Annotated in this window: 58 protein-coding genes and 1 tRNA gene (2 of these 59 cut by a window edge); 28 read left to right on the forward strand and 31 right to left on the reverse strand. The window is 37.6% G+C overall.

Features of this window, described 5'->3' with window-relative positions:
- From J0M37_04510 to J0M37_04520, 3 genes are all read left to right on the forward strand, one after another.
- Positions 1–1,332, forward strand: the 3' portion of a protein-coding gene (locus J0M37_04510; GenBank protein MBN8584336.1) for a tetratricopeptide repeat protein. 129 nt of this gene lie to the left of the window's left edge; only the last 1,332 of its 1,461 coding nucleotides appear in the window; its start codon lies off the left edge, out of view; it ends in the stop codon at positions 1,330–1,332.
- A gap of 18 nt (positions 1,333–1,350) precedes the next feature.
- Positions 1,351–2,721 carry a dipeptidase gene (locus J0M37_04515; GenBank protein MBN8584337.1) on the forward strand — a complete coding sequence of 457 codons (1,371 nt, stop codon included), beginning with the start codon at positions 1,351–1,353 and terminating at the stop codon, positions 2,719–2,721.
- Between the two features lie 99 nt (positions 2,722–2,820).
- On the forward strand, positions 2,821–3,135 hold the full coding sequence (locus J0M37_04520) for a DUF3098 domain-containing protein (GenBank protein ID MBN8584338.1): 315 nt from the start codon (positions 2,821–2,823) through the stop codon (positions 3,133–3,135).
- 123 nt (positions 3,136–3,258) lie between these two features.
- Here the strand turns inward: J0M37_04520 and J0M37_04525 are convergent, their stop codons facing one another.
- The gene (locus J0M37_04525) at positions 3,259–3,879 is read right to left on the reverse strand and encodes a PorT family protein (protein MBN8584339.1); all 621 of its coding nucleotides are present in this window, start codon (positions 3,877–3,879) and stop codon (positions 3,259–3,261) included.
- Between the two features lie 36 nt (positions 3,880–3,915).
- Positions 3,916–4,293: a hypothetical protein gene (locus J0M37_04530; GenBank protein MBN8584340.1), complete on the reverse strand. Its 378-nt coding sequence runs from the start codon at positions 4,291–4,293 to the stop codon at positions 3,916–3,918.
- A gap of 307 nt (positions 4,294–4,600) precedes the next feature.
- Between J0M37_04530 and J0M37_04535 the strand changes: the two genes are divergently transcribed.
- From J0M37_04535 to J0M37_04570, 8 genes are all read left to right on the forward strand, one after another.
- Entirely contained in the window at positions 4,601–6,034 is a 1,434-nt protein-coding gene (locus J0M37_04535; protein MBN8584341.1) for a hypothetical protein, read from the forward strand.
- An 8-nt stretch (positions 6,035–6,042) separates the two neighbouring features.
- Positions 6,043–6,510 (forward strand): SRPBCC domain-containing protein, encoded by a 468-nt coding sequence (locus J0M37_04540; protein ID MBN8584342.1) that lies wholly within the window; start codon positions 6,043–6,045, stop codon positions 6,508–6,510.
- Complete coding sequence (locus tag J0M37_04545; GenBank protein ID MBN8584343.1) at positions 6,510–7,613, forward strand: hypothetical protein; 1,104 nt, start codon at positions 6,510–6,512, stop codon at positions 7,611–7,613. The genes J0M37_04540 and J0M37_04545 overlap by 1 nt, the downstream gene beginning before the upstream one ends.
- Positions 7,614–7,683: 70 nt before the next feature.
- Positions 7,684–8,232 (forward strand): hypothetical protein, encoded by a 549-nt coding sequence (locus tag J0M37_04550; protein MBN8584344.1) that lies wholly within the window; start codon positions 7,684–7,686, stop codon positions 8,230–8,232.
- Positions 8,210–8,527 (forward strand): hypothetical protein, encoded by a 318-nt coding sequence (locus J0M37_04555; protein ID MBN8584345.1) that lies wholly within the window; start codon positions 8,210–8,212, stop codon positions 8,525–8,527. Before J0M37_04550 ends, J0M37_04555 begins: the two co-directional genes overlap by 23 nt.
- Positions 8,524–9,306: an MBL fold metallo-hydrolase gene (locus J0M37_04560; GenBank protein MBN8584346.1), complete on the forward strand. Its 783-nt coding sequence runs from the start codon at positions 8,524–8,526 to the stop codon at positions 9,304–9,306. Before J0M37_04555 ends, J0M37_04560 begins: the two co-directional genes overlap by 4 nt.
- Positions 9,307–9,380: 74 nt before the next feature.
- Complete coding sequence (locus J0M37_04565) at positions 9,381–9,788, forward strand: GxxExxY protein (GenBank protein MBN8584347.1); 408 nt, start codon at positions 9,381–9,383, stop codon at positions 9,786–9,788.
- Between the two features lie 35 nt (positions 9,789–9,823).
- Positions 9,824–10,516, forward strand: coding sequence for an inorganic pyrophosphatase (locus J0M37_04570; protein MBN8584348.1), 693 nt, complete (start codon positions 9,824–9,826; stop codon positions 10,514–10,516).
- 2 nt (positions 10,517–10,518) lie between these two features.
- Here the strand turns inward: J0M37_04570 and J0M37_04575 are convergent, their stop codons facing one another.
- From J0M37_04575 to J0M37_04605, 7 genes are all read right to left on the reverse strand, one after another.
- Positions 10,519–10,899: a hypothetical protein gene (locus J0M37_04575; GenBank protein MBN8584349.1), complete on the reverse strand. Its 381-nt coding sequence runs from the start codon at positions 10,897–10,899 to the stop codon at positions 10,519–10,521.
- A 252-nt stretch (positions 10,900–11,151) separates the two neighbouring features.
- A complete protein-coding gene (locus J0M37_04580; GenBank protein ID MBN8584350.1) occupies positions 11,152–12,069 on the reverse strand; it encodes a hypothetical protein in 918 nt (305 codons plus the stop codon).
- Positions 12,070–12,166: 97 nt separating this feature from the next.
- Entirely contained in the window at positions 12,167–12,805 is a 639-nt protein-coding gene (locus J0M37_04585) for a response regulator transcription factor (GenBank protein ID MBN8584351.1), read from the reverse strand.
- 185 nt (positions 12,806–12,990) lie between these two features.
- Positions 12,991–13,821: a sensor histidine kinase gene (locus J0M37_04590; protein ID MBN8584352.1), complete on the reverse strand. Its 831-nt coding sequence runs from the start codon at positions 13,819–13,821 to the stop codon at positions 12,991–12,993.
- Positions 13,822–13,911: 90 nt separating this feature from the next.
- Entirely contained in the window at positions 13,912–15,756 is a 1,845-nt protein-coding gene (locus tag J0M37_04595) for a T9SS type A sorting domain-containing protein (protein MBN8584353.1), read from the reverse strand.
- Positions 15,757–16,533: 777 nt separating this feature from the next.
- On the reverse strand, positions 16,534–17,760 hold the full coding sequence (locus J0M37_04600) for a T9SS type A sorting domain-containing protein (protein MBN8584354.1): 1,227 nt from the start codon (positions 17,758–17,760) through the stop codon (positions 16,534–16,536).
- A 7-nt stretch (positions 17,761–17,767) separates the two neighbouring features.
- On the reverse strand, positions 17,768–18,997 hold the full coding sequence (locus tag J0M37_04605) for a T9SS type A sorting domain-containing protein (protein MBN8584355.1): 1,230 nt from the start codon (positions 18,995–18,997) through the stop codon (positions 17,768–17,770).
- Between the two features lie 329 nt (positions 18,998–19,326).
- On the opposite strand from J0M37_04605, the gene J0M37_04610 reads away from it, so the two are divergent.
- Positions 19,327–20,361, forward strand: a complete 1,035-nt coding sequence (locus J0M37_04610) for a zinc-binding dehydrogenase (GenBank protein MBN8584356.1) — start codon at positions 19,327–19,329, stop codon at positions 20,359–20,361.
- 67 nt (positions 20,362–20,428) lie between these two features.
- On the opposite strand, the gene J0M37_04615 is transcribed toward J0M37_04610, so the two are convergent.
- The 5 genes from J0M37_04615 to J0M37_04635 all read right to left on the reverse strand — a co-directional run bounded on the left by J0M37_04615 (position 20,429) and on the right by J0M37_04635 (position 24,596).
- Positions 20,429–20,935, reverse strand: a complete 507-nt coding sequence (locus J0M37_04615) for a hypothetical protein (protein MBN8584357.1) — start codon at positions 20,933–20,935, stop codon at positions 20,429–20,431.
- Positions 20,936–21,028: 93 nt separating this feature from the next.
- Positions 21,029–22,024 (reverse strand): tryptophan--tRNA ligase, encoded by a 996-nt coding sequence (gene trpS / locus J0M37_04620; GenBank protein MBN8584358.1) that lies wholly within the window; start codon positions 22,022–22,024, stop codon positions 21,029–21,031.
- Positions 22,024–22,542, reverse strand: a complete 519-nt coding sequence (locus tag J0M37_04625) for an NADH-quinone oxidoreductase subunit J (protein MBN8584359.1) — start codon at positions 22,540–22,542, stop codon at positions 22,024–22,026. The genes trpS and J0M37_04625 overlap by 1 nt, the downstream gene beginning before the upstream one ends.
- Before the next feature lie 80 nt (positions 22,543–22,622).
- Positions 22,623–22,709, reverse strand: a tRNA-Leu gene (locus J0M37_04630).
- A gap of 126 nt (positions 22,710–22,835) precedes the next feature.
- On the reverse strand, positions 22,836–24,596 hold the full coding sequence (locus J0M37_04635) for a GIY-YIG nuclease family protein (protein ID MBN8584360.1): 1,761 nt from the start codon (positions 24,594–24,596) through the stop codon (positions 22,836–22,838).
- Between the two features lie 180 nt (positions 24,597–24,776).
- On the opposite strand from J0M37_04635, the gene J0M37_04640 reads away from it, so the two are divergent.
- The 3 genes from J0M37_04640 to J0M37_04650 are packed head-to-tail and all read left to right on the forward strand — an operon-like array spanning position 24,777 to position 25,876.
- Positions 24,777–25,364, forward strand: coding sequence for an SAM-dependent methyltransferase (locus tag J0M37_04640; protein ID MBN8584361.1), 588 nt, complete (start codon positions 24,777–24,779; stop codon positions 25,362–25,364).
- A gap of 55 nt (positions 25,365–25,419) precedes the next feature.
- Positions 25,420–25,686: a DUF4258 domain-containing protein gene (locus tag J0M37_04645; protein ID MBN8584362.1), complete on the forward strand. Its 267-nt coding sequence runs from the start codon at positions 25,420–25,422 to the stop codon at positions 25,684–25,686.
- Positions 25,676–25,876: a DUF2283 domain-containing protein gene (locus J0M37_04650; protein ID MBN8584363.1), complete on the forward strand. Its 201-nt coding sequence runs from the start codon at positions 25,676–25,678 to the stop codon at positions 25,874–25,876. Before J0M37_04645 ends, J0M37_04650 begins: the two co-directional genes overlap by 11 nt.
- Before the next feature lie 13 nt (positions 25,877–25,889).
- Here the strand turns inward: J0M37_04650 and J0M37_04655 are convergent, their stop codons facing one another.
- From J0M37_04655 to J0M37_04680, 6 genes are read right to left on the reverse strand one after another with little or no spacing between them, the layout of a single operon-like run.
- Positions 25,890–26,423 (reverse strand): hypothetical protein, encoded by a 534-nt coding sequence (locus J0M37_04655; protein ID MBN8584364.1) that lies wholly within the window; start codon positions 26,421–26,423, stop codon positions 25,890–25,892.
- Between the two features lie 16 nt (positions 26,424–26,439).
- Positions 26,440–26,838 carry a hypothetical protein gene (locus tag J0M37_04660; protein MBN8584365.1) on the reverse strand — a complete coding sequence of 133 codons (399 nt, stop codon included), beginning with the start codon at positions 26,836–26,838 and terminating at the stop codon, positions 26,440–26,442.
- 3 nt (positions 26,839–26,841) lie between these two features.
- A complete protein-coding gene (locus J0M37_04665) occupies positions 26,842–27,594 on the reverse strand; it encodes a class I SAM-dependent methyltransferase (GenBank protein ID MBN8584366.1) in 753 nt (250 codons plus the stop codon).
- The gene (locus J0M37_04670; protein ID MBN8584367.1) at positions 27,591–28,328 is read right to left on the reverse strand and encodes a DUF2071 domain-containing protein; all 738 of its coding nucleotides are present in this window, start codon (positions 28,326–28,328) and stop codon (positions 27,591–27,593) included. Before J0M37_04670 ends, J0M37_04665 begins: the two co-directional genes overlap by 4 nt.
- Complete coding sequence (locus tag J0M37_04675) at positions 28,328–28,708, reverse strand: DoxX-like family protein (protein MBN8584368.1); 381 nt, start codon at positions 28,706–28,708, stop codon at positions 28,328–28,330. The genes J0M37_04670 and J0M37_04675 overlap by 1 nt, the downstream gene beginning before the upstream one ends.
- Positions 28,705–29,565: a WYL domain-containing transcriptional regulator gene (locus J0M37_04680; GenBank protein ID MBN8584369.1), complete on the reverse strand. Its 861-nt coding sequence runs from the start codon at positions 29,563–29,565 to the stop codon at positions 28,705–28,707. Before J0M37_04680 ends, J0M37_04675 begins: the two co-directional genes overlap by 4 nt.
- A gap of 548 nt (positions 29,566–30,113) precedes the next feature.
- On the opposite strand from J0M37_04680, the gene J0M37_04685 reads away from it, so the two are divergent.
- Together J0M37_04685 and J0M37_04690 are read left to right on the forward strand one after the other, a co-directional pair.
- Positions 30,114–30,671: a hypothetical protein gene (locus J0M37_04685; GenBank protein MBN8584370.1), complete on the forward strand. Its 558-nt coding sequence runs from the start codon at positions 30,114–30,116 to the stop codon at positions 30,669–30,671.
- Positions 30,672–30,858: 187 nt separating this feature from the next.
- Entirely contained in the window at positions 30,859–31,551 is a 693-nt protein-coding gene (locus J0M37_04690; protein MBN8584371.1) for a hypothetical protein, read from the forward strand.
- Between the two features lie 414 nt (positions 31,552–31,965).
- On the opposite strand, the gene J0M37_04695 is transcribed toward J0M37_04690, so the two are convergent.
- Positions 31,966–34,878, reverse strand: a complete 2,913-nt coding sequence (locus J0M37_04695; GenBank protein MBN8584372.1) for a HEAT repeat domain-containing protein — start codon at positions 34,876–34,878, stop codon at positions 31,966–31,968.
- A gap of 418 nt (positions 34,879–35,296) precedes the next feature.
- Between J0M37_04695 and J0M37_04700 the strand changes: the two genes are divergently transcribed.
- Positions 35,297–36,229, forward strand: a complete 933-nt coding sequence (locus tag J0M37_04700; protein ID MBN8584373.1) for a DUF4349 domain-containing protein — start codon at positions 35,297–35,299, stop codon at positions 36,227–36,229.
- Between the two features lie 360 nt (positions 36,230–36,589).
- Here J0M37_04700 and J0M37_04705 read toward each other — a convergent pair whose 3' ends face one another.
- From J0M37_04705 to J0M37_04720, 4 genes are all read right to left on the reverse strand, one after another.
- On the reverse strand, positions 36,590–37,339 hold the full coding sequence (locus tag J0M37_04705) for an RDD family protein (GenBank protein MBN8584374.1): 750 nt from the start codon (positions 37,337–37,339) through the stop codon (positions 36,590–36,592).
- 54 nt (positions 37,340–37,393) lie between these two features.
- Positions 37,394–37,954 carry a hypothetical protein gene (locus tag J0M37_04710; protein ID MBN8584375.1) on the reverse strand — a complete coding sequence of 187 codons (561 nt, stop codon included), beginning with the start codon at positions 37,952–37,954 and terminating at the stop codon, positions 37,394–37,396.
- A 388-nt stretch (positions 37,955–38,342) separates the two neighbouring features.
- Positions 38,343–38,582 (reverse strand): hypothetical protein, encoded by a 240-nt coding sequence (locus J0M37_04715; protein ID MBN8584376.1) that lies wholly within the window; start codon positions 38,580–38,582, stop codon positions 38,343–38,345.
- A 121-nt stretch (positions 38,583–38,703) separates the two neighbouring features.
- Positions 38,704–38,952 carry a hypothetical protein gene (locus J0M37_04720; GenBank protein MBN8584377.1) on the reverse strand — a complete coding sequence of 83 codons (249 nt, stop codon included), beginning with the start codon at positions 38,950–38,952 and terminating at the stop codon, positions 38,704–38,706.
- A 203-nt stretch (positions 38,953–39,155) separates the two neighbouring features.
- On the opposite strand from J0M37_04720, the gene J0M37_04725 reads away from it, so the two are divergent.
- From J0M37_04725 to J0M37_04765, 9 genes are all read left to right on the forward strand, one after another.
- On the forward strand, positions 39,156–40,619 hold the full coding sequence (locus tag J0M37_04725) for a hypothetical protein (GenBank protein MBN8584378.1): 1,464 nt from the start codon (positions 39,156–39,158) through the stop codon (positions 40,617–40,619).
- A 110-nt stretch (positions 40,620–40,729) separates the two neighbouring features.
- A complete protein-coding gene (gene sufB / locus J0M37_04730; protein ID MBN8584379.1) occupies positions 40,730–42,184 on the forward strand; it encodes a Fe-S cluster assembly protein SufB in 1,455 nt (484 codons plus the stop codon).
- A 68-nt stretch (positions 42,185–42,252) separates the two neighbouring features.
- Positions 42,253–43,017, forward strand: coding sequence for a Fe-S cluster assembly ATPase SufC (gene sufC, locus J0M37_04735; protein MBN8584380.1), 765 nt, complete (start codon positions 42,253–42,255; stop codon positions 43,015–43,017).
- A 21-nt stretch (positions 43,018–43,038) separates the two neighbouring features.
- Positions 43,039–44,343 carry a Fe-S cluster assembly protein SufD gene (gene sufD, locus J0M37_04740; protein MBN8584381.1) on the forward strand — a complete coding sequence of 435 codons (1,305 nt, stop codon included), beginning with the start codon at positions 43,039–43,041 and terminating at the stop codon, positions 44,341–44,343.
- A gap of 5 nt (positions 44,344–44,348) precedes the next feature.
- A complete protein-coding gene (locus J0M37_04745; GenBank protein ID MBN8584382.1) occupies positions 44,349–45,596 on the forward strand; it encodes a cysteine desulfurase in 1,248 nt (415 codons plus the stop codon).
- 15 nt (positions 45,597–45,611) lie between these two features.
- Positions 45,612–46,043 (forward strand): SufE family protein, encoded by a 432-nt coding sequence (locus tag J0M37_04750; GenBank protein ID MBN8584383.1) that lies wholly within the window; start codon positions 45,612–45,614, stop codon positions 46,041–46,043.
- 2 nt (positions 46,044–46,045) lie between these two features.
- Positions 46,046–46,453 carry an SUF system Fe-S cluster assembly protein gene (locus J0M37_04755; GenBank protein ID MBN8584384.1) on the forward strand — a complete coding sequence of 136 codons (408 nt, stop codon included), beginning with the start codon at positions 46,046–46,048 and terminating at the stop codon, positions 46,451–46,453.
- A 55-nt stretch (positions 46,454–46,508) separates the two neighbouring features.
- Positions 46,509–47,045, forward strand: coding sequence for a BrxA/BrxB family bacilliredoxin (locus J0M37_04760; protein MBN8584385.1), 537 nt, complete (start codon positions 46,509–46,511; stop codon positions 47,043–47,045).
- Positions 47,046–47,048: 3 nt separating this feature from the next.
- The gene (locus tag J0M37_04765) at positions 47,049–47,519 is read left to right on the forward strand and encodes an Rrf2 family transcriptional regulator (GenBank protein MBN8584386.1); all 471 of its coding nucleotides are present in this window, start codon (positions 47,049–47,051) and stop codon (positions 47,517–47,519) included.
- 56 nt (positions 47,520–47,575) lie between these two features.
- On the opposite strand, the gene J0M37_04770 is transcribed toward J0M37_04765, so the two are convergent.
- The 5 genes from J0M37_04770 to J0M37_04790 form a co-directional block, all read right to left on the reverse strand.
- Complete coding sequence (locus J0M37_04770) at positions 47,576–49,126, reverse strand: DUF1501 domain-containing protein (protein ID MBN8584387.1); 1,551 nt, start codon at positions 49,124–49,126, stop codon at positions 47,576–47,578.
- Positions 49,127–49,145: 19 nt separating this feature from the next.
- Entirely contained in the window at positions 49,146–50,576 is a 1,431-nt protein-coding gene (locus tag J0M37_04775) for a DUF1800 domain-containing protein (GenBank protein ID MBN8584388.1), read from the reverse strand.
- Between the two features lie 139 nt (positions 50,577–50,715).
- Positions 50,716–52,938, reverse strand: coding sequence for a T9SS type A sorting domain-containing protein (locus J0M37_04780; GenBank protein ID MBN8584389.1), 2,223 nt, complete (start codon positions 52,936–52,938; stop codon positions 50,716–50,718).
- 11 nt (positions 52,939–52,949) lie between these two features.
- Positions 52,950–53,330, reverse strand: coding sequence for a T9SS type A sorting domain-containing protein (locus J0M37_04785; protein MBN8584390.1), 381 nt, complete (start codon positions 53,328–53,330; stop codon positions 52,950–52,952).
- A 722-nt stretch (positions 53,331–54,052) separates the two neighbouring features.
- Positions 54,053–55,606 (reverse strand): T9SS type A sorting domain-containing protein, encoded by a 1,554-nt coding sequence (locus J0M37_04790; protein MBN8584391.1) that lies wholly within the window; start codon positions 55,604–55,606, stop codon positions 54,053–54,055.
- Between the two features lie 419 nt (positions 55,607–56,025).
- Here J0M37_04790 and J0M37_04795 point away from each other — a divergent pair, with 419 nt between their 5' ends.
- Positions 56,026–57,468: a hypothetical protein gene (locus tag J0M37_04795; GenBank protein MBN8584392.1), complete on the forward strand. Its 1,443-nt coding sequence runs from the start codon at positions 56,026–56,028 to the stop codon at positions 57,466–57,468.
- Positions 57,469–57,538: 70 nt separating this feature from the next.
- Here J0M37_04795 and J0M37_04800 read toward each other — a convergent pair whose 3' ends face one another.
- Positions 57,539–57,671, reverse strand: partial view of a T9SS type A sorting domain-containing protein gene (locus tag J0M37_04800; protein MBN8584393.1) — the final stretch only. 1,400 nt of this gene lie beyond the right edge of the window; only the last 133 of its 1,533 coding nucleotides appear in the window; its start codon lies beyond the right edge, outside the window; the stop codon is at positions 57,539–57,541.

Consider the following 57,671-nt stretch of genomic DNA (forward strand, 5'->3'; position numbering starts at 1 on the left):
CTGCTTAAAGGGGTTTCTAAAGATTCCTACGATGCAAATTTATATTACGGCATTGCACTTTTCCAGACAGGTTCAGTAAAGGATGCAGAAAAGTTTCTGAAAGATGCTGTTAAAAAAGATGAAGAACGCCCTGAAGCATATTCAGCACTGGGTGAGCTTTATTCATCGCAGAAAAATTACGGCGAAGCTTCTTCACAGTTTGAAAAAGCAAAAAAATACCTTCCGCTTAACAAGACAAAAGACGATCTTGATAAAGCAGAAATTGAAACAATTATTGATGTATTAAGCGCTGAAGCGGATAATTTTATTGCTGATGGCAAAGTAGATAAAGCTATAACCTCGCTTACAACCGCCAAGACATATGATGATAAAAATCCGATGATATACGTGGGTCTTGGAGATGCATATCTTGCCCGCGGCGCTTTTGACCCCGCAAAATCAAATTATGACCAGGCGCTGAAGCTGAAAACCGGTTATGCGCCGGCATTATATGGTTTAGGAAAGATATCATTTAAACAGAAAAAATACAGCATTGCGCTGGAAAATTATATCAAGTCTTCAGAATCGGACAATAACTTTGCTCCTGCATTTTTTGAAAAAGGCCTGATGTTCTACCTGCTTGATAAATTTGGAGATGCCATCGAAGCATTTGAAAGATATGATGTATTAGTGCCCGGTTCACCCAGGGGAAAAACTTATCTTGCAAAATCATATTACGGTAAAGGTGACTATGACAGGGCTCTTGAGATACTGAATGAAGTGCTTGCTAAGGATCCTGAATACAGTGAAGCAAATAAGTACACAGCATATGTAATGATCGAAAAGAAAGATTATACAAAAGCTGATGAATTCTTTGCAAAAGTAAAACCTGAGGATCTTAACAGCGAAGATTACACAAAACGCGCAAAGATCCACGTTGATAAAAAGGAATATTCAGAAGCGTATGCAGATCTTGATAAAGCAGTAGAGCTTGATCCAAATGACGAGAACACATATTTTGAGTACGGCAAAGCTTTGTTTGCCGAGCAGAAATATGCTGATGCCCGTTTAAAGTTCAGCAAAGCTATAGAGCTTGGTATACTGAATGTTGCAGCTTATGTATATGCAGGCATTTGTGATTTTTACCTGAATGAATTTGAAAAAGGTACACAGATATTAACAAAGAGCATAGAGCTTAATCCGAATATCGGAAGCGCATATTTATGGCGCGCAAATAATTATGCCGGTTTTGCAAAAAATGCAGAAGCATGCGCCGATTATAAAAAATACCTGGAATTTGAACCCAATGACACATTTGCGCAGGAACAGGTAAAAAAATTCTGCGGACAGTAACAGAAGGTAGAGATAAAAATGGCAGACTTAAAGGATTTTATTGCAGGTAGTAAAGACAGGTATTTATCTGAGCTTAAACAGTTTTTAAAATTTCCAAGTATCAGTACTAACCCTGAAAACAAAAAGGATGTACTGGAATGTGCTGAATATTTAAAAAAGCACATGGAATCGATCGGTATGCAGAATGCCAAAGTGTATCCGACAAAAGGCCACCCGGTGGTTTATTCTGACTGGCTTAATGCCGGAGCTGATAAGCCTACTGTGCTTATTTACGGACATTATGATGTGCAGCCCGTGGACCCGGTTGAGCTGTGGACATCGCCGCCGTTTGAAGCAGATATCCGTGGAGAAAATATTTATGCGCGCGGCTCTGCCGATGATAAAGGACAGGTGTTTATTCACCTGAAAGCCATTGAAGCCCACCTAAGCCGGAATAAAACCCTGCCTGTAAACATAAAGCTGTTAATAGAAGGTGAAGAAGAAATTGGCAGCGTTCACCTGGGTGATTTTATAAAGGATAATGTAGAGCTGCTGAGGTGTGATGTTATAGTTGTATCAGATACATCAATGTTCTCAAAAGAGCTTCCCGCATTAGGTTACGCCTTAAGAGGCTTATGTTATATGCAGGTTGATGTTACAGGTCCGAACCGCGATCTTCATTCAGGCCAGTATGGCGGATCTGTTGAAAACCCGATAAATGCCCTGGCTGAAATGATTTCAAAGATGAAAGATGCTGACGGAAAAATTCTGATAGACGGGTTTTATGATGATGTGGCTCCATTAAGCAAAGAAGAAAAAGAGAATTTTGAAAAGCTTCCTTTTGATGATAAGGAATACGCTAAAGGACTCGAAGTAGATGAGCTGGCAGGTGAAAAAGGCTACAGTACACTTGAAAGGATATGGTCAAGGCCGACGCTTGATTGCAACGGTATATGGGGCGGGTTTACAGGTGAAGGAGCCAAAACTGTTCTGCCATCAAAAGCATCAGCAAAGATCAGCATGAGGCTTGTACCGAACCAGGACCCCGATAATATAGCGGAGCTGTTTGTAAAATTTGTAAAGAAGATCGCGCCGAAAAGCATTAAGGTTGATGTTTATGGTCAGCATCACGGCAAGCCGTGGATCTCGCCGATAGACAGCAAATGGAACCAGGCAGCAATCCGGGCTCTAAAGGCAGGTTTTGGCAAAGAACCTGTTTTTATGAGAGAAGGCGGTTCTATACCGATCGTTTTTACGCTGGAAGAATATCTTAAAGCACCTACGGTGCTTTTGGGTTTCGGTCTGCCTGATGAAAATGCGCACTCTCCGGATGAACACCTGAACCTAAATAATTTTTTTAACGGAATTCAGACGAGCGCAGTTTTTTATAATGAAATAGCTAAGGCTTAATTACTAATTTTAATGGGATTGAATATATTATAGTTAAATTCTATCTTTAAATAATATCAGTAATTTAAGTTTAGATAAAACACGGAGTTAGAATATATAATGCAGCCAAAAATTAAAAGTAAAAAAACTCAGATAGGAAAATCCAAGGTTAAGAAGGAATTTTCCTTTCCGCTGGAAAAAGAGAATTTTATGATAATAGGATTAGGCATACTGCTCCTTATCATAGGTTATTTTCTTATGTCTGAAAATTCAGTTGACGGATTTTTACCTACTGTAGTTGCTCCAATATTACTGGTTGCGGGATATTGTGTTGTAATTCCCTACGGTATTCTTAAAAAACCGAAGAGTGAAATGGTATCTGCGCCTGCAGAAGTAAATCAGGAAGCTGAAACATCAAATATAAAAACCAGCTAAGTACGATCATAAATATTTCAAAAAAAAAGAAGAGCAGCCGCTCTTCTTTTTTTTGAAATAAATAACCCCGGTACTGTTTATGCCGGGGTTATAACGTCAATAGGTGAATATAGAAGGATGGAATTATAATTTAAATCTTAAGCCGGTTGTCAACTGTATACCTGTTGTTTTAGTAGTTGAAGCAGGATTATTTTTCTGAATATTTGAAAGTCCCAATGAATAACCAAACTGTCCAAAAATATCCATGGTTGGGGCAACCTTGAAATCTAAACCGCCTCCAAACATAAGACCAAAATCGATAGTTTCAACATTAGAGCTCACATCCTGTGAAGAGGATGTACCTCCTGTTGGTGTTTGTGAGTAGGTTGCAGATAAAATAAATCCAAGGTTCGGACCTGCAAAAATATATGGTTTTATTTCAGTGAGAGGAAATTTTACTTTTAATAAAGCGTCAATTTCGATAACACTTAAGCTGTTCGAAGCTACTCCATCTGCTCCGGAATATGAATTACCTTTAGTAATAAACCTGATCCCCGGTGCAATTGAAAACTGAGGTGAAATACTTGCATCTAACATACCTCCAATAATAAAACCGGTTTTTGAACCGAATGAAGTTGAAGGTGTTTGATTTGCGTTTGCAATGTTTATTCCCGCTTCAAAACCCAGTGAAAGTTTAGATTGTGAATAAACAGATACTGTTGTAACCACCAGTAATAATGCTAACAAAATTGTTCTGATTTTCATTTTTTTCTCCTTTAGTTTGAAATATTTATAGTTTGTTTATGGAATTGTTAAATTTGCTGTTGAAGTATATGCCTGGTTCGAAGAATCAGTACCGGTAAATGTAAATTGCCACTGCTGACCCGTGGTCACACCGGTATATTCATTAGGATAAGCCCAAACCTGGTTGGCAGTATACAGCTGGTTGGAATTATCAGTGATCGTATCTGTGAATCCGGTTGTACCAAGAATAAGCTTGCTAACTCTTACGCTGGCTGATGGCTGCCAGGTGAATTGCACTCCGTTAGTGCTTTGCTGTACACCCATCGTGAATGTTATGTTACTGCCCAATAAACCCCCTGTACCGCTATCTCCGCAGGAAATTATTCCTAAAGTCAGGACCAAAACCGGTAAAAAAAGTAATAATGTTTTTTTCATTTTTTTTATTTTCCTTTCTTGAATATTTGTTATATTTAAAAACTAATCCCCCGAACCCATAATTTGCTGAAGTCGTAGGCTATACGTTGTTCCAGGAAGTGTTATGGAAATATCCGGGGGATGTAATATCATTTTTTGAAATTGCTGAACCTCGTATAGCCTGATGAAGCAAACATAATCTTTCGAGTTAGCTTCTCAAAAGTAAAATATTTTGTGTTTTAGAAGTTGTTGTTTAGTTTATTAAGGGAAAAATGCGATTTTCTTAACATTTTTCACTATTTTTGTATATTCATTTTAGAAAATTAATTTGAAAAATACCAAACTGATAAATTTGCTTAAGACCTTTAACCAGACTGAAGCTAAAAAATTCAGAGATTTTGTTAATTCTCCTTACTTTAATAAGAATAAGAACATCATTAAATTAAATAATGAACTGTTAAAATATTACCCCGGGTTTGATTCAGATGAATTGAATGAAGAATTTATATTCAGGAGTGTGTATGGGAATGAAAAATACGATTATTTTAAGATCAAAAACATTATTTCAGATCTTTACAGCCTTGGCCTGGATTTTTTAAAACAACTGCCCAATGTAACGACTTCGTTTGTACCTGAATACAACATGCTTACTCAGCTTAGAAGCAGAAACCTCAGGACTTATCATGAAAAACTGGTTACTTATTTTGAAAAGAAATTCAGCAGCAATAAAATTAAAGATGGTACTCAGCTTTTTAATGAGTACCTGCTCGTAACCGAACGCCATCTTTCTAACGTGCTTGTGAGACCAACTGATATAAAAATGATCCAGGATGAGTTCAACAGTTTTCATGATTTTACCATTTTGAATATATTGAAATTTTATGCTTTGATGCTCCATATAAGCAAAGAAAATAAAACATCAGTAGAAATGAAGATGTTCAGGGATATTTTCAATTATATTCAAAATGAGCACTCCGGCAGCAACCCGATAATCAATATATATAAATATATTATATTGCTAATGGTTAAACGGAAAGAGGAAAATTATTTTGATCTTAAAAATGAATTTTTCTCAAACTTTGATTCATTGAGCAAAGAAGATGCTTATTATGCACACATGTATATTTTCGGTTATTGCATGGATAGGTTCAATTTTGATTCTGACAGAAAATATATAGGTGAGTGTTATGAGCTTTTTAAACATGCATATTCAAAAGATCTGGTATCGCTGGGCGAGCTGCTTTACCCGGATTTTATAAATTACGTTAAAGTATTTATGCGCCGGGGTGACTCTAAACTTACTGAAAAATTTATTGAAGAATATAAAAACAGCCTGCCCCAAGAACAGGCGGAAAACTGTCTCAATTTTTCATATGCATATATTGCGCACTATCAAGGCAGGCTGAAAGAGGCGTTATCATTGATCCTGAAGGTAAATTTTCCGTTAATGATTATGAAAGTTCAGGTAAAAATAATGCAGATACAGCTTAATTATGAGTTGGGTTATTTCGAAGAAACAAGAGAGATGTCAGATTACTTCAGAAAATCCCTTTTAAAAGAAGAAGGTATATCAGAAGATTACAAAAATTCCATACTGAATTTTCTGAAATTAACAGTATCTTTGATCAACTTGCAACTGATAAATGACAAACAGAAGCTTGAATTTGAGAGATCAAAATTCCGGGAAGAGCTAATTTTAAATCAAAAAAATCATTTCGGTATCCGGTTTTGGCTTGAAGACATGCTTAAGGAAATTAAATAAATAACAAAATGACAAAAAAATTTAAATACAACTGGAAAGAATTCACATTACAGGCAGCATTCAGAGGTTCACCCGAAAAACTGTTTAAAATGTGGACAGAACCAAAAAATTTATGTAAATGGTTTTTAACCGGCGCTAAAGTTGAGCTAAAAAAGGGCGGTGAATATGTATTTATGTGGGTAAACGATGCTATGGAAAAAGGTAAAGTTTTGGAAGTTAAGAAAAACTCCCTTTTCAGCTTTACCTTTGCAGGTGGAAAGTGTGATGTAAGGTTCAGAAAATCAGGAAAAGACTGCATAATTACATTGAGGCAATACGGTATTCCTGATGATGAAATTCACAAAGTAGGTACTCATATGGGCTGTCAAATAGGCTGGGTGTTCTTTTTTGCAAATCTGAAATCTGTTATAGAATCCGGCACTGATCTCAGAGAGTTTAATCCAAAATATTTAAAAGAAGGAACGGTATTCTACTAATGTTAAAAACTTCTATGTTCAGGCTGCAAATCGTCTGCCCCGGCTGCAATAATTTTGTTGCAGTTTCCGGTATTACAGATTTTGATACCTGTCAGAACTGCGGGAAAAAAATCAATGTATTATCTATTATCAACGATAAAATGTTCGGCATTCTCCATAAAGAAAAATATATGAACGGATTTCTTTCAGGAGGAATAGAACAAATTGGAGGATCAGGGGCTTATAAACTTGAGTATTCATCAATGCAGCCTTATTGCGAAGAATGTTATACTGTAATTGATGAAAATACTGCGTTAGAAGCGATCCGGGCAGGGAAGGTATATGAATGCTCAAATTGCAGACATAAAATGCCCGTCAGGGCAGCAGATGTTATGCTGAAGGAGTTTCACCCGAAGGCTGCAGGAGTGCTGAATGATTCTTGGGGTATCGACAGGAAAAGTCTAAATACAAATGCTGAGGAGATGCTGGTTTTCAAATGCATGACATGCGGCGCAGGTTTGGAACTGACCGGTGAGACTAAACGAACCATAAAGTGCGGTTATTGTGATAATGAAAACTATTTGCCTGATTCTATATGGACTAAGCTCCACCCCAATAAGGAAGTACAGCCTCTTTTCATTATTTTAGACCTGGATGAAAGAGATATAAAAGGAACAATAGATTATTTTATTAATGTTACTGCATTAAATATTTACAGCAGGCATTTTGATAATTTTATTAAGGAATATTTCCAAAGACCGTTTATTTCTGAATCATTGCTTACATGGGTGAAATTTTTTGTTTCAGCTAAGAATAATGAACAGGTTAACTTTAACATGGATATAACAAAAAGCCATAAATATTTCTACGATAACCTGAAGCTTGGAATAAGCACCCATCCGGCTGAATTAAAAATTACAGTCGCTGAAAATGGCCGCGGGATTCCGCTCGAACTGCAGACATTATTGGCTGAAGACAAAAATGAATCAGTAAGAGCAGCACTTGCTAAAAACACCAGTATAAATAAAAATATAATTAAAAAACTTCAGTCAGATACTTCACCATCAGTCCGGGAAACGGCTAAAAAACAAAAAACAGGCTTATTCAGCCGATTATTCGGGTAAATTATTTGGTAACTCACTTTTCTATATATTTTATCTATTAATATTGATATTTTTGTAAATAATATCAAAAATGGCACAAATCTCAGAGTCTCGATCCACTAAAATTGCTTTAACCCTGCTTGTAATATCGGCTATTTTCTGGCTGGGCGGAATTAATATCCGTACGCTTATTGGTAATGAATTGCTGGATTATGATCAGTTTGATTTCCGAACCTCATTACCTCCTGACAGGGAAAATACTTTGTTTCAGATGATATCCAATGCATCGCTTGTTGTTGTTATCAGTTATGCGATAGTATTAATTTCTGCAATTTGGTTCATAGCAACCACTAAATTGAAGATGAAGGAAAATGGATGGCTTTTAATGAGTGCTGTTCTTTTCTTTCTGTTTGTACCTGTTGAGCTTTACACAAATTATCTAGATGTCAGATTCATGATTCTGTATCACCAGGGACCCCCGAATCATGATGAGCTTCTTAAACTCTTTGGAGAAAGGATTGGAGCTTTCAGGGGAGTTCCTGTAATTGCTATGTTATGTTACTACACAATCATACCCATCGCTGTATTCAGACCATTAAGGAGACCTAAAGATATAAATGAAGAAAAAAAAGCAGGTTGATCCGGAATTAAAACAAATGTTAACCGAGCTTGAAGAAGTAGCAGATAAGCTTGGCTTTAAAGTCCGTTATGAAAAAGGAAATTTTGCAGGCGGATACTGTATATTAAAAGAATCAAGGCTGCTTGTTGTAAATTCACGAAATGAAATTGAACGCAGAATTATTATAGTTGCAAAAAGCCTTAAGGAAATTGGAATTGATGATATATTTGTTAAGCCAAATGTCAGAGAAATTATTGAAAAGGAAAGCTCAAGGAAGTTAAAGGAAGAAGCGGCTGAATCAGTGGAGACAGAATGAAAGTAACCGTTCTTGGAAGCGGAACTTCCCAGGGTGTGCCTATCGTTGGCTGCCATTGCCGGGCCTGTACTTCAAGTGACCCTAAAGATAAAAGATTAAGGGTATCCCTTTATATTGAAACTGATAAAAAAATTAACGGTAAACCTTTAATAATATTAATTGATACTTCGCCTGATTTCAGGCAGCAGATGCTGGTAAACAATATTACAGATATTGATGCTGTGCTGTATACGCATTATCATGTTGATCATATTATGGGACTTGATGATATCCGCCAAATAAACCAGCTTCATAAAAAGTATGTTGAGCTTTATGCCAACAACGAAACAGCTTACAGAATAAAACAAACATTCAGCTACATTTTTGATGAAAACACCTATAAAGGAGGCGGAATACCTCTTGTTAACCTGCATGAAATTGATCTTAAGCCCTTCGATGTAATGGGGCAGGAGATTGTTCCTTTAGAGTATAAACACGGACCCACTACTGTATATGGTTTCAGAATAGGGGATCTTGCGTACATGACGGATTGTAATTTTATACCGGAAGCTGAATTTGAAAAGCTTCACGGACTTAAAGTTTTAATTATAGATGCACTCAGATACAGAAAACATGAAACCCATTTTTCAGTTGAGGAAGCTCTTGAAGCATCTAAAAGGATCAATGCAGATAAAACATACTTTACTCATATGACCCATGATATTGTACATGAAGAAGCAGGCAGCAAGCTGCCGCCAAATATTGAATTTGCATACGATGGTTTAACGTTTGAAGTATAAAAGCATTCCACCACTAAGTCACTTAGGGCACTAAGAAATTTGTAAATAAATTTATTAACCTAAAATAAATTAATATGACACAAAAATCATTAAATGACTTAGCTTATAAAGTAGTTGGATGTGCTATTGAAGTACATAAAATAATGGGTCCGGGATTGCTTGAGAGTATTTATCAAAAATGTATGCTTAAGGAATTAAATTTGAACGGAATTACTGCAAAACAAGAATACAGAATTCCATTGATCTATAAAGGTGAAAACCTGGATTCAGAATTAATAATTGATATTTTAGTAGAGGATAATATAGTAATTGAACTGAAATCTGTGGAAAAAACTTTACCAATCCATAAAGCGCAGCTTCTTACTTATCTTAAATTAACCGAAAAGCCTAAAGGCTTATTAATAAATTTTAATACTGATAACATTACAGCAAGTTTGGTTCCTATAGTTACGGAAAAATTTGCATGTTTGCCAAAAGAGTAAACTTAGTGTTCTTAGTGACTTAGTGGTGAGAAAAAATGAATACAGATAATTTACAGGAAATATGGGCGCAGATCAGGCTTGTGCTGAAATCACACCCATGGCATGGTGTTTTAATTGGTAAAACTATGCCGGCTGTTGTTAACACTTACATAGAAATTGTTCCAACCGATACGGTAAAATATGAGATAGAAAAGAACAGCGGTTACCTTAAGGTCGATAGGCCTCAGAAATATTCTAACATATGTCCTACACCATATGGTTTCCTTCCGCAAACGCTCTGCGGTCCGCTAACAGCCGCTTACTGTATGGAAAAAACCGGAAGAAAAGGAATAATGGGTGATGGCGACCCCCTGGATATTTGCGTACTTACTGAAAAAGAAATTACGCACAGCGATATTTTTCTTAAAGCTGTGCCAATTGGGGGACTGCGTATGATTGACGGTAATGAAGCTGATGATAAGATAATTGCAGTTATGGAAGGTGACGGAATTTTCGGGCACTGGATAGATATTACCGATGCGCCTTTTACATTAACTGAAAGGCTGAAACATTATTTTTTGACATATAAAGATGCACCCGGTGCAGAGCACCGCAACTGCGAAATTACCCACGTTTACGGCAGGGATGAAGCTCACGAAGTCATAAACCGAAGCTATGAGGATTATCTTGAGAAGTATGCCGATCTGGACAGGTTATTGAAAATGGAACATGAAAGAAATAAAGGGTAATGTTATCGGCTTTTTCTTACTATAAATGCAAAGTCGTTAAAGTATTTTTCAAATGACCTGATTTCTTTTGGTAAATCAGGTATATTTTCAGTGAAAATCAAATAACAGAAATACTCTCTTCCGCGGCAGATTTCCTTATTTCTCTTAAGCCATCTTTTATCAGATAAAGTCAGATCAAATAATTCCAGTGTTCTTTCAAAGGATTGGTTTAATCTTTTATCCTTTTTTAAGAACCATTTAAATGTTCTTGTTACTTCACTGCCAATATTTCCCATTTGTTCAGCAAAAGAAAGATCAAACCACCTTCCTGATGATAAACCCTGGTGTTGATATTTTATTTCAGATGACAAGTTTATCGTTATTTGATTTTCAATTATCTTCATATAATATTCAAAAATAATGAATTACAGAATAAAATATAGTGCTTTTGCAAATATATAAAAAATTTCCGCAAGGATACCAAACCACCACTTGGCTTAACCCGTCTTTCGACCGGTTAATTAGTATCCCTGCGGAAAAAATTGATTTATAAAACTCTGAAACCCTTCTATTACAAAACTTAAAATGAATCTGATTTAACCTGATGCTGTTATTAGCGAAAATACTATTTTTATATTTTCACTTTTGCCTAATGGCTACCACTCACCGAATATAAAGCTGTTCTGCCCGGTGATCTTGTGACCTGCGATGTTATCAGATACTGATACTGTAAAGCCGACAGAGTAGGGTGAATCCTTACCGTCTGTAAAGTTATCGAATGCTGATTTTGAACCGAAGGCGTTCATGGTTACATCATATACACCTGCGCCTACAGTTTTTACTGATGCGGGTCCGTTGAACTTAACATCAAGCTGTCCGGGGAAGTCATCACTGATGGTTACCCTGTAACATACGCTGCTTTGCAGTTGTGTTACACGGGTATCCTCTCCCATTGATGCAACTCTCTGCATGCTGATCTTCGGCTTTTCGTTTGGCTTCAGTTCTACTGTTTTAGTTGATGAGCCAACCTTAATTGTTACCGTACTTTGACCTCCTGTCTGGAAGGTTTTTGAGCTCTTTGGAGGTATTGTTGTGATACCTTCTACCTCTAAAGGTGTATCGTACGGATTGTTAAGCGTGTTATTGGTGTACTGTGTAAGCTGAATATTACCAATCCTGATCTCCTGCATTTCACCCGGGTCTTTTTTAACTTCTTCCTGCTTTATCTCGGGGTTCTGCTGGATCTGGGGATTATTGGTTGTGAATGTATTTATTGGCGTAGAAGATACCTGTACGTTCATTGGATTTACAACAAGCTGCTTAATCTTATCATCCATCTTGGCAAGATCTTCCTTTTTTATTATCACATACAGATTTGTATCAACAATTATGGATTTTTTGATGATCTCATATAACTTCTGCAATGAGTCAGGTGAAAGGAATACTTTAGGCTTCCCGTCATCTTCTACCACCTGTGCAAGATCAAGATTAGCGCCTTTGATTGCAATTACACAAACTACAAATATGTATAATGCCTGGTAGATTATAAATTTTACGTCTTTTTGCTTTTTCATTTAAATAAAGATATTATGTTAAAACAAAAATAACATATTGAAAAAGCCATTCAAATAGAGAGCTATACCTGATTTATCTAGGTAGAACTACTCAAACTTAAATTATTGATTTATACTGAATTGCGTAAAGAAGCAGGGCATGTGGACCTTTTAATCCCAGCTTATTGCATATATTATTTCTGTGATTTTCAATAGTTCTAACACTGCGGAAAAGTTCAGCGGCGATCTGCGAACTGGTCTTATTCTGTGCAATAAGTTTAAGGATCTCCCGCTCGGCATTTGTCAGCTTTTCTAAGCCGTTTTGCTTCGCTGCAGACTTGTTTTTTTCAACTAAATAACCTGAAATTGCCGAACTTATATAATACTCACCGACAGAAACTCTTTTAATACAGTCTAAAAGATCATTTGCAATGCTTTCTTTCAAAACATAGGCTTTTATATCAAGCTCCAGGGCTTCATCAAAATATTCCTTATCCTTATGAATAGTTAATATAACTATCTTAGTTGCCAGCTTTTGGGCTTTTACTTTTCGTGCAACATCAAGCCCGCTTAAGCCGGGCATATCTATATCAAGAATTGCAATATCAGGATTAATTTCAGTTATAAGCCTTAAAGCTTCATCACCGTTTGAGGCTTCGCCGGTTACTTCAATTCCCGTATCTTCAGAAACGATACTCAGTATCCCTTTGCGGAATATGTGATGATCATCAGCAATTACTAATTTTATTTTTTCCAAAATGATTCTATACCCCAAAAATGTTTTTGATTAGCCACGGTCTTTAGACCGTGGTTTAAAAATCAGGAGAATTAAGGGCTTTAGCCCGCATTAATGAAAATTAAGCCAATTGCGGCTAAAGCCGCTAATGTATAAAAACTCTGATCCACGACCTGAAGGTCGTGGCAATTCAGATGATTCATTTGTCATTTTATGGGCATAGTTATCTTAAAATTTGTGCCCTTACCTTTTTCTGAATTAAACTCATACACAGCCTTAATCATCCGTAATCTCTCATCGATATTTATCAGACCGAAGCCAAGCTTAGCAGGGTCAGAATTTTCGAACCCAACTCCGTCATCTGAGATCTCAGTTACAATGAACATAACTGACTTCCTTACAATAAATGTAACGTTTTTGGCATGTGAATGTTTCATGATATTGTTTATCAGCTCCTGCACTACCCTGAAATACTGCACCTCGTTCTCACGGGGCAGAATGTTATCGATATTATCGATTTTACAGTTAAAATTTATTCCAGATGCCGATGATATCCGCTGTATCATCGCTTCAATGGAAACCGTTAAGCCCAGCCTTTCGATCTGTTTAGGGTAGAGCCTTTGGGAAATGCGGCGCACCTCATCAACTGTTTCAACTACGAGTGAAGAAGCTTCTATGACCTTCGGCGAAGGCTCGGGTGTACTTTTCAGTTCCTGCTGAAGGAAAATGTTTATCGCGCTCAGGTTCTGCCCTATGCTGTCATGCAGCTCTCCCGCGATTACTTTCCATTCTGATTCCTGCTGCTCAATTATCTTTTCTTTGAATTCCTCAAGCTCTTTATTTTTTTTCTTTGAATACTCAAGGTAATAATAAAAGAGGGCTCCTATTACTATTAGTAATATTGCGCAAAGCCGCCAAAAGAACCACTGGGTCTGCCAGATAGGTACTGGCGAGCTTTGTACCTGGTAATAACCATCTATTACCAGGATGGTTAACAGCATAAATAAAACCCATACATAACCTGACTTTTTACCCATAAAGCAAAAATAAGGGATTTATTGGTTAATTTAAGTGGAGAAAAATTAAAGAACGGGTTTAACCCCGTTCTTAAAAGAAAAATTAAGAAATTACTTTAACAGCACCATTTTCTTTACGTCTTTGTAAACACCGGCTTCAATTGAATAGAAGTAAATACCGCTTGCAAGTTTAATACCATCAAAATTTACTGAATATCTGCCTGCGTTTTTGTATTCATTGTTAACAAGCTCCGCAACAACTTGACCAACTGCGTTATAAACTTTCAATGTAACAAAAGTATTCTGCGGCAGCTCGAATTTAATTTTCGTTGAAGGGTTGAAAGGATTTGGATAATTTTGAAGTAAAGAGAAGCTTGTTGGAATTTCATTATTAGAGAAATTCGGACTATCGGGAATTATTGAGTTTGCTTTGATAGAAACAAAATCTGATGGAACTGACTCATCATCATATTTATCAACGGCAACTATTTTGTATCTGAAATATGTATCGTTGGTACTTGAACCTCCTAAACCACAATACACTTCAGCACCATTTAGAATGCCGTTATCGATGAAGTTAGCAGTATCATTTGGTGTATAATCATCATACGTTGCATGATAATTATAAGTTAACGGCGCTACATTTGGATTTGTTGATGCAGCCCTGTATATTTTGTATCTTTTATAAGTATCCCTGGAAACAACCCTTTCCATATCAGGCTCTAAATTATTATCCCATATTATCCTTGGATGACCAACTGTTCCGTTACAATTGGCAATTTCAACTGCCCTGTAAAGCATTGGTTTTGAGGGCGATGTGGCTTCGAGAATAGCTTCTTCTTCTGAAGTATTTGCTGCTGCCTGGTAAACCTTAACAGTAGCTGTGTTACTTGATAATCCATCGTATATGATGAAAATACCTGTTTGATTACCGCTTCTATCCTTTGTATTCGGACTTGAATATGGGCTGAAAACCTGGTTATAACCAATAGTCCAGGCGTCCCATCTATCGCCCATTGTTTCACGGGAACACCATTGTTCTTCATTATTTGTGAAAACCCTGTCAGATCCCTGATCTCCAAGCGAAGTATGCCTTTCACCGATTGTAAACCATTTATTATGATATCCTGTATTTGTGGAATAAGTATAATCATCAACACTGTGCCCATCCCTGCTTTGCATGCGTGTACTGCTGCCCACCCAGTCACCCGGGTTATCATCATTTCTGCCAATACCTGTTTTATAAAACACAGGTAAATATTGCCCTGCATTCCAATCCGGCGTTGAAGTGCCGTTTAAGCCCCAGTTCCATAAACCATCAGCGCATTCAAGGTCAACCATTGATTCATAATTACTTCCGTCCGAAACATGATAAATATATAACCCTTTACTATAATCTCTAAATTGTTTAAAAGGCTCACCCATTGCGGTATCACCAGCCATGTTGCAGTCCCAGGTATAATCACCATCTCCCGCAATTCTTCTCCTGTTTGATATCAGGAAATACTCTCCGCTGTTTGTTGTAGGTATTTTTAAAACTTCGCCTGTTGTCTGCAGGTCTTCAAGTGTAAAGCTGTTTGTTGACCCTGTGTATGTTGTTACATCTGCCAAACCGACTGTTATCAGATCCTGAGGGGCAAAACCAAGTTCATATCCAAAAGCAAAATGCGTACCGTCACCTCCCGCTATAGTGCTGTATGGCCTGTGGTTGCCAAGAGTGTAATGACAGTATTCATGCCTGAAGTAACCTATTGCAGCGCCAATAGGCATTTTCCAACCGTTTATGCCCATTACACCGGAACCTTCAAAGCATAGACCGCAGCCATTCACCTGCTTATTATAGTTTATTGTTGAGTAATCTACATAAAGCGCGCCGTAACCACCTGAGGTCATTCCGCACATATCCGCTCTTCTGAATTGTACATACATCATATCTATGTTACCGTCTGGTGACATTTCAAATTCTTGTGTCGAACTGTTCCATTTCCATAAATCGTATCTTGTCCAGTCAACTTGTGATTGCTCATTTGTGTCGAGCATTTTCATTACATCTAACATAGCTTCATTATAACAGTTACCTGATGAATAATGACTATATTCAAAAGGCAAAGTTAAATGTACAACTTCACCCACCATATCAAATTTATCGTTTGAGATCTTATTGAAATAGTTGCTTAAATACTTGCCTTCATAAGCATTAATTCCTAACTCCTTTTCCGAAGCAAACAGGCTATTGCCATACGCGGGGATCTCGCCCGTTTCCCAGTAGGTTGTTTCACCGGTAACATCATTTTTAAATTCTACATATACCATAAGAACACGGAAATATACATCAGTATTGTTTAAGGGCAGGGTTGACATCGGTTTCGTCATACCGTCACCAAATAAAGATGTTCCCGGAACATCAAAAGTATCGGGCATTCCGCAGTTAAAATTGTATAGCCACTGTGAATTTACCGTTACTGTAACCAATAACAATAAAATAATGATTTTTATATGTTTCATAGTATTATTTTTTATGTGTTTATAAATAGAAACATTTTTTAAATTACAGCGGTTAAAAAATAAGGCAGGCAAAAGGATAGATTCCTTTTGTAAAAAAGTGAATTTTATATATATGCGCGCCAACGTATTATATAACCTTTGAGCCTGCCTTTTAATTTAAATCACAAAATGGTTTAAATTAAATAATTTTTACTTTTTAATTTGTATTGAACATAGCCTGCCTCCTCTCTATTTATTTAATATCATTTTTTTGGTTTCAATATAGTTATTTGCGATAAGTCTGTAAAAATATATTCCACTAGGATAATTTGTAGCATTCCAATTTGAACGATAATAACCTGTTTTCATATCCTGTTCAAGAATTATTTCAATTAATTGACCCATTGAGTTAAATATTTCAAGTCTTACCAAACCTGCTTTCATTATGCTAAATTCTAATGTTGTTTCACTATTAAATGGATTTGGGTAGTTTTGAAATAGTTTATATTCAACAGGTGAATCATTACTTATTGGCTCAACTGCAACGTATGTACCGCCATTCGTTGTATTTATTATTCTTCCCCCAACACTAGCCCAACCTAATGAATCATTGTAAAAATACAAAGATGTTATAAAACTCGATACAGGGTTGTTCTGCTGTAACCATATTGTTCCGCCGTTTGTTGTTTTGTATACAGCACCTGCATTTCCTCCAACCCATCCAGTAAGAGCATTTGCAAAGTGAACACAGATTCCAGGTAATGTGGATAAGGTATCCCAATTTGATCCACTGTTCGTTGTTGAATAAATTATGTTATCATAACCAACAACCCAGCCGGAATTATTGTTGATAAATTGTAATGAGTTATACCAAAAATCTGCTGTAGTACCCGTTATCTGTATAGTCCAGTTAGTTCCGCTGTTTGTTGTCTTACGCAGGTATCCGCCATCTCCAGCTACCCAACCTGTTTGACTGTTAATAAACTCAATTTCTCTTAAAGGTGTAGAATTTCCAGTATTCAATGAATCCCATGAAATACCCCCGTTGGTTGTTCTTTTAATAACGCCTAGAAAACCACATATCCAACCAGTTTGTTCGTTTAGAAAGAATGATGAGTTCCAGCTGTTTCCTTGTCCAATGGGTCCATCACTAATAATTAGCCAATTTATACCGCTATTTGTGGTCTTCAAAATCGTTTCAAACCACCCTGAAATGTATCCTGTATTTTCATTAATCATTGATAAACCAATTAGATTTTTGCTTCCGCTTAAATTACTTTGTTGGTTTAACCAATTTATTCCCCCATTAGTTGTCTTTAAAACCACACTATTAACTCCAATTGCCCAGCCTGTTAAGTTGTTGACAAATTGTATATCATATAATGTAGAGATATTATTATGCTGTAGAATCCATTGTGCAACTGAAGTGCAATTAAAAAATATGACAATGAAAAAGCAAAGTGTTATTTTTTTCATAGTTATTCTATTTATTTAATATCATCTTTTTTGATATTTTACCTTTTGAATAATATAAGGTATAAAAGTATATACCAGAACTTAACGCCTCACCGCTGAACTCAAATTTATATTTTCCTGCTTTTAGTCTGTTTTCATTTATTCGGTTAACTTCTCTTCCTAAAATATCATATACAAGTATTTTAATATTGTCCTCTATTGGTAATTCAAATTCTATAGTTGTAACGGGGTTGAAAGGATTGGGATAGTTTTGGAACAATCTGAATTCATTCGGAATATTATTGCTTATAGGTTCTATTGCCACATATGTCCCGCCATTAGTCGTATGCAATATTGCGTACACATCAACTGCCCAACCCGTTGTATCATTAACAAATTCTATATCAGTAAAAAAGCCGCCCGTAACTGGTATGCTTTGTTGGTAAAAATTTAGCCCTCCATTCGTTGTTTTATAAATATCACCGTTGTCTCCTCCAGTCCAACCAGTAAAGGCATTGATAAAATGTAAACATACGCCGGGTGTATTAGCTACTGAGTCCCAGTTTAATCCCGCATTTGTTGTTCTAAATATCTTGTTATTGTAACTAACTACCCAGCCAGTATTAACATTAATAAACATAAGAGAATTATACCAGTAATCTGAAAAGGTTCCAAAGAACTGAAAGAACCAGTTTAACCCCCCGTTTGTGGTTTTGCGCATATAACCAACGTCACCTGTAACCCACCCTGTCTGTGAGTTTATAAATTGTATGTCTCTCAACTGTGCTGTATTGCCGGTATTCAAAGAGTCCCATGTTAATCCTCCATTTGTTGTCCGCCAAATTATACCTAGGAAGGCACATACCCAACCTGTATTTACATCATTAAAACTTATTGCGTTCAATGAACCATTGGTAACCGATGGTCCAGAAAGCTGAACCCAGTTATCTCCTCCATTTGTTGTCTTTAAAAAAGTATTCGTCCAGCCGGCTATATAACCTGTATTTGCATCAAACATCTGAATATCGTTCAGCTCTCTGTTGAGTGGTATCGAAGGTATCTGAGTAACCCAGTTTAATCCTCCGTTAGTGGTTTTAAGGATTTTGCTTGCTGTACCGACAATCCATCCTGTATTTACGTCCACAAAATCTATGTTATAAAGTGTTACGGTAGTCCCGCCATTTTGCTGCACCCACTGTGCACCTGCGAATGAGTGAAACAATGAAATAGTGAGTAATATGTAAACTGCTTTTTTCATAAAATTATTATATTAAAATTATGCATTTGTCAAATAAAAATAGGACTGCCCTTGTATTCAGGGGAAGTCCTCTAACATGCTCGGCATCAAAAACAAGAATATAGGTTTCTCATCTTTTTTACTCCGTTAAATTATAGTAATCACCAATGCAAAGGTAATTATGGGAAATCGAAACATTTTCTATAAGTTCGTTTCTAAAAAAAAAAAAAAAATGATTGCAATTGCAAGGGTAAATGAGGGGTATAACACTAAAACGGTAAATTTATTCGAATTGATAGGAAATCAAACTATATTTATTTTTGCTGATTATCAAAATTAAATACCACATAATGAAGGCAGTAATATTAAATGAAAACGGCGGCATTGATAAACTCATCTACACCGAAGAACACCCTGTACCTGATATAAAACCCGGTGAAGTGCTGGTGAACATTAAAGCTACTTCTGTTAACAGGGCTGATCTTGTGATCCGCGGAGGGTATCCCGGACTTGCTCTTAACTTTCCGCATATTTTAGGCGGCGATATTGCAGGTGTTGTTGCGAAAACAGGAGGTGATGTAAAAGGATTTAAAGAAGGTGAAAGGGTCGCAGCGTGGTCAATAGTTTCAGAAGCTGATGATGACTGGTCTAAAAAAGGCAAAGCCGGGCAATCCATAAGCTGGCAGTATTTTGGGATGCACCGAAATGGTTCATATGCGGAATATTGCGCGGTACCTGCTTCATCATTAATTAAGCTGCCTGAAAATGTTTCCTTTGAAGATGCTGCCTGCCTGCCGGTGGCGGGTCTTACTGCTTACCATGCAGTTAAAACTGTGGGTGATGTTCAAAAGGGTGATAAATTCTTTATCTGGGGCGGTACCAGCGGACTTGGAATAATTGCCATTCAGCTTGCTAAAGCGCTTGGCGCAGAGGTTTTTGCCACTGCGGGATTCTCGCACAAGATAGACTTTCTGAAACAATTAGGGGTTGACCACATATTCAATCATCGTGATGGTTCAGCTATAGATGATGAGGTTATGAAAATCACCGGCGGCCTTGGTATTGATGTGATACTTGATTACGTCGGACCCGAAGCATTTCCGAAAAATTTTAAAATGGTAAAAAAAGGCGGCAAGATATTGTTTTGCGGAATTCTGACAGGAAGGGAAGCGATGGTTTCGCTGCACCAGACTTATTTGCGGCATATCAGCCTGCTGGGTTTATATCTCGGTGAAAAAAATGAGCTTGAAGTGCTGATAAAGCTGGTTAGCGAAGGAAAGATCAAGCCGCATATCGGCGCATCCCTTGATCTTAAAGATGCAGCGAAGGCACATGAAATGATGGCAAAGGGTGAGGTGATCGGGAAGATAGTATTGAAGATCTGATTATATCATTGGACGTCAATTCCTCGTTCCCAAACTCCGGTTTGGGAACGTAAAGGTCAATACCTGATTAATCCTCCATCTTATATCTTATCTCGCGCTGTTCAATATAATACAAAATATCGCTAAGGGTTTCTTCCGGTGATTGCATCGTATTATCAATTGTAATCCCGAAACCCGGGTCATTCACACCAATATTATAATGGTATTTTATTCTTTCGGTTTCCCATTCAGTAAGCTCTCTTGACCCGCGGTTGGAAAGCGCATGATCTATCCTTGGATTCAGCGTAAAGAAGAACCGCTGCACATCTAAAGGCAAATGTTTGTTGAAATATTCATACTCATCCCTGCTGAGAGGGTAAGTAATGATCACATTCATTTCTTCCCCGATGAAATTCTGAGTTAAACTGAGTGCGTTTTTGAGGTTTAACGGAATTGATTCTTCTAGTGGCAGCCAGCTTACCATTGCCCTTAAGTCATCAACTTCAATATGCGCAGTGCGCGGAAATTCTTCCCGAAGAAGCTTCGCAATAGTTGTTTTACCTGAATTAATTGAACCGGAAAGAAATATTATCATTATTACACTTTATTTTCAGGATATGGTTTGTATAAAAAAACCCTGAAGTAAATTCAGGGTCGAAAAAAATTATTGCCGGGTTTACTTGTTAATTTAAATACTTAATCCAGTTTTATCCCAAACCTCTGCTTTAGTTGCAGAAGCAACTGACCTTGCTCTTTCAGCGCCCTTTTTAAGAATATCCTTTACATAAGAAATATCATTTTTCAGGCGTTCACGCTCTTCACGGAAAGGCTTGAATGTTTCTATTACTTTTTCAAGCAGCAATTTCTTTGCATCGCCGTAGCCCATACCGCCTGCGCGGTAGCGCTCAAGAAGCGCAGCTTTTTCACTTTCCGATGCAAAATAAGAGTAAAGCTTATATATTGTATCAGGTTCTTTCGGGGCTTCTACCGGTGTGGAATCAGTAACAATTCCCATTATCTGTTTCTTTAAAGCTTTATCAGTTGCGAAAATTTCAATAGTATTACCGTAGCTTTTGCTCATTTTCTGCCCGTCAGTTCCTATTACAACAGCTACTTCTTCAGGTATAAACGGCTCAGGCAGCTTAAACACATCGCCGTAAATACGGTTGAACTTTCCGGCCAGATCACGCGCTATTTCTACATGCTGTTTCTGGTCTTTGCCTACCGGAACAATATCGGGCTTGTAGATAAGTATATCAACCGCCATTAGTACCGGATATGTAAACAGACCCGCATTAATTTCCTTAATTCCCTTAGCAACTGCATCCTTGTATGCATGAGCCAGCTCAAGCATAGGCATTGGTGTGAGGCAGTTAAGTACCCAGGTAAGCTCTGCATGTTCAGGCACATCACTTTGCCTGAAGAAGACTGCTTTGTTGGGGTCAAGCCCCAAAGCGAGATAATCCATTGCCAGATCAAGAATCAGCTCCTGAAGCTCTGCTTTATTTTTAACAGTGGTAAGCGAGTGCAGGTCAGCTATAAAAATATAATTCTCACGGTCATCCTGCATGTTAACATGCCCCTGCATAGCGCCAAGATAATTTCCAATATGCACCTTGCCTGTGGGCTTAACGCCTGAGAGAATTCTTTTTTTCGGTGATGTAGGTTGTGAGGGTGAAGCCATTATTCAAACTTCTTTTGTGCCAGAACTATTGCGCCGACTATTGCTGCCAGCAAAACGAATGAAACAAGCTCAAACGGGAATGAATAAGTAGTATAAAGCTCTTTGCCGACTGATTCTATTGTACCCATAACTTCAGCGTTTGGATTCATGTTTTTAAACTTACCGAAAAATGCGAAAAATGCGGTTATACCCAGTGATGCAAACAGCATTAATGCAAGTATAATTGCGGATAATTTTTTATATGTAACTGTTTCGGTAAGTTTTTTTTCTCCGCTTAAGTTCAATAACATGATAACGAAAAGGAACAATACCATGATTGCGCCTGCGTATACCAGGATCTGGATAATTGCCACAAACTGTGAACGAAGCATAAGGTAAACGCCTGAGATTGCAAAAAAATTAACAACAAGATAAAGTGCGCTGGTTATCGGGCTGCGTCTTGTGATCATCATTATTGCCGAACCAAGCGCAAGGATGGCAAATAAAAGCGTTATTATATTTTCTGCATTCCAGATCATTGTAGTAGTAAATTTTATTTCTTTGAAACATGAACATCTTTCTCTTAATGCACTTTATCTAAGTGAATGAGAAATGAAAGTGCCCGGAGCCGGAATCGAACCGGCACTGAGATATTATCCCAACAGGATTTTAAGTCCTGCGCGTCTACCAGTTCCGCCATCCGGGCAATATTTCAAAGAATTTTCAGCTATTTTTGTGCAATTTAGCCGATTTTTTGCGGTTATAGAACACATAAATAATAATTTTTTCCAATTAAATCTAACCTAAAATTCGGTAGTTTCAGGGATAAATGTCACTTTTTAATTATAAACTTCATTACATCCTCGAGCCTTGTTTTAGCTGTCATTTTCATGACCCTCGAAGGCTTATAGTTCCTGTAAACCCAGTTGGAAATTATTTTAAGTGAATCGATTTCATCTATCTTGAATTTATGATATGCTTTTCCAAATACATACTCTTTAAATAAAGCCCCGCTGAAATACAGGTAATTTATTTCTTCCTGTATGTTCTGCAGATACTCAGCATCGTTTTTTGAAATTTCATCGATAATATAAGTCTTTGCAGCCTTGCCGTTAACCATCAAAAATATTTCATATGAAGTTTCATCAATGGAATTTTTACATTTAATAATATAGTTCTGAAGCTCAACAATAGAATTAGTAAGCTCGATATTAAGCATAACTTTCCGAAGGTCAGCAATATTATCGCGCAGATGCGAAGCATGTTCGAAATTTTCCTCACCCGCTGCAATTTCCATTTCACGCTCAAGGAATCTCACCGCCCCTTCTTCAGAATCAGAGAGCAGGAATTTATCAACACGCTTTACTTCCCGGTGGTACTCAGCCGCGCTTGATGTAAAATTACACGGCGCTCCGCATTGGCCGATTTCAAAATACATGCAGGTACTATGGTTTTTTGCCGGCTTCAGGTTTATATCATCGCACTTGCGCAGCTTGTAAAGCCGGTTAATTCTTTCAATTAGGTTGTTTACTGTAAATGAGCTTGCAAATGGACCGTAATATTTTGCGCCGTCAGGTATTATTTCAAATACCTTCTGTACTTTTGGGAATGCCCGGTTAACATCGATCTTTATGAATGGAAACTTGCGGTATGATTTAATCGCTGAATTGAATCTGGGCTTATGTGATTTTATCATCCGGCTTTCAGCCAGAAGGGCGGAAAGCTCAGAGCCGGTTGTTTCCCACTCAACCCTGTGAACATACCTCACCAGCTTTTTAACCTTTGTAGAGTGTGAAGTATTGTGGTAAAAATAAGAGCCCAGGCGCTCTTTAAGACTTTTTGCTTTACCTATATATATTATCTCATCATTTTTGTTGAACATAAAATATATGCCGGGCTTTTGCGGTACTTCCTTCAGGTTTATCTTAAGCTTTTTGAATCTTGTTGTTGTTTTTGTATCATCATATATCTTTTTGAACTGAAACCCGATTATCTCATCTGCTGTCTCAAACTCAAATTCACTTACAAGCTGCTCTATAAAAATAGAAAGTATCTGCGCTGTCGCGCGGGCATCATCAATTGCCCTGTGTTTGCGTTTGGTGTGTATGCCAAAATGCCGCTTTAATGAATCCAGTGATTTTGAAGGAAGCGAGCGGCTAAGCCTGCGAGCAAGCCTTGCAGTGCAAAGTGAAGGATACTCTAGCCTGTTATAGCCTGCCCTCAGCAGCGACTCATTTAGGAAACTGTAATCAAATCTTACATTATGGCCGCCGAGTATCACACCGCCGCTGCCAATAAAATTCAGTATTTGCGGAGCTAATTCTTCAAACGCCGGTTTTTTGTGAACCATTTCATTGGTGATTCCCGTCATTTGTGTGATATAAGGCGGTATAAATTCACCCGGATTCATCAGGGTTTCGTATTCATCGATAATTTCGCCGCCTCTTATCTTAACTATGCCTATTTCAGTCATGCGGTTATTAACCGCGCTTAATCCTGTTGTCTCAACATCAAACACAGTGAATACTGTATCATTTAATGATGATATTGTTTCAACAGCTTCAGGAGATAATATTTCAGATACGGCTTTCAAAATTTGTAAGATGCAAATTAATTAAATTAATTATAACTTTGTAAACCAATAATGAGGCAATACAGGTCTTAAATAATCTAAACCACAAATTTCACAATTATAACCGAATTTATTCCGGTATTACTTAAAATGCTTATTGGATGTTTTGATTATAGTAAACCTGAATAAAATTAATTAATTATGGAAAACACTCAGGACTTCTGGCAGAAACGGTGGATCGATAATAAAACCGGGTGGGATATCGGATATGCTGCACCGCCGATTACTGATCTAATCGATACACTTACTGATAAAAATATAAAAATTCTGATACCCGGTGCCGGAAATGCGTATGAAGCAGAGTACCTGTTTAAAAATGGATTTAGTAACGTTTACGTTATGGATATAGCGGCAAAGCCGCTTGAAAATTTAGGTCAGCGCGTACCGGACTTTCCCCGGGAACAACTGCTTAATGAAAACTTTTTTGAGCATACAGGCCAGTATGACCTCATCATTGAACAAACATTTTTTATTGCTATCGATCCGGCATTAAGGCAGGAATACGTTTTAAAGATGAAAGAACTGCTTAAGCCTACCGGTCATTTAACGGGACTATTAATTTTCAAAGATGAACCTTCACAGGGCGGGCCGCCTTACGTAGATACAAAAGAAAATTACCGTAAATATTTTGAAGGTGAGTTTAATATCCTGAAGTATGAAATTGCAGAAAACTCAATAAAACCCCGTGCAGGATGGGAAGTGTTCATTGATATGGTGAAAATTGTATAATCGAATATTATATTGTATCAAGGAAAACGAATTATTTTAATCTTTTAATCAATTCATGAATATTGAATTTACAAAACATGCCCTTGAAGAAATTCAAATCAGGGGAATTGAACTGGATATTGTTGAGAAAATAATTCGAAATCCAAAACAGGTATTAGAATCTGAAAAAAACAGGAAGGTCTACCAGGATATTATTGAATTTGAGAATAATAAACAGTATGTTGTTAGAATAATCATAGATGAAACCAAAGATATTAACAAAGTAGTTACAGTATATAAATCAAGTAAAATCAAAAAATACTGGAGGGAAGATGAAAGTTAAATATGATGCAGAAGTTGATATAATGAGAATTAGGTTCAATGATAAACCTGTTTCTGAAAGTGATGAAGAAAAAGCCGGAATTATTCTTGATTACGATGAAAACGGAAAAGTAATTGGGATTGAAATTCTCGACGCTTCAAAAAAGATCATAAATCCTAAATCAGTAGAATATGAGATTGAAGGTGTTTAATCATACAACAACCTTAATCGTAAAACAAACCCCAGTCATCTTTTATATCGTTTTCTTTATCAAATGTATTTACCCATTCAACAAACAATATCCTGAAATTTTCAATTTCATCACGAAGCAATTTAAGATATTCAGGTTTGGAAAGATTTTCAGCTTTGCAAAACGATGTTTGCGTAAGCAGGTCTCGTGCGTGAATTTTTATCAGCACAGCATTTTCCATTCTTAGTGTGTACATATCACCGGCTTCTGCCCCGGCGATCTTCGGCCCAAGTATATAAGCGTTCATCAGCATCTGGTCTTTCATCATCAGGGAATCTTCTTCCTCTTTAATTGTTTCAGCAAGCGATGTGGTGAGCTTCCTTATATTTACCGCGCTTTTGTATATTGGCATTTCGCGGAGCCGCTCGTGTTCCTTCTTAATTTCTTCTTCCGCTTCCGCAAGGTCCTGTTCGTTTATATCATTAAAGTATTCTTCGGGGTTAAACCCGTCTTCAAATCCCCCTTCTTCATTATCATCATCTAACGGGTCTTTTGGTTCTTTAGCCATATTTATTTTTTAAAGTTTACGCTGCTCCTGAAGCTATAAAATATACTGTTGTTAAATATATCCAAATAAGTGCAAAAATAATGTGCATTATTGTTTCAAACCTTTTGCCTTTCCACAGCTCCTTTGAGTATACAAAGAACTGGAACACAAGCCTGATGAACCAGAAAATAGCTAAGCCAAGTGAAATTACTCTGCCAAACGGGTTTGTTAAAAGCTCAGCGGAATATACCAGGCTTAATATACCCATCATTAAAACAGTGAGCGCAATAAAAAAAGTGTGCACCATCATCATTTGCCTGTTTATCAGGCTTAGAGCCTGCAGGTCATCCTTCCAGTTAAAACGCCTTGGGAAGGCAATGTGGATAATTCCAAGGATTATAAGAATAACACCGGCTATTTTAATGTATATTTCCATGATTCAACTTTTGGCTAAGCTGTATATATTGAGAAACGGAGTTAACTTTTTGGCTTCCGCAACCTTTAAACCCGCTGACCTGAAATTTTCCAGCCATGTATCGGGTGAATGGAAGTGCAGGAACCCAATATTGAATGCCAAAAAGTTGACAATATCTCTTTGATGTTCAACAATAATTATTCTGCCGTTTGGCTTCAGTGAAGCTTTTAATTGTGAAAAGAATCGGATCCTCTCACTATTATCCCTTATTTCATGTACTGAAAGAATTAAAAAGATTATATCGTAGATTTCTTTTTCTGACAATAAATTACCGGTATCAATTTGAATAGTTCCGGGATACGGAGGATATGCCTTACGCGCCCGTTCAATAGATATTTCTGTATGTTTCTTTGGATCGTAGAAATCGAACACTTCCAGCATTGAACCCTGATATTTATTTTGAATTAGAGTGCTGGTTTCATCAAAGCCGGCGTTTATATTTGCAATTCGTTTATGTTGGGGAATATCAAGGCCATCAAGCCAGTTCAAAGTATATAGATTTGATCTATCATAAATATACCATGAAACTAGAAGTGATATTACAATACTTAAAGCAGCTAAAGCTGCGGCTGCAAAGTGAATCATTGAAACAACACCTGAAAAATACCATCCCATATACGCAATGAACAAAATTACAGGTATTGAATAAGCGTAAAAATGCCAGTTGAACCTGATAATATTATAAACACCCTCAAGCGGCTTCCTGTTAGTATTCATCCGTTCCATAATTCCTTGCGGCCTTTTTTCCAGTGGTAGGGTATGTTCTCTATCATAAATGCATTTGCCAGCATTAATCCCTTAATGTTTTTTGATTCAATGAAAGTTACTTTATCATTTATCACTTCCACCGGTTCAGGCTTCCAGTTGCTGCGTACTCCTTCTATTATCAGTACTTCTTTTTTGGGTTTGTTGTATGTAAATGTAAAGGGCAGCGGACCCGCAAACTTTCTTGCATCGTTCCAGTTATCAAATGGTGAGCCAGCAGGAAGCTCAATACCGGCAGAGCCGCAGTTAACTTTAACGTCAAGCCCCGAGGCTTCTGAATGAACGGTTACTATGCTGTCATTTTTGGTGAAATCAATATCGGTAGTTGTATAATTGTAGTGAGTGAAAATATTTCCCCAGAACTCCATTTTTTTACGGTTTGTCTGTGAGCCCAAAATATAAAGCCCCCGCAGGCTTTTCCCTGCTGTGGTTTTAAATCTTACAAATACCCTGTAACCAATTAGTATAAAATCATTGCCTATTACCTCAGGTAATCCTTTAGGGCGGAGCCCCCGTGTTTTAACCATTGCAGCCGCCAGAAATGCCCATGTATCTTTGTATGTATCAAGTGTTAAACATTCCGGAATCAGTGAAGCGAGCTCTTCCTTCGGCGCGGCGTATGTAAGCACCAGTGAGTTTTCAAAGAATGTTTCAACCGGGAATGGATGATCTTTAAGTGAAAGCATTAAGCTGTTTTTGGTTTCAGAATAAATTCATTAAAATAAACTACACTTACAAAAAATACCGCTATTACTATATTCAACCTGCCGAACAAAAGCAGTTCAGGCGCTATTATATATTCCAGTACATTCATTGTTAGTACCACCGTTATTTGCATTATAGCCGCCAGGCGGGAATATTTTCTGCTTATAACCCAAATGAACATACCGATCTCAAGAACTCCGATAACTTTTACCGCGATAAAAGAAATTCCGTCTCCAAGTATCTTTGCTACAATTTCCTGGTGTCTCGGAACGAATCCAAGTACCTTGGCAAAAAGCCCGTTTATCAGCCAGACAAGAGAAATAAGGATCGTGAGAATATTATGCAAGGTGTTTTTCTTCATTTATAATTCTTCAAAACGCCTTCGGCAAGTTCAATAACCCGTTTTTTGAGCTCAGGGGGTTCAATAACCTTTACTCCTTCGCCGCGGGTGACTATCCAACCCGCAATTTCATCAAGTGAATTCACTGTCGCAGTATATTCAATTGAGCCGTCAGGCATTTTTGTAAATGTTTCTGAGTCGAGTAATTGTTTCGGTTTAAGTCTATCTGCCCAGTAAGATGAGAACGAAAGCTTTATAGAATAGGTATCTTCACCAAGCCAGCTGCGGAATGAATATTTAAACACATCATCAATTTTTTCTTTTGAAACCGGCTTAAAGGTCCTAGGCGAAGCTTTTGCGTGAAGTATCTTATTCATCAAAAATTGTTTTATCCTGCCTTCATTTAAGGTAAGCAGCCTCCAGTAATTATCGGTCTGGAATATAAGCAGCGGTGAAATTTCTAACCCTCTTTCATATACATCTGCATCCTTTTCGTAATCAATTACAGCCATTGTATTGCTATCTATACACATCTGCAGAACTACCATGTTTGCAAGCGCTTCTTCCTTTAGCCTGGTAACGAGCAGGGCAGTTGATTTTTCCACGAAGCTGCCTGATGATATCAAGGCCGAATACTGCTTGATAAGCTCGCGTATCTTATCAGCCGAAGGCTTTTTATCGATTGTAACACCGCGCCCCTTTGCGGAATGTATTAGAATACCTGATGAACGCAGGTCGCCCAGATCCCTTTTAATGGTAAGCTCTTCAACTCCGAACAGTTGCGCAAAATCACTCAGTGATTTGCCATCATAGTTTTTTGCAAGGCATAAGCCCAGAATTTCTATCTGACGTTTGAATTTTATTTTGAAATCAAGCATAAGCCGCAAAATAAGAGCAAATTTATGGTAATTCACGGGTTAATTTTTTGCATAAAAAAATCCTCCTTGGAAAGGGGGATGATAATTTAGAGTTATGAGAATCACGAAAATCAATCAATAAATTAAATCTACCGTAAATTATAGATGGGGATTTAATACTTTATTGTTTACGAGTTATGAGACCACCCCTCAATCTATTTCCTGTCGGAAATAGATTTCTTCCCCTCCTAAAAACAGGAGGGGAGTTTTTTGCCAAAAATCGCATAAAATTGCAGTATTCAAGGGGAACATTAGCTATCCTGAAAAAGTATCATGCAATGATACACATAGAGCCATAACGGAGGATATATTTGTATCGTAATTAAGAAAGGAAATAAAACATGGTATCACTTAAAAATTTTGTTGAAGACTTAAGAGAAGAAAGACGCGAAGATAAAGACCGCGGACTTATGGCTGTAACACTTGGGCTTACTATTTTTTTCCTGGTATTAAGTATATGGGCATCTGCACTGTAAAACTGAATAATAAAACTAAAAAAGTATAAATCAATGAACAACATAATTAAAATAAACCAGCCTGATGTTTTAGCGGCAAATATCTGCAGGAATGTTATTAAAGAGCTTATAATGCGTTCTGATAAATACAATGTATCTGCCGCAAAGTTTAATACGCTTGTTAAAGCGTATTATACTCTCGAAAGCTTTCCGGTTAAGAAAATTTCAGGGTATATCGATATTTCGGCAAATACACATCTGCCCGGGGGCTCGCTTGATTACAGCTCATTCACAATAGGTGAAGATTACTTTGAAGTATATACAGGATTTGTAAGCTATGAAGGCGGCGAGTGTGATGACAGCTCATGGGAAAAGATATATTCTTCAAAAGATGAAGCTCACCGCGCAAATCTTGTAAAGGCAATGGAGTGCTGGGCTGAGAGCTTCCTGCTGCATCTTGATGAAAATCCCGCAAGATCACTGCTTATAATTGACCGCTCACAGCTTGAAGGCGATGAAGCCGTACATGCTGAAATTAAACCTCAGCCAAAAGTTGTAGCGCCTGAGTACTCTTACCTTAACAGCAAAAATTACGAAGAAGTACCTTTTTAAATAAACTGAAATTGTTTTACCATCCTTACAAAATTTAATCAGGAAGGACAGTCCCCCGCAGACTGTCCTTTTTTTTGATCTCTTTCTTTCTGCGGGTTAAAATAATGCTGGCTTACCTAATAGAAAGTGATGGAACAAAAACTGTAATGGCAGAGTAAACATAATAACATCAAAAAAAGGTGATATTATGGCACATGAAAATCTGTTTAAAATTCACATACCTGAACCGTGTTTTGAAGACTGGGATAAAATGACACCAAACGAGCAGGGTGCATTCTGCAAAGTTTGTTCTAAAACGGTGGTGGATTTTTCCAAAAAATCAGAAAGTGAAGTTCAGCAGTATATTGCTGCTAATCTTGATAAAAAGATTTGCGGCAGGTTCAATGTATCTCAGCTTGATGAGGAAACTGAAGTGCCAAGGCTTAAGATAAATATTGGAGAACCTAAATATACTTTTCCATCTTATCTTCTGCCGGTTATGACACCTTTCAGGGTAAGCGCCCTGGCGCTGATGTTATGCGCATCGGCAATGCTCAGCTCATGCGGCAATTCAGAAGGGAATTCCGGCGGCGATGATAAGCCGCTTACAGGCGCAATCGCTTTAGTCGATTCAAATTATTACGGTAATAATAATTCTGACTCAATTAATACCAATAATACCAATATCCAGGGCGGTATCAGTATTCAAGATGTGCAAAGGATTAATGGACTGCAGGATAGCAGTGAAACATGTGACCCGGTTGAAACCAGGACAGTTGGAAAGATAAAAGTAGTACAGGATACAATCAAAACAGATACTGCTGAAGTGCAGGTTAAAGGTGAAATTGAACCGAGAAGAAAAATGGGTATAATCAAAAAAATACCGGATGAAAATAAGTAAATTATAGCGTTTAATCAGAAGGCGGGATTTTATCCCGCCTTTTTTTATTAGCGGCTTCAGGCAAGCCTTAATTCCTACGCTTTGTATTAAGTCTCATTGTTTTTTTGCCTTTGTAGGTGTCACGCTTGCGTGACACAAAGGATTATTCTGTAAATGCAATAGCCGCTAATATGTTTCAGGGCTAAAGCCCATATTTTTGGATAATTTTTCCACGGTCTAAAGACCGTGGCTATTAAGATTTTATTTTAAGAAATGTGTAAGGAGATTCGTGTAATTTGTGAAATTAGTGGTTAAAGCTTTTTGGATATAGACTCCACAGGGAATACGAAGTTCCACAGACCCCCTCCTCCAAAGGAGTCCTTCGGACCGGCTTCGACGTACTCCTCCTTGGGAAGTGCGAGAGCTGCTTCAAGTCTATTTTACTTTTAATGGGACTTGTGATTGCAATTCGTTCAGCTGATTCTGATACCAAACATCGATTCCTTTATCACCCGAGTTTTCGATCTTATATTTAAACAGTTCAATCAAATTATATGTTACAGCTTCGCTGCTGTAAACAGGTGAGGCTGACATATAAATCAGCATTATCTTAAGGTCATTGCTGTTCAACCCGTATAATGAATTTATGAATGCTACCATAGATAATTCATCCATAAAGTATTCCGGTATGAAATCAGAAGTAATAACAGTATTTAACAATACCGGAAACTTTCTCAGGTTATCAGCAGCAACAAATCGCGCGCCGTAAAACGGATTCCCCAGCATATCAAGCAATGTCTTTACTCCGGAGGGAGTTATATAATTACCCAAAGCGAACGCAATATCTTTATTATACAGTTTTTTCTCAGAGCGTTCCCGAGCAAGCTCGCTTAATCTTGTGGTCACCTTATTTATAAACTCAACATCGCTTGTATCATATTTTATTTTACCCAATGCGTTTATTGCCGAAGAGCGTAAGCGGTAATTTTCATCGTACGTTAATTGCAGTAAGTAATCCTTCGCCAGGGAATCTTTGGTTTCACCGAAGATGTAACACATCATGCTTAGCTCTGCCTGCGTGAAGACTCCCGCCCCGGTTGTGTAAAGTCTGAATTTATCGAGCAGCACCTGCGCTAATGACCATTGAATTTTCTGAGAAAGCACACGGAAAACCTGTACATCACGGTGATCTGTTGTGTTGAACTTAGTAACTATATAGTTCGCGGTGTTCGTGCTGTCTTCAACCAGTTTCTTGAAGCCATACTCCTGCCAAAGCGAGAAACGCGGCTCAATGGTTTTTGCCATCATGAAATATTCTTCGGTTGTATATGTACCCGGTAAGGGGTCATGACCCTTTATTCCTGATGTATCCGCTTTCCTGTTAGTATCAAGCTGAACCTTAAAATTATCGCCGCTTACCTGTTCAGGCAGGTCGGTGTAATCAAAATCTGTAAACACTCCCCAGTTTGAGGAGTTAATGAAAGTGCTGTCATAACCGGGTTGGGAGTAATAATCACTGCCGGAGGCATCAAGAAACACTCCAATGCTGCCGTATTCGCGCCGTGGATTGCCATAGCCGCGTGTGTTAGCCGGATACTTATTCAGGTAACCATCAGTGCCGCTTTCATCTATCAGAATGCCTATACCATCAGCATTGCCTGCGCCCTGGGAGAGCGAGTAAGCGGAATAGTTATCATTACCCTTAACATCCCACAGCATACCGAATCCAAAATCATGCCCGCATCCCTGCGATACTCCGTTTGACTGGTAGAAATCCCAGCCGTCATAATCTTTAAGCAAGCCAACAGCTAAATGGATTCCCGCGCCTTGGGAGTACTGGTAGCCGTTGTATTTATCGTGGCCGCCTTTATCAACAATTGCGCCAAGTGAATACCAATACGCGCCGCCCTGCCCGAAAATATCAGTGTTATAAATATCGTTGCCTTCGCCTTCGATTATGAGTCCGATACCGCCTGCGTAAAAAGGTCTTAGTCCCAGACCATAACCCTGGCACATAGAGACATAATGATCGTTGTATCTGCCAATATCAAGCGAGCGCGAATCAACCAAATATGAATCATTCCCTTTGTTATCGATAATTGCACCAACGCCTTCGGTCATACCGAATCCTTGAGAGTATGAATTGGCTATGTAAAAATCATTTCCTTCTCTATCAACAAGTAAGCCTACACCAAAACATCCCGCGCCGATTGAAAATGAAATGCCTTTGTAAGTATCGTTACCTTTTTCATCGTAGAGCAATCCCAAACCCCCAATTGCTGCGCCAAGATTGCCTGAGCCTTTTGATTCATAAAAATCATCGCCTTCTTTATCGAAGATGAATGAGGATGAGAACAGCCCGCCTGCGAGCGCGAAGTCGCTTGAGGTGGTGTAGTAATCGTTGCCGGCGAGATCTATGATACAGCTAAAACCACCGCCATCTAAGACCCCCCTTTGCCCCCCCTTGGTAAGGGGGGGATGTTCTATGTTGTAGATATCATCGGCACCGAGATCTATTATGAAATCGAATTTGCCGTTGTAGATGTTCTTACCGGGTCCGCCAATTGCGATGCGTATGCCGTCTTCATCGATATAATCTAAGAATTCTCCTTTAACAAATTCATTTTCTTTTTCCTCAAATTGTAAGTTACCCAGTTTATAACTATTCAAAAGTTTGTAAATATAAAGGACTAAATCAAGGTATTGGTAATGGAAGAATCTGAAATTTGATGTTGCAGTTGGTTCAGATATTAATTTCGATAATGTTTCAATTACTTTTCTAGATTTTTCAATTGAGGAATCTCTTAAAATATTATATCTAAAGATATCTTTAGCATAATTATCTTCTGCTTCTTCTTCAAAGATAGCCAGGTAATTTTGTTGCAAATACTTTATTTCATATGGTGTAAAGCAATTATATATCTCCCGTTTACCAATTTGGCTATTTGATTTTAAGAAATCCTTAAGCTCATTAATATTTTTGATGGGATCTAATACATATATTGAGTATTGGGATTCGTTTTGTGATTTTTCTAAACTTAACAAATCAAAACATTTTGTAAATATTACTCTTAAACTATCATTACACAGCATGCTCACACTATCTAACCATGTTTCGCTTCGCAATGGATTTGTCATCATATCCTTCACAAGCGGCAGGGTGAGCTTTACATCATTGGTCGGATTTTTTTCCGCGGTGGAGAAGAACTCAATGGGGATTGTGATATCTTCGCGCGTCAGCCCGCGGTTGCGGAGAGTTTGATCGAGCAGTGTGTTTATATCATGCTGCTGTGAGAAAGCATTCGAGCAGCTCAGTACAAGTGATAATATAAATATTAGCTTTTTCATTAAATAAATATAAATGTTAGAGTGGATTAAAAGAATGAAAAACCTTGTCTGAAACCTCACCCTCCGGCTCCCTCTCCTAAAAGGAGAGGGAGAGCCATAGTCCGAAAGTTCATTTTCCCCCTCTCCTCTTGGGAGAGGGGGTCAGGGGGTGAGGTGTGTAATTATTATTTAACTTAGTGTCTATTCAACGTAATTTAAATTTTGGTCATCTTTTTTAAGACCCCCTCACATGTCTTCGCCAGTCCTTCGGCCGGCTTCGCCGTACTCTCCCTTGGTAAGGGGGAGAATAAATCATTCGTGCAATTTGTGAAATTCGTGGTTAAGGCTTTTGTTTATGATTTTGAGTACTCCTACTTATGAAACAAAAATCAATCTAAACGAGTATATAACTTAACATTACCAAAAGAGGTTTTAGACCATGAAACTCACAAAAACGTTAATTTTAGCTTTTATTCTGCCATTTGTTGTGGCATTAAATGCCTGTCAGGAACAGAGCGATAAAAATACTTTAAGCCAGGAACAGCCACGGGAATTTAAAACAGATGCACCTACCGGTACAACAGATATTGAATCCTCACCCAAAAACAAAGAATTTACCATAGGGGAAAACAAGTCAGACGGCACATTAAAACAGATAAATTACCAGCAGCCCACAGAAAATACTACACCTCAGGATAAGCGGATGATAATCCGCACAGGTACAATGAGCATTGAAAATGACAGCTTTGATGAGACCGAACTTAAGGCTAAGGAGATCGCGAAAAATCTTGGCGGATTCATAACCAACTCCACAGCCCAGGTAAACCAGAGCGGAAAGAAACAGGGGACACTCACCATAAGAGTGCAGGCTGATAAGTATGATGCATTGCTTGCAGAGCTTGCAAAGACAGGTAAAGTTATGAATCAGAACATTACCGGGCGTGATGTGACCGAAGAGTATGTTGACGCCGAGGCAAGACTTAAAACCCAGCGTGAGCTTGAAACAAGGCTGCTGCAGTTGCTTGCTGAAAAAACAGCGAACTTAACAGCAGTGGTTGAAGTAGAGCAGAAGCTTGCAAACGTAAGAGAGAACATCGAAAAGACCGAAGGCAGAATGCGTATGCTCAAAGACCAGGCGTCGTTTTCAACTATTACACTCAGCATATATGAGCCCGCAATACTCAACACTTCTTCAGGCGGATTCTTTTATGAGCTTGAGCGCGGATTCGAAAAGGGTCTTACCGGATTTACAAAAGTATTGGCTGGTATCATAACATTTGTTATAGCAATGGCTCCGATACTTGCCATACTTGGATTTATAGTGTATATAGTTGTAAGGGTTATAAAGAAAAGAAAAGTTGTAAAGGCATAAGTAATTGTTTGCAGAGTCCTTCAAACAGCGAAGAGACTCTGCAAAATACGTATTATATGAACAATGGGTTGTAACCCCTTGTTCATAGGAAAGCAAAGATATTGTTTCCAGCAGCATCCCCAAAAAACAATATAGAACGCAAAGGGATCTTTATGAGGGATCCCTGTTCTATTTTACAGAATTCTGAGGAGTGAAACGACGAAGCGGGGATAAGCCGTACTAAGTTAACACACCCCGTCACGCTGAAGCGTGACACCCATCTCAAGAGGGGAATTTTCAAATCATTACTAAAAACTTGTGAAATATGTGGTTAGTTTTGTAGAGAGTTTGGTTCGATTGGTGAGATCCTTCGGCTTCGCCTCAGGATTGAGTTTCCTTAACAACAATTGTCTTAGCCCAGTTATCGCCCATACGGCGGCGGTCTTTGTTTGAGCTTATCAGTATGAGTTCGATCAGAATTAACGGCGCAAAGTGGATAATTATTTCGCGCTTAAATGAGCGCCAGCCGCCGATAGGTTTGCCGGTTGATATATCAACAACTTTTTGCTTTAACAGTCTTCTGGCTATACTTTTACCGCCAAACATATCACGGGAGTAGGAATATACTGCCCCTGCCAAAACAAATAGTATAACAAATACTAAAAGAATATAATACAAAGCTCCGCTTCTGCCGGTTTGCTCCATTACAGCAGTGAACACTGCGGCAGGCAGCGCAATTATCATTATTACAATAAATCTGTCAATTATAAACGCAGCGCATCTTGAAAGTACCGAAGGAAGCTCGCCGTAAACAGAGGTATCAGCCTCTGATTTGAATTTTGCGGTAAGCGGACCCATATCTGTCATCTGGCTTTTAAATGTAGGTACATTTGAAAATGGCCTGAGTATCAATGCAACAGCAAGGCAGGGCATAAGCAAAAGGAGCAGTGTTAACAATGCTGCAAGTACTACCGGGTATGTTCCTGTATCATCAGTTAAAAGCTCTGCAAAAAATTCAAAAGGACCCGAAAATGTTACAATAAAAAATAAGGTACCAATTGCACTTAACAGCAGCATTGATATGCCGATAGTACGAAAAAGCCAAAGAGGAATAATTTTGGGAGCACTCATAAAAAATAAGTAATTTTCTGTTTTACTTCATGAAAAGGATTTTTGTTTCAGGTCCTATTTATCATACTTTTTAAGATACTTAATGCTTTCCAGCAGCTGCTGCGCTTCTTTATATCGTTTATCCCCCTTTTTTATCTGTTTCAGGTGCCAGGCAGCTTTATCATATTTTTTTTCTGCGATATACTTTGCCCCGATAATATAATTATCTTCACCTGAGAGCTCGCCTTCGGGAAGCTCTTCTTCAGGCGTAGTTTCATTTTTTGTATTATCAGGCTCAGTTTCGGTCGGACCTTTTGTGACTTCCTTTTCTCCCGTAATTTCTTCCACTTTTTTTGTTATGGAATCAGATGAGCTGAAAAAAATGAAAACCGCAGCACCCAGAACTCCAATAAAAAGTAAAAGAAACACCGCAAATACTATTGCTTTTCCTCCGCCTGATGACTTACCGGTTTGAGCCTGCCCTACCGACCTGAAGGGGTTATCATAAAAGGGTTTTATGTACTCTTTATAATATTCCGGGTCTGCAGTTTGGTAATGTTTTGCAAGTTCATCAAAATACTGGCGGCTGTTTTGCCAGTACATTTCAAGCTCTTGTTTGGATGGTCCGCCGGTCATTTTTTATTGTAGTTTGTTGAGATAATTAATGTAAGTTAAAAATTTTTTTACAATAAAAATGTGCAATTTATTGATTAAACTCAAATATATTACTGAAGTCCACAAAATAGCTAAATTAATTAGTATATACCTTATTTTTTCCTATTGACTTATAAATACTATTTATTATATTTGTAACAGATTTAAGATAGTTCTTTATATAAAATCAAAATTTTGCAGCAGGAGTTAGCTAGGTAAGGGTGGCTAACGTTTTTAGTACGAACGCTCCCAGTGTTCCGAAAAAACCTGCTGCGTTTTTTTTGCCCAAAATTATAAAAATAAGCATTATTTCCAAAAAATGGCAAAAAAAAACCGGGAAATTATCCCGGTTATTTTTGAAAATATCAGTCTAACCTAATTTTTTTTCTATCAGTATAGCTGCATCTCCAACAGTTACTATCCCGTTTTCATCTCCCGGTTCATATCCAAGATCAAAGCTATCTTCAAGTTCAGTTAAGTAAGTGATTAAATCTGCAGGGGTTACAATGCCTATATCAGTTAATATTGTTGAATTGTGAATTTCCTGAACTGGTCTGCTTGTATAAACAGCAGTAAAATCGATTACCTGCTGATCAATAGAATTTGACATATTTTAAATCCTTTCTTTAGTATTAATAAAAAGGCGAAACGATTTTCGTAAATATACTAAAAATTTACGAAAAAAATCAGTTTCGCCCTGTTAGATAGGATGGCAGTAATTTTCTAAAAAACTAAGTTTTTTTTAATTTTTCAAAATCAATTATTTCTTCAAGTATGCCGTTTGCATCACAAATTCTTAATTCGGCTTTTTGGTTGTTCAACAGATTTTCTGCAAAATAAAGTAGCATCAGCTTATATTTTGCCTTTTTTACAATTGTGTTTGAACCTTCTTTTCTCAATACCCACCCGTTAATTCCGAATCCGGGTTCAAGAAAATATCTTTGTTTAACAGAAAAATCATTGCTCATAAATAAGGACATTTTATTTAGTTTTTTTTATTTCAGAAATCGCAATGATGTTTTTTACATAAAACCCCATAATTATTCCTCCAAATTTTCACTAATATATATTATCATTTTTTTTGATGTAAAAGAAAAAAAACAGCAGTTGTCGAAATGTGATTTGCTAAATATAGTGGATTTTTATGTAAATTTAGTTATTTTCCAATAAATTTGTCGAATATATGGAAATTACAGATTCTAAATTAATTTTATTAATAAAGACGTTTAATAAGGCTGAATTCGAAAAGTTTGAAAAATTCATAAATTCACCCTATTTCAACACTAGTGAGCAGTTATCAGGTCTGGTTAAGCTGTTAAAGACTGATTATCCCGGTTTTAAAAAATTGTCGAAGAATGACATTTTTAATCATTTTTACCCAAAGCAGGAATATAAAGATAAAAAGGTAAGAGATCTGTTAAGCAGGCTTCTGGAACTTGCAGAAGTATTCATTGCCCAGCTTGAATTTGAAAAAGAACATACAACCAGGAATTTTTCGATAATGAATCAGCACATTGAAAGGGGACTTGACAGGCATTTTAAAAGTAAGTTCAGAGAATATGAAAAATATATTAATTCACAGAACGTTATAGATGAAAATTATCTGTACACCAAATTTTCATTGGCAAAGCTTTACAGAAATTATACAGATATTTTTTCGAATGTTGCTTATGAGGATTCATTTTCAGATATAATTTATACTGAATATGAAAATTTTTTAAATTTTATTATTTATGATATTCTGAATTACACACTGGTTTTTTCGATCAGAAATTATGCTATTAAAAATGATATACATCTTGAGTTTTCAGAAAAGGTTCTGGAATTTCTTGAAAAACATCCGCCTGAAAAATATCCGGTAATTAATATCTTCCGCATGATATTAAATATTCAAAAAACTGAAAGTGAACCGGTAAGTGAAGTAGATGTAAAGCAGTATAATATTCTGATAGAAAATCTTGATCAAAATTTTCAGTCTGTAAATAAAGAAATTGCCCGAACCTTATTTGTTTATCTTGTTAATTATACCAGGCTTAAGTCGCTTGGAAATAACAGTTTTTTCAAGGAAGAACATTACAGGCTTCTGAAATATTCTATAGAAAATGATCTGTATCCCAAGGAAGGAAAATATTTCGGGGAAGCTTCTTATGTTATTGTGGCATCAACTGCGCTGATAAATAAGGATTTCGAATGGGCGGAAGATTTCATCGAAAAATTCAAAAATGAGCTTAAGCCTGAAGTAAAAGAAAACGCTTATACTATGTGTATGGCAAATCTAAATTACCGAAAAGGAAATTACGAGAAAGCGCTTAAACTACTCGTGCGTGTATCAATCGAAGATATTTATTACCAGTTAAAAGTAAAAAACCTTCAGATTAAAATACATTATGAGCTTGGTGATTATGAAATGTGTAAAAGCGTGATAGATTCATTCCGGCATTTTCTCAGCAGTTCCAAACAGTTTCCTGAATTTGTAAGGATAAGGTTTGTAAATTACGTTAATTTTACCAGCCGAATGGTTAATATCTGGCTTGGAGGCGATACCAGGAATTTGATAGAGATACTGCGGGAATTAAATGAATTGCCGCAGGAAAGAGTTGAAAGCAAATCATGGCTTCTTGCCCAGGCTTCAAAAATTAAGATCTAACGCAATGAATTCAGCTATGGGTATACCTTAATTATAATCTTGACTTTTTTGTATAGATAGGGTATCTTGCAGTAATAATAATTGAATTTTAAACAAATTTTGCATAAATAATGAGCACAGAACTCAGTAATGTTGAAGAGTTAGCGATACAGGACTATAAGTATGGTTTCAGCACTGAAATCGAAATGGATACTATTCCTAAAGGTTTAAGTGAAGAGGTCGTAAGGATAATTTCATCTAAAAAAAATGAACCTGAATGGATGCTTGAATGGAGATTAAAAGCATTCAGGCACTGGCAGACACTTGAAAAGCAATCAGAGCCGAAATGGGCTAATATATCTTACCCGGCAGTGGATTTTCAGGACATAATCTATTATGCCGCTCCTAAACAAAAGCCGGAATTAAAATCTCTTGATGAAGTTGATCCTGAGCTTCTTAAAACATTTGAAAAACTCGGAATATCCCTTCAGGAACAGAAGAGGCTTACCGGTGTTGCAGTTGACGCGGTTTTTGACAGTGTTTCGGTTACCACTACTTTTAAAGAAGAGCTTTCTAAGCTTGGAATAATATTCTGTTCTATGAGCGAAGCTGTTCAGGAGCATCCGGAGCTTGTTAAAAAATATATTGGTTCAGTTGTTCCTTACACAGATAATTTTTACGCCGCTTTAAATTCAGCCGTATTCAGTGACGGTTCATTCTGTTACATTCCAAAAGGTGTAAGGTGCCCGATGGAGCTTTCAACTTATTTCAGAATTAACACCAGCGGTACGGGACAGTTTGAACGTACTTTATTAATTGCAGATGAAGGCGGTTATGTAAGTTATCTCGAAGGCTGCACAGCACCCATGAGGGATGAAAACCAGCTCCACGCCGCAGTTGTTGAGCTCATTGCGCTTGATGACGCAACTATAAAATATTCAACTGTACAGAACTGGTACCCCGGGGATAAAGAAGGCAAAGGCGGTATTTATAACTTTGTTACAAAACGCGGCGCATGCAGGGGAAAAAATTCAAAGATCACCTGGACCCAGGTTGAAACCGGTTCTGCTATCACATGGAAATATCCAAGCTGTATTCTTCAGGGTGATAATTCCATAGGTGAGTTTTATTCTGTAGCAGTTACAAACAATCACCAGCAGGCTGATACAGGCACGAAAATGATCCATCTGGGAAAGAACACTAAAAGCACAATTGTTTCCAAAGGAATTTCTGCAGGTAAGAGTAATAACTCATACCGCGGATTGGTAAGAGTACATAAAAACGCTGAAAATTCAAGGAATTTTACACAGTGTGATTCGCTGCTTATCGGCGACAGGTGCGGAGCACATACCTTTCCTTATATTGAAGTAAGCAATGAATCAGCGAAAGTTGAACACGAAGCAACAACTTCTAAAATAGGTGAAGACCAGCTGTTCTATTTAAGGCAGCGCGGTATTTCACAGGAAGATGCAATAAATATGATTGTTAACGGATATTGCAAAGATGTATTCAGAGAGCTTCCAATGGAATTTGCAGTTGAAGCACAGAAGCTCCTCAGCATTTCTCTTGAAGGCAGTGTGGGTTAATTCTCCAAAACAATTAACAAGTAAAAATAAATAAAGAAAAAATATATATTCATAAAGGAATTCAATTAATGTTAACTGTAAAAGACCTTTTTGTAAAGGTAGAAGATAAAGAGATTTTAAAAGGCATTAACCTCGAAGTTAATGCAGGTGAAGTTCATGCTATTATGGGACCCAACGGTTCAGGCAAAAGTACACTTGCCAATGTTATTGCAGGCAAAGATGGTTACGAAGTAACCGGCGGTTCCGTTACAATGGATGGCATGGATCTGCTTGATATGTCTCCTGAAGAACGCGCAAGAGAAGGAGTTTTTCTTGCATTCCAGTACCCCGTGGAAATTCCCGGAGTAAGCAATGCTACATTTCTTAAAACCGCGCTTAATGAAATAAGGAAACATAAAGGACTCGAAGAGCTTGATGCAGTGAACTTTCTGAAATTTATGCGTGAAAAAATGAAGGTGGTTGGAATTGATGATAAGCTTATAAACAGGCCGGTGAACCAGGGATTTTCAGGCGGTGAAAAGAAAAGAAATGAGATATTCCAGCTCCAGATGCTGCAGCCTAAGCTTGCCGTTCTGGATGAAACCGACTCAGGACTTGATATCGACGCACTGAAAATTGTTTCTAACGGCGTTAATCTTTTCCGAAGCAAAGAAAATGCGGTAATAGTAGTAACACATTACCAGAGACTGCTTGATTACATTGTACCTGATTTTGTACATGTACTTGTCAATGGCAGAATAGTAAAATCAGGCGGCAAAGAGCTTGCTCTTGAGCTGGAAGAAAAAGGATATGACTGGGTTATAAACCCGGAAACAGAAGCAGCAGCCGTTTAATATCAGAATCGTAAGAGGAAAATGGAAAAAACAGGAAATAAAGAATATTATATAGCGGAATTCAATAAATCTGAACAGAGCATGAACGGCGAAGCTTCATCTGCCATTCATAAGCTTAGGAAGAAAGCCATTACAAAGTTCGAAGAGCTCGGCTTTCCTACAGTAAAAAATGAAGACTGGAAATATACAGATGTAAACCCGCTTTTTAATTTTGAATTTTCAGCCGGAAATTCAAGCGGTATTACAAAAAAAGAAGCAGAGAAATTTCATATTAACGGACTCAATGAAAATACTGTGGTGTTTGTTAACGGAATTTATTCCGAGAAGCTTTCTGCAATTAAAAAGCAGGCAACCGGGATAGTTATTGACAGCCTTAATGCTGTTTTAAAAAACAACCCTGAGCTTATTATGGAGCATATTGGAAAATATGCATTGATAGATAATGGATTTACTGCCTTAAACACTGCTTTTGCAAAAGAAGGCACTGTCATCATTGTTCCCGATAACAGTGAAGTTAAAGGACATATTCATATAATAAATATTACAGGTGAGCAGGGGAAACATATATTGACCCAGCCAAGGAACCTGATAATAACAGGTAAAAACTCAAAAGTAAATATTATTGAAAGCTATCACAGCACAAATAGCAGTGAAAATCTGGTAAATGCAGTAACTGAAGCGGTAGTCGGAGAAAATTCCACAGTGGAAATTTACAGGCTGCAGCAGGAAAACGAAAGCTCATACCAAATTAACAGAACCCAGGCTGTACAGGCGCGGAATTCTGTATTCACTCATTACAGTGTAACTCTTGGCGGCGGAATTGTCAGAAATGATACAAATGTATTGCTGAATGATGAGAACTGCACAGGCAATCTTTACGGTCTGTACCTGACCGAAGGAAAACAGCATGTTGATAACCATACTTTAATAGATCATGCAAAACCGCACTGCCAGAGCAATGAAATGTATAAAGGAGTTTTAAACGGCAGCTCTCGCGGAGTTTTCAACGGTAAGGTTTTTGTAAGGGAAGATGCGCAGAAAACCAATGCATACCAGTCAAACAAAGCAATATTACTTACCAGTACCGCAACAATAGATACAAAACCGCAGCTTGAAATTTATGCCGATGATGTTAAGTGTTCGCATGGAGCCGCAATTGGCCAGCTTGATGACGAAGCGGTCTTTTACCTTCGTTCCAGGGGGATAAGCGCTGAAATGGCGAAGACAGTTTTGATAAGGGCATTTGCAAATGATATTTTTGAAACGATTGAAAATGAAACATTCCACGATCATTTAAATAATTTGGTTTTTGAAAAACTGGGTTAATATTAATGCAGGATACACTTGTAAATAAAATATTTGAAGTAGATGAGATAAGGAAGGATTTTCCCATCCTGAATACTGAAGTTGACGGGAAGCCTTTGGTTTATTTTGATAATGCGGCTACATCCCAGAAGCCGCTAAGTGTTATCAACGCGATCAGCGATTATTATTCAAACTATAACTCAAATATTCACAGGGGTGTATATTCAATAAGTATTAAGGCATCTGAAGCATATGAAAATGCAAAGCAAAAGGTAAAGGAATTTATCAATGCCAATGATCACAGGGAAATTGTTTTCACAAAAGGCACTACTGAATCTGTTAACCTGATCGCATATTCATACGGCTTAAACAATGTTAAGCCCGGCGATGAAATAATTATTTCAGAAATGGAGCATCATTCAAATATTGTTCCGTGGCAGGTTTTATGTGAAAAGAAAAATGCATTACTCAAGGTTATCCCTGTAAATGATGATGGAGAGCTGATAATTGAAGAATATAAAAAGCTGCTTTCTGATAAGACCAAAATAGTTTCTCTTTGCCATATTTCCAATTCATTGGGTACTATTAATCCGGTAAAGGAAATAATTAAACTGGCTAAAGAAAAGAACAGGGATATTGCTGTAGTTATTGATGGTGCACAGGCTGTTCATCATACAAAGGTTGATGTTCAGGAACTTGGAGCGGATTTTTATGTGTTCTCATCCCATAAAATGTACGGGCCGATGGGTATCGGGGTTTTATACTGCAGGGCGGAGCTTCTGGAAGCAATGGAGCCTTACCAGACAGGCGGTGATATGATAAGCTCGGTCAGTTTTGAAGGTACAAAGTATAATGAAATACCGATGAAGTTCGAAGCGGGTACGCCGAATGTTGAAGGTGCTGTAGGACTTTCTGCAGCAATAGATTACATAGCAGCCGCCGGACTTGAAGGGATACAAAGACAGGAACAGGAATTGCTCGATTACGCAACACAGCAGTTAAGAATGATAAATGGTATCAGGATAATAGGAACTGCGAAATTAAAAACAGGTGTTATTTCTTTTACAGCTGAAGGCTTAAACGCATTTGATATAGGCGTAATGCTCGATACAAACGGTATTGCCGTAAGGACAGGACAGCATTGTACGGAGCCCCTGATGAATAGATTTGGTATAGCAGGTACGGTCAGAATTTCATTTGCATTCTATAACACTAAAAGTGAAATAGATGTATTTGTGAACGCGTTAAGAAAAGCTATGGAGATTTTACACTGAAACGGATCAGCTTAAATGGTTAAAACAATAGCAGAAATTGAAGATGAAATAGCCGATGAGTTCAGTTTTTTTGAAAGCTGGCAGGATAAATATGAATATATCATTGAGCTTGGCAAAAAGCTTAAAGGCTACCCTGAAGATAAACAGACGGATGAATATAAAGTAAAAGGATGTCAGTCAAGCGTATGGTTAGTAACTGAAGAAACAGACGGAAAGGTTTATTTTAAGGCAGATAGCGATTCAACAATTGTTAAAGGCTTAATTGCCCTGCTTATCAGGGTGCTGAACGGCAGAACGCCGGATGAAATAATAAATGCAAAGCTTGAGTTCATTTCAAAAACAGGGCTGCAGCAGCACCTGGCGCAAACAAGGGCAAACGGACTTTCAGCTATGATCAAACAAATGAAAATGTATGCCCTGGCATACAAAGCTAAACAGTTAAATTAAAAATGTCTGATAAAACAGAAGAGAAGATCACACAGCAGGAAATTACAGAACAGGATACAGTTTCTGCCCCGGAAATTAAAGACTCGGCAGAAAGTAACACAGATAAAGCTGAGCTTAATAATGCCGTAGTGGAAGCGTTAAAAAGCGTATATGACCCTGAAATTCCTGTGAATATATATGAGCTTGGGCTGATCTATTCAGTAAATATTGATGATGGCGGCAAAGTTGTGATAGAAATGACCCTGACTTCACCCGCATGTCCGGTTGCAGGTACATTACCGCCCGAAGTTGAAGGCAAGGTCCGTTCAATACCCGGTGTTACAGATTGTGTCGTAAAAGTAGTTTGGGATCCGCCATGGGGTATGCATATGATGAGTGAAGAAGCAAAATTACAGCTTAACTTGTTTTAATTCAGATTATTTAAACTAAGAAAGAATTTTTATAAAATTTAAATTATAATATAATATGTTCCAGATAAACACAAGAGGCCCGATATACGATCCCGAAGCGGTTCAGCCGATGAGGGATGAATTAACAGCAGCCGGTTTTGTTGAATTGTTAACACCGGCAGATGTAGATACTTATTTAGGAGTAAAGGAAGGAACCACCCTTGTAATGATAAATTCTGTTTGCGGCTGTGCTGCAGGCAGCGCTAGACCCGGTGTTACACTTGCTTTGCAAAATAAGCTTATCCCTAACAGAATTGTAACAGCTTTTGCAGGACAGGACAGGGATGCCGTTGACCATTTAAGGAACAGCTATCTTCCGGGTATACCTCCTTCATCGCCATTTATGGCATTATTCAAAGATGGTGAGCTGGTATATTTAATGCAGAGAATGAATATTGAAGGTAAAACAGCAGATATGGTTGCTGAAGAATTAACTGCAGCTTTTGATAAGCATTGCACTTTTGAAGGACCTTCTGTTCCTAAAGAACAGTATGATGCAATTCTGCATGCTAAAGCATGCGGTTCTAAAATACCGAAATACAGCGGAAATTAATCAATGAAATTCAGTACCCAGGAAGAATACGGATTAAGGTGTTTGCTTAGAGTAGCAGCTGAAAAAGGGGAAAAAGGTTTAACCATCCCCGAAATAAGCAAAGCTGAAGGAATTACTACTCATAATACCGCAAAGATACTGAGAGCGCTGAGGCTGGGAGGTTTCCTGGCAAGTTCACGCGGTCAAATAGGCGGTTATACCCTTAGCCGTCCGGCAGAAGAAATTCTGGTTAAAGATGTGCTGGATTTCCTGGGAGGTAAATTATTTGATGCTGAATTCTGTAATGATCACAGCGGCTCAGCAGGCATTTGTACTCATTCAGTTGATTGTTCCATAAGATCTCTTTGGCAAATGCTGCAAAATGCCGTTGACGGGGTTTTAAGTAAAATGACAATCAAGGATCTCTTGAGTAATGAGGAAAATATAATTTCTCAAATTTCAAATTTCGGTAAAGAAGAAATCATTAAGCTTTAATAATTAGAATTCAAACAAAAAGCCCGGCTTGCCGGGCTTTTTGTTTATTTCTACCTTTATTTTACCAGTATCATTTTTTTAACATCAGTATAGCCATCAGTTACAAGTTTGTAAAAATATACCCCGCTTGCCAGATGTTTTCTTCCGGTCACATCAAAAATAACCTTATGGATTCCTGATGATTTACGTTCATTTACCAGTGTCTGAACTTCTCTTCCGGATGCGTCAAATATCTTGATCATTACATTACTGTCTGTTTTAAGCGTATAAGTAATTTCCGTTGATGGATTGAAAGGGTTTGGATAATTTTGCGAAAGTGAAAATGTTTCATTCTGATTCTGCTTGCCGACAGGCTGCTGCGGTACTATCAATGGAAGTGTCTGGTATTGATTGGCAAGCACATTAAGTAATTCCTGGTCTGATGCGGCGAACAATTGTTTCAGAACTGATGCGTAAACCTGGCGGTAATCATACTGGTAAATCAAATTTCCGCTGTTCAGATTAACAAGGTCAGGATTGTTTCCATACATAGAGCCATTCACCAGGTCTCCAAACAGCAGCATTGGAGCTGCTGTTCCGTGATCGGTACCAATTGAACCGTTTTCTGTAACTCTTCTTCCGAATTCAGAAAGTGTCATACCCACAACACGGTTAGAAATTCCGTTCAGGTTAAGGTCAGTATAAAACGCACTAATTGCTCCGTTAACCCTGGAAAGAAGCGTGTTATGCGGATTCAGCTGCTGTGTATGTGTATCAAACCCTGATATTGTTACTACATAAAGCCTTGTTTGCAGACCGCCATCTATCAGCCTTGCTACAATTTTAAGCTGGTCTGCCAGCGAATTATTAGCAGGATATGTAGCCATATTTTGACCGTTTAACGATGCATCGCGTACCCTAGTAGCATATTGGAGGGAATCCGCTGCGATCCTTCGCGCAAAGTCAAGTTCGGGTCCAGCCAGTGTTTTTACCTTTTCATACCCGTTATAATTTGTTCCCTGTACAAGCTGGTAGAACTGGTTCGGGTCCTGGAACGTTAATGCCATATCTCCCGCCTGTGACATCAGCGAAAGCGAAGCGCTTACGCCTATCTGGATAGCCATCGGGTCCGGGGGCAAGGTGTTCGGGTAGTTGGGATATTCTTCCTTAAGATACCTGCCAAGCCAGCCTGTTGTGAAATATTGATTTGAATTTGAGGCTGTATGCCAAATATCCGTTGCTCTGAAATGTGAAAAATTAGGATTCGGATAGCCTACATTTTGAACTATTGCAAGCTTATTATCAATAAAAAGATTTTTCAGGTCAGACATAGCAGGATGCAGGCCCATAGTTGTATTAGGTAAAGAAAGTACCTGCCCGCTGGGAATGCCTAAGTTGGGGCGGCGGGTATAATACATGCTGTCCTGGTAAGGAATAATTGTGTTTAAGCCGTCATTACCGCCAAGTAATTGGATTACAACCAGGACTTTATCTGTATCAACAAACGGGCTGCATATTTTTGATAATACTGAGTTAAATCCAAGCGCTTTAATAGGGATTGAATTAAGGGATAATGCTGCGCCGGCACCGGATACTGCAAGCGTTTTTATGAAATCTCTTCTTTTCATTTTTATTCTCCCTTAAATTCTAATTGATCTGAAATTCAGCAAGGTTTACCAGTGCCTTAAGATATTTTTTTATTCTCGATGGCGCCTGCGGGTCATTTATGTACCAATCCATAACCAAAGAACCGTCTAACATTATTTCAAGCAGCGCGTTAAGCTGCCGAGGGGTGACTGTTAATCTCAATAAATGTTCAGTCATATCTTTTACCAGCTGAACTGCATTATTTGGCGCAGAAAATGACATGGCAAATGCAAGCGCATCAACTGAAAAACCTGTTGGCTGCCCGTTTTTCTGAAGTCCTGTTATAATGCTTTCAGCAAATGCTGCTCTGATAGGCATTGAAATAGTGCTTAACCATTGCCTGTAACCTACCCATCCCTGAACATTTGGAGGATCAAGGATATACTGCCCGGCTGCGCTTGCCTGTGTAATTATATAATTCAGCCTTGTGGTTAATGATGAAGGATCAAAATTAATGTTCAGCATTTTTACCGAACCAATCATCAGGTCAAGCGGATTTTTTATAAGCGAACTGATAGTATTATCTGAATAAAACAGTTTGCTCTTCAGAAGCGTTTTAAGCAGCGGAGCGATTTCATAATTATTGCTTCTTAGTATATTAGCCATTTCATCTATTACAGGCTGTGCATAACTTAAGTCATCGTTCTGGTGTATAAATGTTTTATACAGCTTAGTACAGATAAATTTAGCAGTTACAGGCTGGTTAAAAATGATATCAATTACATCATTATCATCAAAATTACCGGTTTGGCCTAAAAATGTTTTATTACCGTAATCATGCCTTGAAGGAACAAAAATGCTGCCCAGTCCGGAAAGGATCCATCCTGTTAAAGCTCTGGCAGCTTCTCTCACATCTGTTTCGGTATAATTGCCAATACCCATTGTAAATAATTCAAGAAGCTCTCTTCCGTAATTTTCATTCGGATTACCTACAATGTTATACCTGCCGTCAAGATAAATGAGCATTCCGGGATCCCGTGTAACCAGTTTTGCCAGAGTCCGGAAGTTACCTGTACAGTTATTTCTGAATAATGTGTTCTGCATGTACATATATTGCGGAATAATAACAGTAGCGGCTTCAGATACAAAATGATTATGCCAGAAGAGTGTCATTTTCTCACGGATTGATACAGGCTGCTCATACATCAGCCTGACCCACCATGTCCTTAACTGTGAAGTTCTTTGGGTATTATAGGCTGAATTAAAATCCGGAGCTTCTGTTACCCATGTACCCGGTACTTCAGGCGCGGCATATGGCTGAAACAACAGCTCAACTGCTTCATTTGGTGTAAGCGCAAGTACGCTGTTTACCTGTGAAACAGTAGCCCCGAACATTGTCCGGTTGAGAAGATGAGTAACCAGGGTTTTATTCCATGGTTTCGTAGGCGAAGGTATGTAAGGATCCAGCAAACCTGTTTTGGATGTTTCCATGCCTTAATAATGTTTAATTTTTAAACTTAATAACTTAAAGCTAAACTAATATAATATTAAATGTTTAAATTGTAAAATCCTGCATTAATTATTGAATAAGAAAACTCAATTTTACACATTTTTTGAGTTTTCTCTTACATTATTTTACTAAAAGCATTTTCTTTGTTTGTGAAAATCCGTTTGTCATCAGCTTTATAAAATATACTCCGCTTGCGAACTTTGACGCATTCCATTTTATACTGTAATTTCCGGGCTGCAGTATATCATTTGTCAGCTTCTCAATTTCTTTTCCTGCTATATCAAATATACTTATGGTAACAATATCGGTTTTTGTAATACCGAACTTAATGTTGGTTTCGGGGTTAAATGGATTTGGATAATTTTGTTCAAGATAAAATTTATCAGGCACATTATTATTAATTGTCGTAATTCCGGTTAATGAAATAAATTTTATGCCCCACATATACACCCTGCCTGAATCAACATTACCTGCAGCATCGGTAACCGAAAGTCTCCAGTATCCGTTCTGATTTGATTGCGGAAGTGATGATAGCGGAGTAACCGGCCTGATAAATGATGAAAACGGAGCCATCAAAGTTCCGGAAAGGCTGTCTGCAAAGTCATCGAACACGGTCATGATATCGTTATTGGTGCTTCCCTGCGAGGAATGAAAATTCACCGATGTTCCGTTCGGAGCCCGCAGGTTAAGTGTGAGATCATTTACAGAAGTATGATTCATTAACACAACAACAGCAACACGGTTATTGCCGCTTGTGCCGTTTACCAAAATTGAATCACGTACTGTTGACCCGTTAGGAATGAAAAATCTTTCACTATTTATAATAAACTGATTGTTGGTAAATCCGGGATCGTTATTTGATAATCTTATCACAGGCGGTTGTGAATAACCGGATGCCCCGCTTACATTATTCAGCCTTTCAAAATAAACATTTGCCCTTGGATAAAAAATATCTGCAGGATTAATGCTGTTTATTGTGTTTCCTTCAAAATTGAAGCTGCTTTGACCTGAAAAAATTCCGGGAGCATTAAGATTATCTATACTGGTAAACATATAGTTCTTAATTTGCTGTGATGTTTTTACATTCTTGCTCAGTTTTATGCCGTCAATGCAGCCATACATATATTCACCAAAAAGGCTTTTGCCTGCAAACACTGAATCATTGGATAAATTTATACTACCCGGAGTTAAAATCCTGTTTGTATCCGGATTACCGTTTACAAATAAAGCAAGCTCGCCGGTTGAACTGCGGTATGTTGCAGCAATATGTGTCCACACTCTCGGCAAAATCGGTTTTGAGCTTTGTATTATTTTACTGCCTGAATTCAATATGAACATGGGTGAATTCGAAGGGCTGCTTGAAACTGCAAGTATATAGCTGTATGAAGACGTTCCTTTGCTTATTATTGTCTGCGGTGAATTTCTGTACGCATCAATGTAAACCCATGCTTCAATTGTACAGGCAGTATCAAGATCGAAGCTGCTTCCCGCATTATCAGGGCAGGCAAGCCAGCTTGTGCCGGGAAAGCGCAGGTAAAAATTACTTTGATTACGGTAATTGGCCGGATTGAAGTTATTACCCGTATAAAATGCGCCGTTAGAAGCTGTTAAATTATTTTGTACGCCAATTGCATCATTACCGTTGCCGTCAAAAAGCCAGGCAGCGTTCAGCTGTCTGAAATAATTAGAGTTATCAAGCAACGCAGGATTACTGATATTTGCCAGATTTACCGGGATACCTCTGTCATTAGCTATTACCGTTGATGTTTTTTGTGTTTTGTAAATTCTAAGATCATCCAGTCTGCCTTTTAATCCGTTGGAAAAATTTCCTGGTATATAACTGTTGCCAACTCTAAGCGGGTCACTGCTGTTTGCCAGCGGTGCGATATTTGATGTAAATGTCTGTATAAGCGTTCCGTTAATATAAAACCTGATGGTATCGCTGTTAGGGAAGGCATTACGGAATGTAACAGAAAAATGAGTCCATGTGTTAAGAGCAAATCTGGTACCGGCTGTTTGTATGAAATTGTTATTTCCGCCGTTAAGATTTAACTGAAGCTTGCCTGCGTTGGTTGGATTTGAAGATGCACCCTGTATCATGACTGCGTATCCATCGCTTAAAGATGCGTTCACCGTACTGACTATGGTTTTATTTGTGCCCGTGGAATCCTGCAGGTAAACCCAGGCTTCAATTGTAAATGCTGAATCCAGGTTTAATTCAGCATTTGAAGGTGTTGATAAGTGATCATCAATACCATCAAATGCTGCGTACTGATTATAATAGTATTGGGTCAGCACATTTGCTGAAGAAAGTAACAGTAATATTACCAGTAATTTTTTCAATAGAATTCCTTTTATTTAACCAGTATCATTTTTTTAGTTATAGTTATTTCACCGGCAATAAGTCTGTAAAAATAAGCTCCCCCGGGCAGTAAGCCGGCATCCCATGCAGCTTCATAAGTACCCGGTGTTAATTCCTCGTTAACCAATGCAGCAACTTCACGACCTAAAATATCATAGACATTTAATTTTATCTTTTCAGATTGGTTATTGCCGGATGCCGTGATTTGGAATCTGATTTTAGTAGATGGATTAAATGGATTTGGATAGTTTTGGCTTAAATCATGCTTTCGGGGGATCTCAGTGCTTATTTGAGTTATCCCGATCTCGCTTCTGTTGCCAATAAACAGATCATCAATATTTATCCACAGACCTGATGTTTGATTTACAACCATATAATAGCGCCAAGCTATGTAAACCCGTTGACCTGCAAACTGGCTGAGGCTGTATTTAAACTCACGCCATGAATTGTTGTTTAAAGGTATGCCTGATGAATCATTGCTTTTAATTGTAGCAAGCTTAAGCAATGAAGATGATGGGTTTTGCCCAGAACAAACATGTACCTGAACAGAATCTGCATATGCTGCAATTAGCGGAGTGCTTCCAAGCAGGCACCAGAAATTAAGGCTGTCGCCGGTTTGAATTCTGAGACTGTCTGTCCATACCCAGTCATCATTTAAATTGTTGTTGCCTGAACCGGACAGCCAGAAAATAAATAACGATCTGTTGCCGCTGTGTGCCCGCGGTTTAAAAATTGCTGTATCGCCGCCAAAGTGCTGATTAGTATCATTTACTGCCCACCCAAGAACCGGGTTATTCTGGTCAACATCAAGCTTTTTCCAGCCGGCAGGAATACTATCGGGGTATACTAGCGGAATAGTTTCAAAGTTTGACTGGAATAATATTCTTTGTGAAAACAGAAAGTCAGAAAACAGCATTAAGAAAAAAATGATGAGTATTGCTCTTTTCATCAGCAGTAAAAATGATTGTTTGGAATAAACCGAAATAATAAAATTTTGTTTTAAAAAACAAGTTTAAAGTTAGTGTTTTTTCATATAAATACAAAAAGCAGGCTAAAAAGCCTGCTTTATTTTTTGAGGAAATGGTGTTTTCCTGATTATTTCACCAGGATCATCTTCTTAACCTGCGCATATCCTCCGGAACTTATCTTATAAAAATAAACACCACTTGGTAATTTTGATGAGTCAAAATCCGCTTCATAACTTCCCGGGTTTAATTGTTCATTCACAAGCATTGATACTTCCTTCCCGCTTATATCGTAAATTATCAGTTTGGTGAATGATTGCTGCGGAATATCAAACTTTATTTTTGTTACAGGATTAAACGGGTTTGGATAATTATTATACAATTTGTAAACAGAAGGTATTTCATTTCCTGTTTGGTTAATTCCAACCAAACCTGTGCGGAAATTCCATACAACTGACCAGGGCCCATCTCCCCCTACATTTTGTCCCGTTACCCTCCAGTAATATTGAATATTGTGATTTAAGAAACCGGAAGGAATCTGGAATTGTGTTGCAGGAACAGATACATCAAGAACAGTTGTATTAAATACATCTACAGATACCTGAACCCTGTAACTTACTGCACCAGCAACAGAATTCCACTGCAGCAAAGGGGTCAAACTGTGACCATTTGAATTGTTAGGCGGAGCTGTAAGCACAGGTGCCTGAGCCGGTGGAATTACTCCGCTTCCGTTGGTAGTTTTTAAAATATGAGCATTTTCACCGCCTATCCAGCCTGTATTGTAATTTATAAATGTTACAGAATTAATATCAACTCCGGAAACACCTATGTTTTGATCAACCCAGTTTGCACAGCCGTTTGTTGTTTTTAGCAAACCATTCTGTTTTCCAAGCCATCCCCATTGTTCATCATGCATAAATAATGAATATACCCCTCCTCCTTGATTGTTTAACGTTATCCAGTCATCACCATTATTTATGGTTTTATAAGTTTTATTGGAAATATGATACCCAACTCCATTGGGAAAAAATTGAAAACACCCCCCTGAACTATAACCGTCTGTTCCGCTGTTCATTTCCGGGGTCCAGGTGAAACCCATATCTGTAGTTCTGAGTAAAACATGATAGAAAACGACTGAAGAACCCCCGTTTACAAAACCGGTAGTTCCGTTTATAAAGTGCATACTGCTCATTGCGTTCATACTACCGTATGAAGCGTTACGCGAATACCAGTTTGCACCGCTGTTTGTAGTGTAATAAAAATTTGTTCCGCCTTGTCCGGAATTATTATAATATACAGTATCATCTGTGCCATTGAAAAACTCCATATAACCTGTTCCTCCGGGGACTATAACAGAATCCCACGTAATTCCACCGTTGATTGAACGGTAATAATGGGTTCCGGTATGCCACCACGTATAAATTCTGTGCTGACCGAAAGGAGGATCTACAAGCTGAAAACCTTTCAGGTTCCTCCATGGCTTAGCAAGAATAACCTCCCAGTTAGTTCCTCCATTGACTGTTTTCAGAATTTGTGTTGTAGTGGATGCGTAAACAGTATCCTGACTGACTGCATGAATTTTTATAATATTACCTACTGCAGGATTAGTCTGAACAGCCCAATTCTGGCTGTGAATTATGCTGCTGATTAAAAGCATACAAACTGTTATTATTGTTTTTTGCATAAATCTTCCCTTCAATTATTATTAATTAAATTAGTATTAATTTTTCTATAGTGAGCATTCAGGTAGTTAGTACATATAATTTTTAATGTTTCATCGTAATCAGATTTAATAAGTTTTTGTATTTTGTCTATCATTTTATGGGTTTCAGGCTTTAGCCTGTAACCCTTGGATATTTTCTTTGCTTTTTTAATTCTCATACTTTTTTGTGCACCTATTGTGCACAGATTATTTTGTAGTGTGCAAAGTTACTTTAAGCTTTGCTATCATAGCAAAGAATTTTTTAGTTAATTATTACCGGAAATCTAAAAAGAAATATCATGATTGAAATCTCGTATGCCCTGTATTTACAGTGATTTACATTTGTTTTGTATGTGTTGATTTTTTACCATATTTTAAAGGTATTTTAGGAAGGAGATTCAATGAAAGCATCAAAGCTGATCACGATTCTCAAAACATTTTCTGTTGAGGATTTAAAGAGGTTTGAAAAATTTATTATATCTCCATATCATAATCCCGGCAGAAACCTGAAACCTCTCTTTAAGGCTTTTACAAAATTTCACCCTGATTATCCCGAAAATAAACTTTCTGATGAGAAAATCTTAAAAAGCCTCAGAATATCATCCGGTGTATATAATAAGAGTTCATCATCTCAGTTAGCTGTACGATATTCAGAACTAACAAGGCTGGCAAAAAACTTTTTGGTAGTTGAAAGCTCTCTTAACAACAGTTTTAGTTATTCCAAATCTCTTGCGGAATACTTTAATGATAAAAATTTATACAATTATTGCAGAAGTGAAATTAAGGAATGTAACAGGATATTGGATGAGAACGGGCTGGATGAAAATTATGCACTTGAAAAACTTTTGCTGCAGAGAATTATATCTTTAAGTTACCACAGGGAAAATAAGAAAGATAAAGCATTAAAAGAGTTAATGCACATACCGCTTTATGCGCTTTCATATTTTGTTACGAATATAAAGGTTCAGTTATACAGTAATCATTTGGAATATCCGGTAAACTTTGAACTTTTAAAAAAAATTACCGATAGCCTGAATATTGAAGAGCTTGCCAAATTATGCACTGATGATAACACCGGTTTAAAAAATAAAATGATTTATGATCACAAACGAAGTTTGTTTTATTTATATGAAAATACTGAGCTGTTTTGGGAATTAATTGAATTTTATAAAATGAATTTTGATCAGCTATCTGATGTGCTTAAATGGCAGTATTTTTTAGGGCTGATGAAAAGCGGTACTAAGCTTATGAGTACCAGAGATTTTACACTTTTTGCCACTCAGCTGAGTTTATTGATAGATTTTGTATTTCAAAATGGTGTTTTTTCTTTCAGCCGTAAAGAACCACTTGAAGATGTTTTATTTAATTCTATAATCAGGATTAAAATAGCAATAGAAAGTACGGAATCAGTTCAGGCATTCATTGAACAGTATTTGCCAAAAGTTAAAATTGACTATAGAAAAAGATCAAATAATTATGCTTATGCATTTTTAAGTTTTAAAAAAGGAGATTTCACCAAAACACTAGATCACCTGAATAAGATCGATTTTTCTACTTTAAACGAAAAAAACTATCTTTATAAGCTTAAAATTGCCGTATTTTATGAATTGAACTATATTGAAGAATTGTATTATTTGATTGATAGTTACAATCACTTTATTGCAAATAATACAAGATTTTCTAAATCAAGTGAACATTATGGATTTTCTGAAATTATAAAAGTATTTCTTGCGAACAAAAGTAAAAATAACAAACTGCTTAGTAACGAAAGAAAGAAAATAACAGATTCTGTTAAAACATCAGATTTTGGATGGTGGTTAACACGAAAACTTGAAGAATTTTAGTAAAATTATTTTAAAGAAAAAGGGGGCATATATATGCCCCCTTGAATTTTGAGGAAATGATTTGAATAATTTATTTTACCAGGATCATCTTCTTAACCTGCGCATATCCTCCGGAACTTATCTTATAAAAATAAACACCGCTTGGTAATTTTGATGCGTCAAAATCCGCTTCATAGCTCCCCGGGTTTAATTGTTCATTCACA

This window comes from Ignavibacteria bacterium, assembly GCA_017303675.1.
Taxonomy (GTDB): Bacteria; Bacteroidota; Ignavibacteria; order Tepidaquicellales; family OLB5; genus OLB5.

Bases quoted from the DNA above. Each gene is read 5' to 3' on its own strand.
- J0M37_04515 (MBN8584337.1), top strand. From the start codon at position 1,351: ATGGCAGACTTAAAGGATTTTATTGCAGGTAGTAAAGACAGGTATTTA.
- J0M37_04520 (MBN8584338.1), top strand. From the start codon at position 2,821: ATGCAGCCAAAAATTAAAAGTAAAAAAACTCAGATAGGAAAATCCAAG.
- J0M37_04525 (MBN8584339.1), bottom strand. From the start codon at position 3,879: ATGAAAATCAGAACAATTTTGTTAGCATTATTACTGGTGGTTACAACA.
- J0M37_04530 (MBN8584340.1), bottom strand. From the start codon at position 4,293: ATGAAAAAAACATTATTACTTTTTTTACCGGTTTTGGTCCTGACTTTA.
- J0M37_04540 (MBN8584342.1), top strand. From the start codon at position 6,043: ATGACAAAAAAATTTAAATACAACTGGAAAGAATTCACATTACAGGCA.
- J0M37_04545 (MBN8584343.1), top strand. From the start codon at position 6,510: ATGTTAAAAACTTCTATGTTCAGGCTGCAAATCGTCTGCCCCGGCTGC.
- J0M37_04550 (MBN8584344.1), top strand. From the start codon at position 7,684: ATGGCACAAATCTCAGAGTCTCGATCCACTAAAATTGCTTTAACCCTG.
- J0M37_04555 (MBN8584345.1), top strand. From the start codon at position 8,210: ATGAAGAAAAAAAAGCAGGTTGATCCGGAATTAAAACAAATGTTAACC.
- J0M37_04560 (MBN8584346.1), top strand. From the start codon at position 8,524: ATGAAAGTAACCGTTCTTGGAAGCGGAACTTCCCAGGGTGTGCCTATC.
- J0M37_04565 (MBN8584347.1), top strand. From the start codon at position 9,381: ATGACACAAAAATCATTAAATGACTTAGCTTATAAAGTAGTTGGATGT.
- J0M37_04570 (MBN8584348.1), top strand. From the start codon at position 9,824: ATGAATACAGATAATTTACAGGAAATATGGGCGCAGATCAGGCTTGTG.
- J0M37_04575 (MBN8584349.1), bottom strand. From the start codon at position 10,899: ATGAAGATAATTGAAAATCAAATAACGATAAACTTGTCATCTGAAATA.
- J0M37_04580 (MBN8584350.1), bottom strand. From the start codon at position 12,069: ATGAAAAAGCAAAAAGACGTAAAATTTATAATCTACCAGGCATTATAC.
- J0M37_04590 (MBN8584352.1), bottom strand. From the start codon at position 13,821: ATGGGTAAAAAGTCAGGTTATGTATGGGTTTTATTTATGCTGTTAACC.
- J0M37_04595 (MBN8584353.1), bottom strand. From the start codon at position 15,756: ATGTCACCAGACGGTAACATAGATATGATGTATGTACAATTCAGAAGA.
- J0M37_04600 (MBN8584354.1), bottom strand. From the start codon at position 17,760: ATGAAAAAAATAACACTTTGCTTTTTCATTGTCATATTTTTTAATTGC.
- J0M37_04605 (MBN8584355.1), bottom strand. From the start codon at position 18,997: ATGAAAAAAGCAGTTTACATATTACTCACTATTTCATTGTTTCACTCA.
- J0M37_04610 (MBN8584356.1), top strand. From the start codon at position 19,327: ATGAAGGCAGTAATATTAAATGAAAACGGCGGCATTGATAAACTCATC.
- J0M37_04615 (MBN8584357.1), bottom strand. From the start codon at position 20,935: ATGATAATATTTCTTTCCGGTTCAATTAATTCAGGTAAAACAACTATT.
- trpS (MBN8584358.1), bottom strand. From the start codon at position 22,024: ATGGCTTCACCCTCACAACCTACATCACCGAAAAAAAGAATTCTCTCA.
- J0M37_04625 (MBN8584359.1), bottom strand. From the start codon at position 22,542: ATGATCTGGAATGCAGAAAATATAATAACGCTTTTATTTGCCATCCTT.
- J0M37_04640 (MBN8584361.1), top strand. From the start codon at position 24,777: ATGGAAAACACTCAGGACTTCTGGCAGAAACGGTGGATCGATAATAAA.
- J0M37_04645 (MBN8584362.1), top strand. From the start codon at position 25,420: ATGAATATTGAATTTACAAAACATGCCCTTGAAGAAATTCAAATCAGG.
- J0M37_04650 (MBN8584363.1), top strand. From the start codon at position 25,676: ATGAAAGTTAAATATGATGCAGAAGTTGATATAATGAGAATTAGGTTC.
- J0M37_04655 (MBN8584364.1), bottom strand. From the start codon at position 26,423: ATGGCTAAAGAACCAAAAGACCCGTTAGATGATGATAATGAAGAAGGG.
- J0M37_04660 (MBN8584365.1), bottom strand. From the start codon at position 26,838: ATGGAAATATACATTAAAATAGCCGGTGTTATTCTTATAATCCTTGGA.
- J0M37_04665 (MBN8584366.1), bottom strand. From the start codon at position 27,594: ATGAATACTAACAGGAAGCCGCTTGAGGGTGTTTATAATATTATCAGG.
- J0M37_04670 (MBN8584367.1), bottom strand. From the start codon at position 28,328: ATGCTTTCACTTAAAGATCATCCATTCCCGGTTGAAACATTCTTTGAA.
- J0M37_04675 (MBN8584368.1), bottom strand. From the start codon at position 28,708: ATGAAGAAAAACACCTTGCATAATATTCTCACGATCCTTATTTCTCTT.
- J0M37_04680 (MBN8584369.1), bottom strand. From the start codon at position 29,565: ATGCTTGATTTCAAAATAAAATTCAAACGTCAGATAGAAATTCTGGGC.
- J0M37_04685 (MBN8584370.1), top strand. From the start codon at position 30,114: ATGAACAACATAATTAAAATAAACCAGCCTGATGTTTTAGCGGCAAAT.
- J0M37_04690 (MBN8584371.1), top strand. From the start codon at position 30,859: ATGGCACATGAAAATCTGTTTAAAATTCACATACCTGAACCGTGTTTT.
- J0M37_04695 (MBN8584372.1), bottom strand. From the start codon at position 34,878: ATGAAAAAGCTAATATTTATATTATCACTTGTACTGAGCTGCTCGAAT.
- J0M37_04700 (MBN8584373.1), top strand. From the start codon at position 35,297: ATGAAACTCACAAAAACGTTAATTTTAGCTTTTATTCTGCCATTTGTT.
- J0M37_04705 (MBN8584374.1), bottom strand. From the start codon at position 37,339: ATGAGTGCTCCCAAAATTATTCCTCTTTGGCTTTTTCGTACTATCGGC.
- J0M37_04710 (MBN8584375.1), bottom strand. From the start codon at position 37,954: ATGACCGGCGGACCATCCAAACAAGAGCTTGAAATGTACTGGCAAAAC.
- J0M37_04715 (MBN8584376.1), bottom strand. From the start codon at position 38,582: ATGTCAAATTCTATTGATCAGCAGGTAATCGATTTTACTGCTGTTTAT.
- J0M37_04720 (MBN8584377.1), bottom strand. From the start codon at position 38,952: ATGTCCTTATTTATGAGCAATGATTTTTCTGTTAAACAAAGATATTTT.
- J0M37_04725 (MBN8584378.1), top strand. From the start codon at position 39,156: ATGGAAATTACAGATTCTAAATTAATTTTATTAATAAAGACGTTTAAT.
- sufB (MBN8584379.1), top strand. From the start codon at position 40,730: ATGAGCACAGAACTCAGTAATGTTGAAGAGTTAGCGATACAGGACTAT.
- sufC (MBN8584380.1), top strand. From the start codon at position 42,253: ATGTTAACTGTAAAAGACCTTTTTGTAAAGGTAGAAGATAAAGAGATT.
- sufD (MBN8584381.1), top strand. From the start codon at position 43,039: ATGGAAAAAACAGGAAATAAAGAATATTATATAGCGGAATTCAATAAA.
- J0M37_04745 (MBN8584382.1), top strand. From the start codon at position 44,349: ATGCAGGATACACTTGTAAATAAAATATTTGAAGTAGATGAGATAAGG.
- J0M37_04750 (MBN8584383.1), top strand. From the start codon at position 45,612: ATGGTTAAAACAATAGCAGAAATTGAAGATGAAATAGCCGATGAGTTC.
- J0M37_04755 (MBN8584384.1), top strand. From the start codon at position 46,046: ATGTCTGATAAAACAGAAGAGAAGATCACACAGCAGGAAATTACAGAA.
- J0M37_04760 (MBN8584385.1), top strand. From the start codon at position 46,509: ATGTTCCAGATAAACACAAGAGGCCCGATATACGATCCCGAAGCGGTT.
- J0M37_04765 (MBN8584386.1), top strand. From the start codon at position 47,049: ATGAAATTCAGTACCCAGGAAGAATACGGATTAAGGTGTTTGCTTAGA.
- J0M37_04770 (MBN8584387.1), bottom strand. From the start codon at position 49,126: ATGAAAAGAAGAGATTTCATAAAAACGCTTGCAGTATCCGGTGCCGGC.
- J0M37_04775 (MBN8584388.1), bottom strand. From the start codon at position 50,576: ATGGAAACATCCAAAACAGGTTTGCTGGATCCTTACATACCTTCGCCT.
- J0M37_04785 (MBN8584390.1), bottom strand. From the start codon at position 53,330: ATGGTTGTAAATCAAACATCAGGTCTGTGGATAAATATTGATGATCTG.
- J0M37_04790 (MBN8584391.1), bottom strand. From the start codon at position 55,606: ATGCAAAAAACAATAATAACAGTTTGTATGCTTTTAATCAGCAGCATA.
- J0M37_04795 (MBN8584392.1), top strand. From the start codon at position 56,026: ATGAAAGCATCAAAGCTGATCACGATTCTCAAAACATTTTCTGTTGAG.